We start from the raw sequence: 57289 nt of genomic DNA on the forward strand, positions 1-57289 counted from the left end.
GGCTTCGGGCCTCACCAAGCTGCTGATGGCCGAATCGGGCAACTTTCCCGACTTGGCGCAGTACTACCACGAAGAAGTCATCGAGCGCTGCGACCGCTTGTTCGCGCGCATCCTCGAACGTGGCATGGCCCGCGGCGAATTCCGCGACGTCAACATCGACCTCACCACGTTGACCATGGTCGCGCCGATGATCTTCCTCATGATGTGGAAGCATTCGTTCGGCCCGTGCTCGCACCGGGAGTTGGAACCTAAGGCGTTCATCGCCCATGTCGTGTCGCTGCTGCTGCACGGCGTGCTTCGCAATCCAGTGACAGGCCCAGTGATTCCGCCGCCGCCCGCCCTCACCGCGCAACCGTGGCGCACGTTGCCAGAAGGTCCTGGCAACCCCGATGAAGGCGCCGCGTCATGACAATGTCTGCCGGATTGTCCTCCGGACTTGCTAAAATGCCGGGTTTGTCGTCAAACCCTCATTTGCATCACTCGCTCCGCGTGGAAGGCATGCCCATGGACATCGAAAAATCCCGGTTCAACATGATCGAGCAGCAAATCCGTCCCTGGGACGTGCTCGATACCGACGTTCTTGACCTGCTCAGCGTCGTCAAACGCGAACATTACGTGCCCGAGGCCTACCGCGCGTTGGCCTTTGTCGACATGGAAATCCCGCTGGCCGGCGGCCAGAACATGCTGGCGCCGCGCGTGGAAGCCCGCGTCCTGCAAGAACTGGCTGTGCGCAAGCATGAAGACGTGCTGGAAGTGGGTGCAGGTTCCGGCTATATGGCTGCCCTGCTGGCCCATCGCGGCCGTCAGGTCACCACGCTCGACATCGTGCCGGAGCTCATCGCCTTCGCTCGCGACAATCTTTCGCGCAACGGCGTAACCAACGTCGACGTGGTCGAAGCCAGCGGCGCGCAGGGCTGGGGCGATGGCCTGTATGACGTCATCTGCGTATCGGGCTCGGTGCCCGCCGTGCCGGAAGCACTGCTCAAGCAGCTCAAGGTGGGTGGTCGCCTGTCGATCTTCGTGGGTGGCGCGCCGGTCATGGAAGCACAACTCATCACGCGCATCTCGAACACCGAATATCAAACGCGCAACCTGTTCGAGACGTACGTGGCGCCGCTGGTGGGCGTTCCCGCACCGTCGCTCTTCCGCTTCTGACCACTCCCGGCTCCCCAATCATCATGCAACAGCTCGCTCCCACCGCCCTCGCCCAATGGCTCGCCGACGCATCGCGCGCGAAGCCCGTCCTGCTCGACGTGCGCTGGATGGAGGAGTTGGAGATTTGCGCCATTCCTGGCATTACGCACATTCCGATGGATCAGATCCCGGCGCGTGCCAGCGAGCTGAATGCTGACCAAGACATCGTCTGCATCTGCCACCACGGCGGACGCAGCGCGCAGGTTGCGCAGTATCTGATCACGCAGGGCGGCTTCGATGCCGCGCGTGTCTACAACTTGCAAGGCGGCGTCCATGCCTGGGCTCACCAGGTGGATCCGCAGATGGCAACGTACTGATTGGGGAAGCCGCCGCCGGGCAAAGCCCTGTTCACCTTCCACAGGCACTGAACAGGGTCTGACGCGCCCGCGCTGCCTTCCGAACGCGAACGTTTCCTCCTCGCTCGGGGGCTTTATGACTGTTGCTCGCAGTAGCCGCACGCGGATGGCCGCGCGCGGTTCGCTTGTTGTGCTGTGCTGTTCGATGATGCCGATGTTCGCGTGGGCGCAGTCCCAACCGAACACACCGGCTGCGACCGACCTCCTCTCTGCCTACCGCGCCGCGCTGGCCAACGATCCGCAATTCGCATCAGTCCGTGCGCAGTCGCTCGCGCAACGCGAGAAGCTCACGCAAGGCCGCGCCGGTTTGCTACCGCAGATCGGCGGCGCCTGGAGTTCCACGCGCGTCATCTTTGATCAAACCGCTCCGGCCGAATTCAACAAGACGTTCTCGTCGACAGGCTGGACGCTGTCGCTATCGCAGCCGCTTTTCCGCTGGGACCGCTGGGAAACCTACAAGCAAGGCGAAATTGCCGCGCAGGCCTCCGAGGCGTCGCTCGCGCAAGCGCAGCTCGATCTCATCACGCGTACGGCGCAGGCCTACTTTGACGTGCTCAACGCGCAGGACACGTTGCAGCTTGCCACCGCGCAGCGCGATGCGATCCAGCAGCAGTACGAACAGGCGCGCCGCAACTTCGACGTCGGCAACGCGAACATCACCGACGCAAACGACGCCCAGGCCCGCCGCGATGCCATCGACGCCAGCGTCATCGCCGCACGCAGCGACTTTGAGATCAAGCAATCGGCGCTCAAGCAGATCATCGGAGAGCCCGTTGGCACGCTGGCCGGCGTGCGGCCAGGCGTCACGATCCCCCAGCCTGAACCCGCTTCGGCAGAACCCTGGGTCGACCAGGCGCGCAGCAGCAATCTGCAAGTGGCGCTGGCGCAGTACAACCTGCAAAGCGCTGAGCGCGATGTGAAGAAGGCGACCGCAGGCCATCTGCCCTCGGTCGATCTGGTGGCGCAAACCGGCCACACCAATGCCAGTGGCAACCAATACCTGCCCTCGCTGCCGGGCGGCGCACGCTTTGACAGCTCGCAGATTGGCGTGCAGGTGTCGATTCCGATCTTTGCGGGCGGTGCGATCCAGTCGCGCGTGCGCGAAAACATCGCGCTGGAAACCAAGGCCGCGAACGACCTCGAGTTCGCCCGCCGCTCTGCCGAGCAAGGCGCACGGCAAGCGTACATCGGCGTAATCGCAGGACTGGCGCAAGTAAAAGCGCTGGAAGCGGCCGAGCTGTCGGCGCGCACAGCGTACGACTCCAACCAGCTCGCCTACGGGGTGGGCGTGCGCATCGGCACCGACGTGCTGAATTCGCAGGCGCAGCTCTTTCAGGCGCGGCGCGATCTGGCACGCGCGCGTTACGACACCATCGTCAACGGGCTGCGGCTGAAGTCTGCCGCCGGCTCGTTGAGCGAGGCAGACGTGATCCAGGTGAATACGCTGCTCACAGCCAACGGTTCGAGCGATATCACCGCGTTGCCGCCGGCAAGCGCCAAACCCGGACTGGCGAAACCGGCCGGCAAATCGGCCAAACGCTGATCAGTGTGTCTGGCCGCGCGGCGGCAGCGGACGCTCCGCAAATTGCAGCAACGCGCCGCTGGCTGTTTTCCAGATGACTTGGCGGCCTTGCTTGCCGTTGGCCGAGGGCTGCATACCGACGGTCGCCAGGGGCGATTTGAGCGCCTCCAGGAACGCAGTCTCCAGTTCCATACGCGCCGGGTCGCACGCCATGCGCGTCGACACGAGATTGCCGAACCGCATGCCTGAGGCCAGCTTCTCATACGGCCCCGAGAAGCGATTGCAGCCCGAATAGCCCGACACCACGCCGTTGGCCGCCTCCAGACCACCACTGAATTCGATGGAAATCGGCTGCGTAGCCGGATCAGCGTCTTCGCCCTCGGTGGAAGGCAATTCCTTGGGCGCGGCGCCCGACTCTTGCCAACGCACCAGCACGAAGCGCGAGCGGCCTTCGCCCTGCGCTTGGGCGAGCGTCGCCTGGCCCGGATTGGGCGCTGCGTTAGCGGGTGTCTGTTTGGCTTCAGCGGCCGGCGCTGACGCGGCAGCGGGGGCCGCCGCCGGGGGCGTGGATGAAGGCGCCGGCGTCATGCAGCCGGCACCGATGATGGTAGCGGCGGTCACTGCGGCCAGCGCTACGGCGGTCAGCACCACGCGGCGCGGCGTTTGCAGCAGGCTCGGCTTGGGACGATTCGGTTGGGACATGAACGTGTCGTGAACGGTAACGGAATGCAAACCACATGAAGAGCCGTTAGTCTGCGCGGCTCGCCATGAGTTCGCACTTTTCGTGCCGAACGTGCCCTACGTTACAGCGTCGGCAAGACCAGGGACGCCACAGCCTCCACCGTACGCGCCGTCGCACCGCCGTGTGTGGCGGCAAAGGCCAGCGCAGCGCGCGACGCAGTTTCGCGCGTATCGGCATCAGAGAGCCAAGCGTCAATCACACGCATGACAGCCGCCGCGTCTTCCACCTGCTTGCAGGCACCCGCGGCTACCGCATCGCGAGTCGCCTGCGCAAAGTTGAACGTGTGCGGGCCAATAACCACGGGCGTGCCGACTGCGCAGGCCTCGATCAAGTTCTGCCCACCAAGCGGAAGCAAGCTGCCGCCGATGAACGCCACCTCCCCGGCGGCGTAATACAGCGCCATCTCACCCATCGAGTCACCGAGCAGGACATCGGCATCAGCAAGGGCATCGGCATCCGCCACGCCTGCCGCAGACACCGACAATGCACTGCGACGCACGACGCGCAAGCCTGCACGTTCGGCCGCCTGAGCGACTTCATCAAAACGCTGGGGATGGCGCGGCACCAGAATCAGCAAGGCATGCCGGCGCCCGACATGCTGCGCGCGATGTGCTTGCCATGCGTCCAGCAGCAGGGCCTCTTCGCCCTCGCGCGTGCTGGCTGCCACCCATGCAGAGCGGCCGTGCAACGCATCATGCAGCACGCGGCCAGCCATGATCTGGTCCACATGCGGCGTGATGTCGAACTTCAGGTTGCCGGTGACGCGCACGCGCGGCACGCCGAGGGAGCGGTAGCGATCGGCATCGTCGGGCGTCTGAGCCAGCACCGCAGCGAGTTGCGCGTACGTCTGGCGCGCTGCATCGCCAAGGCGTGCGGTGCGCCGGTGGCTGCGCGCAGACAGCCGCCCGTTGACGAGCACCATCGGCACGCCAGCGGCATAGGCGCGTTCGATTAGCACCGGCCAGATCTCGGTCTCCATTAGCAAGCCAAGGCGCGGCTGGAAATGGCGCAGAAACCGGTCGACCGCACTCGGCAAATCGTACGGCAGGTAGGCCTGGATGACGCGGCCGTTGCGTTGCGACGCAAACTCGGCGCCGGTGCGGCGGCCCGTCGGCGTCATGTGGGTGAGCAGAACTGCATGGTGCGGAAAGCGCGCAAGCAGCGCATCGATGAGCGGCTGCGCGGCGCGCGTCTCACCAACGGACACGGCATGCACCCACAGCAAAGGGCGATCCGGATTCGGGCGTGGCGGGTAGAAGCCAAGCCGCTCGCCAACGTGCTGACGATAACCGGGCTCTTTGCGGCCGCGCCACCACAGGCGCAGCAATGCGAACGGCAGCGCTATGCGCCACAACCAGCGATACAGAACGCGCAGCATCAGAGCACACCCAGCGCGCGCAGCGCATCGAGCGCTTGCGCGCTGGTCGGATGGGCCTCGGCGCTGCCGAGGTCGTGCACGTTCGGCGTCCAATAACCGCCCGTGCGCCAGGAGGTGGTGAAGTTGTAGAGCGCGACGGTCGGTTTGCACAGCGCGGCCGCGATGTGCACAAGGCCGGTGTCCACACCCACCACCGCAGTCGCCTGATCAAGAAACGCCGTCACATCCGGCAGCGACATACGCGGCGGAATCACCACGCGGCCCACCGTGCCCGGCGCTGCAGCGACGATGGCTTCGCGGATGGATTCACTCGTGCGCCGCTCGGCCTCGCTACCCCACGGCAGCGCGATAGCGTAGTCACGCGCCAGCAACTCACGTGCGACATCAACCCACGCCGCCTGCGGCCACCCCTTATCGGCACGCGAAGTCGCATGCACCAGCGCCACGTACGGGCGCGGCAGTTTGAACGGCAAGTCGGCCGGCGGCTGCAAACCGAAATCGATGGTATCGGGCAGCGCGTAACCGAGTGCCTCCGCCACCATGCGGCACGAGCGCTCGACCACGTGCACGCGCGGCTCCATCTCAACCTTGCGCTGATAGAACAGCTTGGCGAGCGGTTCGTAACCAGCACCTTCCGAACGATTACCAAGGCCCGCGACGAAACCACCAGGCGCCAGCCTGGCCTGCGCGGCAATGAGCGCCGTCTTGATGAGCCCCTGCGTGTCGAGCACCGCGTCATACGACTTGGCACGCAACGCGCGACGGAACGCCGCCATCTCGCCCCACGTTTTCCCGGAACCAAGCGACTTGCGCCAACGCCGCAGGGCAAACGGAATGACGCCCTGCACGCCCCGCACGATGCGGACGATCCCTGCGAAGCCTTCTTCAACTACCCAGTCGATCTCGGCATCCGGATAGGCCCGCAGAATATCGGCCACGACCGGCGTGCAATGCACCACATCGCCAAGCGACGATACCTTGACGATCAGCACACGCATGCCGTCACCCTTTCCCCCAACTTCATGTGTGCGAACCGTGCGATCAGAACGGCAGTTGCGCGTCCGGCTTCTCGGCCAGGATCACGCGGCGGAATTCGCTCTGGATGCGCGCCATCGCGGCATCGTTGTCGGCTTCGAAACGCATCACCACTACCGGCGTGGTGTTGGACGGGCGCGCCAAGCCAAAGCCATCTTCGTATTCCACGCGCACGCCATCGATGCGATTGACTTCCTTCGCGCCTGCAAACGTGGCGTTGGCCTTGATCTTGTCGAGCAGATCGAACGATTCACCCTCGGCACACTTCAGCTGCAGCTCAGGCGTGCAGTGCGAGTTAGGCAGCGCGTTGAGCGTGGCGCTCGGGTCTGCCAGGCGCGAAACGATCTCCAGCAGGCGCGCGCCCGTGTAAAGCCCGTCGTCAAAGCCGTACCAGCGGTCCTTGAAGAAGATGTGGCCGCTCATCTCGCCGGCCAGCGGTGCGCCCGTTTCCTTCAGCTTGGCCTTGACCAGCGAATGGCCGGTCTTCCACATCGTCGCCTTGCCGCCGAGCTCACGAATGAACGGCGCCAGCTTGCCCGTGCACTTCACGTCGAAAATGATTTCACCACCCGGGTTGCGCGACAGCACTTCCTGCGCAAACAGCATCAATTGCCGGTCGGGGAAGATCACCTGGCCATCCTTAGTGACCACGCCCAAGCGGTCGCCATCGCCATCGAACGCGAGGCCGAGTTCGCAATCCGTGGTCTGCAGCGTGCGCACGAGGTCCTGCAGGTTCTCGACGTGGGCGGGGTCCGGATGGTGGTTCGGGAAATGGCCATCCACTTCGCAGAAAAGCTCCGTCACCTCGCAACCCATCGCGCGGAACAGCTCCGGCGCAAAAGCGCCCGCCACGCCGTTTCCACAGTCCACCGCAATCTTCATCGGGCGGCTCAGCTTGACGTCCGAGATGATTCGGTCGATGTACTGTTGGCGGATGTCTACCTGGACGTAATAGCCGGCGCCTTCCGTGAAATCGCCCTGCCCGATACGCGTGCGCAGCGCTTGGATTTGGTCGCCATAGATGGCCTGGCCTGCCAGCACCATCTTGAAGCCGTTGTAGTCCGGCGGGTTGTGGCTGCCCGTGACCATCACGCCCGAGGTAGCGCGACGTCCTGCCAGTTCGATGTTCGTGCCGAAGTACACCATCGGCGTGGCCACGAGGCCCAGATCGATCACATCGACGCCACTTGCGCGCAGACCGTCCGCCAACGCTGCCAGCAGTTCCGGGCCGGACAGGCGCCCGTCGCGACCGATGACGACGGCGGATTCGCCCTTGGCGCGCGCTGCGGAGCCGAAGGCGCGGCCGATCAGGCGTGCGGTCTCAGCATCGACAGTTTTTCCGACGATGCCGCGGATGTCGTAGGCTTTGAAGATGGTGGGGTGGATGCTGCTCATGGGCGGATGACCAACGTAAAGAGCCAATTGTAAACCGTGTCGATCGTATCCCCTCAAAACGGAAGCGCATGGATGCACATCTTCCGACCGGTGGGATCCCGCACGAGGCACGTTACAATTGGTATTAAATTGGGAAAAAGCACACCACATGCGCACCGTCGTTACGAGCAAGTCACTTTCACTATCGGAACTCGCCCGTCTGTTCGCGAACTCGTCCAAGTTGATCCTTGCGTCAGTCATTGGCGGAATGGCGGCCGGCTTTTTGACGTCACAAGTAGTTCATCCGCGGTGGGTAGCCACGATGGCTATTCAATTGGGGCAGGTGACCACAGTCAGCAGAAACGGGCTCACGTCTCTACCTATCGAGAACCAATTGACGGCGGCGGATCGGTACAACACGCCAGGTTATCGCCTTCAAGTCATTAGAGAATTGGGACTACAACCCACGGGAAACGCGCAGGCAAACCTGATTTTCGATACCCTTAAGGCCACACCGGGCCGTGGTCCAAATGTAGTCAACGCGCAGGTCTCGGCCTACTCACGGGAGCAAGCAGCCGCAGCGTTGGAGGCAGCCTTCAGGGTCTTTTCAGCCGCACACCGCGAACTGTTTGAACAAGCGACGAAGACGATGCAAGACAGCCTGGTTAGCGCAAGGGCTAGGCTCAAGGCAACTCAACAGAACTATGCGATGACCGAACGCGGACTAAATTCCGCGACTCCGCGAGGAAGCACGGGAATCAATAGCGCTCGCGATGTACTAATGACGAATATGGCAGCGCTTCTGAGCGAGCAGATTGTCACGTTGCAGCAGGAAGTCGCTGTCTATGAAGATGCCCTTTCCCCGCTGCGTAGCTACCCTACAAGAGCGATCGGCCCCGTCTATGTTCCCGCACGTTCCCAGACACCAAGCACAACGATGTTTATAGCCGCAGGCGCGCTCTTAGGCCTTGTTGCGGGAGCCGGTTTAGCACTGCTCCGAAATTCTGACGACATCGCATAGGCGCCCTGCGGCACTTGGAACGTCGCGTACTGCCCCGGCAAGCAGTGAATCCGGCGCTATGATGTCACGAGAGAACCTACGTATTTGCTTGGCCCCGAACTCTCGGGCGGACTTCCAGCCCCTCATACAAGCTATCCAGTGATTACGATTGTAACGCCCACCTTTAATCGGGCATCAACCTTACCAAGGTTATACGAAAGTCTTCTGAAACAGACGCACCAGGATTTCGAGTGGGTCGTCGTCGATGACGGCAGCTCAGACGCAACATCCGAGCTAATCAAAAATTGGCAACAAGCGAACGCCATTCGAGTTCAATATATATTCCAGCCTAATGCAGGTAAACATATAGCACTCAACACCGGCGTAACGCACGCTCAAGGCGACATTATTTTTATTGTGGATAGTGATGATGCCATCACCGAGGACGCCATACGACAGATCAATGATAAATTCTCCGATTTTGACCACACGAAGCTAAGCGGTCTTTGTTTTAGGAAGGTTAAATTCGACGGAACACTTGTTGGACGCGAAATCGCACTGGATTCGATATATGCAACTGCGAACGATGCCGGCAAGATGTTCCGAGGTGACTTAGCATACGTCTTCAAAAAGACTGCAATGCAAGGCAATCCCTTCCCCCAAATACCAGGAGAGAAATTCGTCCCCGAACTTTACATATGGAATAAAATCAGCGATACAGGAAATATACTTTTTTTCCCTCGGATCGCTATATATTTATGCGATTATTTGGCTGACGGATATAGCAGCAATTTCACCGCAACACTCAGAAAGAATCCCAAAGGGTTTCTACTTTTCTACATCGATCAAGTTAAAAGAGAAGAATCACCGCTACTTAAGATAAAGTACGCGATCCGCGCGTTCCAATGTCTTTACTTTCGAGCAACAAAGCTATTCAAAAGAAAGCCGCCCAAAAACTGGTCCGCCGCCCACTGAGCATGCCGAGTGCAAAATCGATCCGCACAAGCGCAGACGAAGAGCATCGATAGCCCGCCTTGACGTAGCGTAACTGGCGTCACTTTTCTGCATTGGCTGCTCGTTGACGCATCCTACTAGGCCAGCAATCACAAAAAACCATGCTTCGGCATCTTCCTTCAGTACTTCTTAAGCTAAGTCGCGCGTCAGTAATCACCGCTTCATCTTCGACATGCGCCCTTCTCGAGCTTTGGGTTCTTAGCAGCAAACTCCATGTGCATGACCTGGGAGTTGTCCTTGCGGCTCAAGGTGTCGCTGCATTGCTAGCAGCCGTCGGGGAAGCGGGATTCGCCCTGTGGGTCCCACAGCGATTGGCGCATTGCGCAACTCCACTTCGCCTCACGGCACTGTCACGATATGCTGTGTCGATTCGACTGCCGCTATTTGCGGTTCAGACTTTATTGATTGCTATTGCCACACGCTACACCATCGTAGGTTGGAACAACTTTGGGTTGACCCTCATAATGTCGGCATCCATGGCTTTTAGTTTTGGATGGGTTTTCATTTCATCGGAAAGATATGTGCTGATTGCATTAACTGAGAGCATCGCTCGTTTGGTAGGATTACTCGCCTTCATGCTCGTCCCGACAAAGAGTGCAGATATGGCGTTGGCATGCCTCGGATTTGCGAGCGCCCTACAATCTGCCGGTCAACTATTGATTGCGTACCGTATTGGCCTTTTGTCAGCGCTGCCAATACCCAAACTGAGACGATTGCGCATCCATGCGCGGCATTTCGCAGCTTATCGGTCGGCCATCATACAAGCCGCAGGGCGAAACATCTTGCCCGTCTCTGTGGGGGCGGCTGTTGCAGCGCCTCTAGCCAGCCCAGCACTGGCTGCAGAGAAAGTCTCGAGGGCTGCGATGGGCATTGTCTCGGCTGTACTGGGCTACATATTGCCGACGCTGGGCAGGGATTTTCGTGAAAGACCCACGATCGAGGTTATCGGAGTCAATCTTTTTATTGCCGTGCTCGTCAGCGTGGGAACAATGGCCGCGTTGAACCTCTACATCCAAGTTTCGCACGCATCGCTAGCCCAATTATTTTCAGAGAACGGGAAATTGCTCGCACTGGCCTCGGTTCTTACTGGAGCGAGGGTCGCATTCTCTGCAACGTTATATATGCGTGTGCTAGCAGCCGGCAATTTTGTGCTTGCTACGCGCCTACTCCTGTGCCAAACGGCTGGCGCAGTTTTTGCCACTGCGCTACTTCGGGAGGCGTCGTCGGTAGCCGTCTTCCTATTTGCTCTAGCGCTGGTTGATTTACTCCTGGCAACCACAACGGCTCGTTTTTGTAAGCGACCGACGAATTGAAAAGAACGCTATGAATGCCCTTCGCGATCTGGTGTACGTTATTACGGGCCTAAATCGGGCTGGAGCCGAATTGGTGTGCTTAAATCAAGCAACTCATTTCTCTAGACTTGGTCACCGGGTAGGAGTTATCTATTTAGTCGAAGGACACGATGAGCTAGCGCCTGAATTTGAAGCATCCGGCGTGGCCACTGCCTGCCTGCGGATGAGCTCGATATGGGAACTCCCTCAAGCGCTGTGGCGGTGCCGAAACATTCTTCGAGAGTGGCGGCCGAAGGTAGTTCATTCGCACATGATCCACGCAACGATCCTTGTTTCATTGATCAAGTGGACCCTACCCGAAATCAAAATGGTTGCAACAGCTCACAGCGTCCATGAGGGCGGAAGACTCCTCAATTTCCTACAACGCATAACTCGATCGGCACCAGATCTTTCGACGAATGTGAGTGAAGAGGCAACGAAGGCTTATGTCACGCAACGACTATTTTGCGCAGATAGAGCTAAGTGCATACCTAATGGTATCGATGCCGCTAGGTTTGAGTTTCAAGACAACTGGCCAGCGAAATCGGATGGAGTTTTTACGTATATATGTGTAGCACAATTTCGACCCGAAAAAAACCACGCGACACTCTTGAGAGCTTTTTCGAAGGTCCATAAAGATCATCCAAGCACTGAACTAATGTTGCTGGGCGCAGGCCCCCTACTTCCCGAATGTAAAATACTGGTTGAGACACTCGGAATAGCGAATGCAGTAACATTTGCTGGGGGAGATGCCAATGTCCCAGCTTCGCTACGCGATGCCAACGCATTTGTATTGGTTTCTAACTATGAAGGCTTTGGATTAGCGGCAGCCGAAGCAATGGCAGTCGGCTTGCCCATCGTTGGCGCTGATGTGCCGGGCCTAAGAGAGGTCATCGGGCGATACGGGAGGCTTGTGTGCCCCACCGATATCGATGCAATTGCCGAAGCAATGGAGCGGTGCATGTTAGAAGACGATCGCCCGTCTGATAGACTCGCGCGACGTCATCACATCATAAAGAACTTTGGCAGCGATAGTATCTTTGCACAATGGGAATCCGAGTACCGACAGTTAGGCCTTTGATTTATTGGGCAATTCTCTCACTAAGATACTCAACGTAATGCATCAGAATTGTAAGCGCATAAAAGTCGCCTTTATTATCACTGAAAGTGAGATAGGCGGAGCACAAAGTCACGTTCGCGACCTTTATGCTCGCCTACGAAACCGCGTCGAGGGAATACTCGTGGCCGGCGGCAGCGGGCCGCTCTTCGACCAAATGAAGGCACTCGGGGCACAAACAATTCAAATCGAGTCGCTGAACAATTCGCTTTCACCAATCCACATGCTAAAAGCGGTAAAGAATGTGATCACAGCTTTGCAGGGTAGTTCAGTCGATTTTATTCACGCCCATAGCGCTAAAGGAGGTGCGGTCGCGCGCTTGGCTGGCTTGTGGCTCAAGATCCCGGTTATCTACACAGTTCACGGATTTGGTTTTAAGAAAGCAGCGCCATGGAAGCAGCGCTGGGCAGCCAAGCTGGCGGAGTATGCATTAGCGCCGCTGACAGCCCAGATGATCTGCGTGTCCGATGAGGAGGCTCGCATGGCTCGTACGTTGCCAATTCAACGCTCTCGAGTCAACGTAATCCGTAATGGTGTAGAGGACGTCCATCAACGCAGCCACCCCGACGCGCCTGTTACGAGAGTGGTCATGACAGCGAGACTTGCCGCGCCCAAAAGGCCAGACTTGCTAATCCAAGCCGTAGCTACAGCGGACTTTCCAACCGCAGCTCACGTAGTGCTCGCGGGTGATGGCCCCCAGCGCGAATCTCTTTCCCGGCAGGCCGAAGAGGCTAAGGTAGCGCCCAGGGTTCAATTTGCGGGCAATGTTGACAACATTCCGACCTTGCTGGCGAGCGCACAACTCTTTGTATTGCTATCGGATCACGAAGGTCTACCAATTTCCATTTTGGAGGCCATGCGCGCAGGGTTGCCGATTATTGCAAGTGACTTACCAGGCATTCGCGAGCAGCTTGTACACGGCGAGTCGGGCTGGCTAGTAAACCACCTCAATCCGAGTGCACTCGCAGACGCCTTTCGCACTTTATCTTCTGCCCCCCCACTTAGGCAAGCTCTCGGCAGCGCGGCTCGACGTCGCTATGAAGAGCTGTTCGAAATATCTGCCATGGCGGAACAGACATACAAAGTATTTCTAAGATGCGTCGCCTCGCGACGCGACGCCTAGAGTAGTCCATCTTGGATGGTCAACTGGTGAACCGGTAGCTGCCTCAAGACAGTAGTTGGCCGGCTCCAAATATCAGGGCCAGCTCGGTTTGGCCTTGGAGGGATCGGGTGACCGCTGCTGCTGAATACCGGTCAGGCGACAGCTGTCCACGCGATGGCTAACTCAATGCACGAGTATCACTGCCTATTTGCAGCCGGGACATGCCGCGATGATAGCGCTTGCGTTGGCCTGTATGGTCCGGCAGAGGTACACGGTTGGGCGCGCCCAGTAGATGCATCAGCCAGGATGGGGTTCCACCGTCAACGCTTCCGCGCGGGGCAGTGTCGGCTCCAATGATTCCGCCGTCAGCGCACCGTCGGACTTAGCAGACTACGCTTGGGTTGACCTCCATCTCCGAAATCACCGTCGATTTTCTCTCTAACGTGAGTGATCCTCGCTGACTCGCTACACTGCCGGCATCGGCCTCTGCCAGAGACTCAATGCCTCGCCCTTCCGGAAGCCTCTTCTGCCGTCCCACGCCAAATTAAACTCCCCTCCGAACCACTTCACGGGGCGGCATCCACGCCGAAACACAGCAGGCTCCAAACGCAATACCTCGAGCGCTTGTCTGCGTACGAAAAAGCATGAGGCCGAGCGACGCCATTTTCGAATGTTCCAGCTTAGAGAACGTATCGCGTCAGCCTTATCTTCCTCGCAGGATAGACAATGCCCAGACAGATGAGGAATGTCAGCACTGTGACACTCGGGATAATAAGCCAAGAAGACACCTTGACATACTTCAACCTGCCAAGAACCTCAGTCATCACAAGCGCATGAGCGCAATAAATTCCCAGCGAGCACTCCGAAACAATGCCAATCAATTTTTCAATGCGATGATGCACCTCCATTTTGAACCCGAGGAAAAACAAGAAGACGCATACCGCGTAGGCAATGGTGAAAATCGATTGCGGCGTTCTAAATATCTCCGTAACAAAATTTGGCGGAAGCATGTCGGCCGTTCGATATGTATATAACTCGGTAAGAAATAAAATAGCGATTAAACAACTCAGTGATGCGATGAACGCGATGTACGCATTAGGCCGGCACTTTTTGGATAAAACGGCGTCACGAATTACCGCACCAAGCACCAGCCAACCCACTGGCTCAGCGAAGAGAGAAAGGCTATAAGTCTCAATAACTGGTGACGCGATTTTTAACAAGCTCAGAACAATCGGAGCTACCCCATAGCAAATCGACCATAGCCCAACAAAGAAGAATTTCTCTTTCTCCCCTGAGTTATTGTAAAAAGGAATAATGACAACAAGCGCCAAATATGTACCGAAAAGAGCGTACATATACCATAGATGGTAATATTGCGGCCCCATGAGCGATGTGATCAGGAAATCGAAAAACGATCCTCTCCCATGCGCCTTCCATAAGTAATAAATAATATTCCAAAATACAATAGCTGGCAAAACTCGCATCAACCTGCGCTTAATAAACCCATCAAAATTATAATTCTTGTTAATCAGAAGGCAGCCTGAGATCATAAAGAAGATCGGCACCGCAAAGCGAGTAATACCACCATAAACGTTCGAAGACCACCAACTCGGCTTGACTAGGTTGTCGATAATTGCTGAATGCAAGGCAATGACAGCAATACAGCCCACACATCGCATCCAATGAATTCTATTGGAGATGAGTTCGTTCATAAAATCGGAAAACTGTCGTTCGATCATGTCGGCATCTGACTTAACTGATGCTCAGCGGTGCTCGATTTGAACCAGAGTACGTATAGTACAGAGCGCCTTCTTATTTTTTCTTGCGCACGATCATCCATCGGGGAGACTGGAATCGAACAATGCTCCAATATAACCACACATACGTAAAGACGAACGCAAATGAAAAGAAAATCAACGCGATGGGGTTACGCCAGAATAACGTGGCGGGTAGCACAGCAAGCAAGCTCAAGAGCCAGAGATAGGGCGAGGTAAATGAATTACGGCGCAGACGATGGCGATCTTCTTTGCTACCTACAGCCCAACGCATAAGTCGCTTGTAAACAAGCATATGCAAGTGAATTCCATCCGGGATACCAGGAGAAATTCCGCGTAAGAATTTCTTTCGATAAATTGAAAATACCGTCTCAAAAAGTGGATAGATCAACATCAGCACCGGATACCAAGCAGAAACCCCCGGATTTCTCTTGACAAGCAAAACTGCCAGTTCCGCAATCACGAACCCGACAAGATAAGCTCCTCCATCACCAAGGAAAATTAATCCCGCCGGAAAATTCCAGATAAAAAATCCCAGCAATCCGCCTGCCAAGAGAAGAGCGGCGGACATGATAAATCCATCATTATTTCTAAATGCAACATAAGAAATCGACAGCAGCATCATTGTCGCAACAATGGCAGCCAATCCGTTAAATCCGTCAATTATATTTACCGCATTCGCCAATCCCGCAACCGCCACTGCTGTAATTAACAAAGAAACAAGATAAATAGAGAACAATTTGTCGACGTAAAAGATATCCACCCGAACAATGCGAGCATCGAGCAACCAAATCGCAAGCAATGCGGAAGCCATGGTTGCGATCAGACGACTTCTCGGGCTTACATTCTTCGTCAAGTCCTCCACAAGCCCCCCCAAAAACGCTGGGAGTGAGGCAATTAACAGAAGCACGTACTCGTGAAATTGCGGAGCCGCAGAAAATTCTAGGGCTAATGCACCGACGACCATTGCGATCGCAAGCCCAAGACCACCTATACGCGGTACAGCTCTACTATGGAACTTCTGTGCCCCTTTCAAATCAGTGTCCGCCGAAAATTTGGCGTGAAAATGCGAATATCTTACGATTAACATCGTAACAAAAAACGAAACAATAAAGCCAACACTAATATTAACCATCGGAAAAAATATTTAAATTATCCTTTCGCGCCGCCAGAACCGCAGCCCAAGAAAGCTCATTGATTATTGGGTCAGTCAACCCCAGCCCATAACAAAATCCTGCAAAGCACCCTGGTCAAATGTCAAATAGAAGCGCATAAATCGTGCCGCCGAATAAATAATCACAATTACCCAAGCGATAAGTGCCGCCCGCCGTCCTCTCGAAGCCTCAAAAATCGTTGAAACACCAATTGCGTAGACCAGTCTATCGTATTCCAGCAATCGGTTGATAACCTCAAAGTTCGCCGCAACTGCATAAACTGGAAAAATCAGCGCAAGCAAACGCGCTTGCAACTCTACGGAAAAACCAAAAAACACGCCAGAATGCATTTCTGGTGTCAAAAATCCATTTCTTTCTTCCGACACCTTTCCCCGAGAAATCATTAGCAAAAGCAATAGCAAGACACCCGCCTCGGCAAACGAGAGAAAATTCTTAGCTCCACCATCTATGTAACTCGAGTAGTCACGAAGTTGATTCAAATAGCTAAATACGTCCCCTAATGGAACTTGGCCAGCTAGCACCACCACCGGAATTGAGATGCCGAATGATATAATGCCGAGATGACTTGTCGGTATGCGACGTGTCGCTCTATATGCCAAAACAAAAAGCGGCACAACGATTGCAGAAAAATGAAATGTGCAGCCGATCAGAAAAAAAAATAGCGCGCGCCACCGCTTTTCCGACAACAAACATAACACTCCAATCAACAGCATGGAAATTGCGATTGATTGACGAACAAGAACAAACTGCTGCCAAATTAGATAACTAGATAAATAATATAGAAATGCAATGGATGGATTTTTACTATTTTTTATCAAGAAAACCAGAAGAACAACAAAATTAAAAGCGGTAATAATTGCAAGAAAATATGTTGCACCATTAATGCCGAGTCGTTTACTGAAAAGCATTAATAAAACATACCCCGGCTCCCAGCCATACGCCGCATCACGCGCAGCAGCTAGCGTACTATCAATATCCAAATAATCGAAAACTTGGATGTATAGCCCCAAATCGGAGCCGACTCCCCCTTGCCTAAACGCGCAAAGCACCATCCACAGCAATGCAACGGGAATCCATAGCCATCGGAATTGCCGTACACCACACGTGACGAGGATGATAATCGATAGTAGATATGCGAAAATCAACATTCAGGCAAATTCAATTAAGAATGTTCTCAAAAAAATCTTCGCAATAATCATAGCTTTGCCCGCGGGAATAGTGACTGGATAATTCAGGGAGAAAGCGAATTACAAGGAATAGATCAGAATACCGTAGCAGACAAAGAAACTGCCAAACGATCCTTTTCGGAAAGAATGGGAACGCCAGTCAAAGGCCATTCAATCCCGATCATCGGATCATTCCATGCAATACTTCTTTGTAAATCTGGTTCATAATATTCTGTTGATTTGTAAAGGACATCCGCATATTCCGACAAGACAATAAAGCCGTGCGCAAACCCCTCTGGCAACCATAGTTGCTTCCTATTCTCAGCCGAAAGCCTGACTCCAACCCATTTACCGAATGTGGCAGATGCCGCGCGAACGTCAACCGCGACATCGAATATTTCACCCTGCAGAACTCGCACAAGTTTTCCTTGCGGCTTTACAGTTTGGTAATGCAAGCCTCGCAAAACGTTCCGGGCTGATCTGGACTGATTATCCTGCACAAATTCGCGCGACAGTCCTGTAACTTCTTTAAATTCTCTTGTATTAAAACTCTCGAAAAAATAACCTCGCTCATCTTCGAATACCGTGGGTTCGAGAAGCAGTAGCTCTGACAAAGCTGTCGGCGTCACGGTCAATTTCATTCGTCTCTCACACGTTGGAAGACTTCATCGAGTACGTCGTGCACATCGATTTTCCACTCCGGCAACTGAATACCAAATACTCGCTGGATCTTTGTAGCGTCTAGGCAGGAATTTCTGGGACGCGGTGCAACGCGCGGATATTCCATCGCTGAAACCGCTATAACTTGCTCTGGCTGTGCTCGCAAAGCAATGCCCCGAGCCCGCGCACAAGTGAGGATCTCTACAGCATAGGTGTGCCAATCTGTTTGCCCTGAAGCAGCCAGATGATAGAGCCCGAACGGGAATGACCGCTGATCTTCAAATTCACAATACTTTCTCACAAGATCAGCTGTGACGTTGGCAATCCGTGGGGCAGTGGTGGGGGTGCCGAAACGGTCGGCGACTACGCTCAACGTTTGTTGACAGCAACCTTGCTTCAAAATTCTTTTAACAAAATTATCACCATGTGCACCAGCAACCCACCCGGTACGTAAAGTAAGCGCACGCACCTCGCTTCTAGCGATTGCCTCCTCGCCAGCCAGCTTGCTTTTTCCGTATATTGATCCTGGGTTAGCGACATCGGTTTCAACGTAAGGCAGTTGCTTATTACCGTCGAATACATAGTCAGTGGAGTAATGAATCAGCAAGCATTGCAATGCAACGCACTCCTGAGCAAGCACGCCCACCGCGGTACTATTGATGGCAAACGCTAGTTCTGCGTCTGCTTCTGCTTTATCTACATCGGTATAGCCAGCGGCGTTCACGACTATGTCCGGGCGAAAAGTACGCATCGCCTTGCGTATTGCATCCGTTTGAGACAGATCGCAGGCGGCCCGGTCCAGTGCAACGACCCGACCAACTGGCGCCAAACGGCGTCGCAGTTCGAAGCCGATCTGACCATTGCACCCTGTAATGAGCACACTAGGGAGCGATCGCAGTTTACGCCGCATATTGGCTAACCACTTGATCCCCAAACTTGGGGGACATCGCGTCCAGAGCCCACGTTTGGTTATCCAGGTACCACTGGACCGTCTTGAGCAGCCCGGTCTCAAACGTCTCGGCAGGTTTCCATCCGAGCTCGCGTTCCAGCTTGCGAGCGTCGATGGCATAACGTCGATCATGCCCCGGGCGGTCCTTCACAAACGCGATCTGATCGCGGTAAGAACCGACTGCCCTGGGCCGGAGTTGATCAAGCAGATCGCACAGTGCATACACGACTTCCAGATTTGTTTTTTCATTCCAGCCGCCAACGTTGTACGTCTCGCCCAAACGCCCTCGGGCGAGCACCTCACGCAGCGCCGTACAGTGGTCATCCACATATAGCCAGTCGCGCACATTCTGACCATCGCCATAGACGGGCAGCGGCTTTCCACTCAGCGCGTTCGCGATCATGAGGGGGATGAGCTTTTCAGGAAAATGATGCGGGCCGTAGTTGTTCGAACAGTTGGTCGTCAAGACGGGTAAGCCGTATGTATGGAAATATGCGCGTACGAGATGGTCCGATGCAGCCTTCGATGCCGAATATGGGCTATTAGGCGCATAGGGCGCGGTCTCCGAGGCCTGCGGATCGGTAGGGCCAAGAGACCCGAATACCTCGTCGGTGGACACGTGGAGGAAGCGGAACGCCGCCTTGGCTTCGCCGGCCAGTGCTCCCCAGTAGGCGCGCGCGGCCTCAAGTAGGGTGAACGTTCCGACGATATTGGTCTGAATAAACTCGGCTGGTCCGTGGATGGAGCGATCCACGTGACTTTCCGCTGCCAAGTGGACCACCGCCCGAGGCTTGTACTGAGCAAACAGACAATCGAGGGCAGTGCGATCGCAAATGTCCGTTTGCGAAAATATGTGGCGCAGATCGTGCTTAACTGCGTCCAGGATCTTGCGGTTTCCTGCGTAGGTAAGCTTGTCGACGTTGACGATGCCGTCAGCGCCTGGATTCGCTAGCCAGTTGAGGACGAAATTGCCGCCGATAAAGCCGGCACCTCCGGTGACCAGAATGTGGGACAAGCTGAGTCCTCCTTGCCGCGGACACTCGCACGCGCTAAATCCGGCCTTCATCCGAGTGGAAACGGACGGATTTGTTATGAATAGTAAGAAGTCGCGTATTCTATCCGACCCCCGGACATACCCTGCCAAAGCGCCAGATCTTTTTGTAGCGCGTTGTAACACTTGAGATCGCGACGTCTCATACTCGCCCATTGCATGGCTGACCGCACATGAAAGTAGTAGCCAACCCGCCCCACGCCATCGGCGACCTCCAAGGCTGCTGCTCCCCCCTCCAGTCCTTGCTGGCCGCCCTCCCCACCAACGCCCCTCTCCGCTTCGTCGGCGACCTCATCAACCGCGGCCCCGACTCGCTGGCCACGTTGCGGCGAGTCATCGGCCTTTGCGAATCAGGACGCGCACGCACCGTCCTCGGCAACCACGACATCCACCTGCTTGCCGTAGCGGCAGGCGTGCGCAAGCCCGGCAAGCGAGACACGATCGCCGAGATCCTCTCCGCGCCCGATAGCGACCAGCTCATCACCTGGCTACGCCACCAGCCGCTGGCCATTTTCGAAAACAGTTTCCTGATGGTGCACGCCGGCGTCCTGCCTCAGTGGACGACAGGCGATGTACTGGAGTTGGCCGGCGCGGTGGAGCGAGAGCTGCGCAGCGCACATTGGAAGACCTTCCTGGCCGACGCCTTCGGCAACCATCCGGACAAGTGGAGCGACGATCTCGTCGGCATGGATCGGCTACGGCTGACCATCAACGCCTTGACGCGCCTACGCTTCTGCAAGCCCGACGGCACGATGGAGTTCGAAACGACGGACGCCGATGGCGCACCGGATGGCCACATGCCGTGGTTCGACGTGCCGGGCCGCCGCACGCGAGGCACGCCGATCGTGTTCGGGCATTGGTCCACCCGTGGGCTGGTGATGCGCGACGATGTGATGGGCTTGGATACCGGCTGCGTGTGGGGTGGGAAGCTGACAGCGGCGAAGTTATCGCTGGCCCCAGCGGGGCGTGACGTGATCCAGGTGGATTGCGAGCAGGCGCAAGACCCGCTCGCGCACAAAAAGAAATAACCGTTTGACCTAGCCCGCGCGAGCGATCAGGGTCGCAACGGCGTCGTGGCTATGTGCGGCCAGGGCACGGCGATCCATCTCCGGAGCCACGGCGGGGCCTACGAGCACTTCCACCACCAACGGCGGCCCGTTCAGCATGGCATTGATCGTGTCCATCATCGACAGATCACCGATATACGCTGGAATGGTCGTCAACTCACCCGTCCCGGCAATGCGATAGCGCAGCGCCACCGGCCGGATGGGTGCGCCAGCGCTGACGGGCGCCTGAAACAGGTTGGCGTGGAACGGCAGCAGTTGCAGCCCGTCAGACGTCGTGCCCTCGGGGAACACGCAAATGGCATCCCCCGAACGCATCGCATCTGCAATGACGTGCATGATGCGATGCGCATCGCGCTTGCGGGCGCGCTCGACAAACAGCACGCCCGTCTGCGCGCATAACCAGCCAATCACCGGCCAGCCGCGAATCTCCGATTTGGCGACGAAGCGCGGCGGGTACCAGCTGTTGATCGCGTAGATGTCGATCCACGAGACATGGTTGGACACCAGCATGGAACCCGCCAGTTCCTGGCCCGAGACCTGCTCGCCATGCACCACGAGCGAGACCCGGAACAGCGCCAGCAACTTGCGCGACCAGCGCTGGATCAGCCTCTGCTTGGTCTCAAGCTTGACCCACCAAAACAGCAGCGCGCACGTGATAAGGCCTTCGGCCAGATGCACGAGCAACCGCAGCTTGCGCAGCACATGCTTGCGCTGCGGCGTGCTCACCTCGCTGGGCGCGCTTGCCACGCGCTGATCAATGCCCGTCATAGGCAAGATGGCCAGCGACCATCGTGGCACGTACGCGGCCAGCCAGTTCGAAGCCCAGGTACGGCGAGTTCTTGCCTTGGCTCCGCAGAGCGCGCGGTTCAAGTTTCCAGGTCGCATCCGGATCGAACACGCACACATCGGCCATCGCCCCTACTTCCAGCGAGCCTGCATGCAGGCCCAGCACACGAGCCGGCTCGCTGGTGATGCGCGACAGCGCCTTCGACAGCTCGACCTTGTGTTCGGTGGCCCAGCGCAGCGTGAGCGGCAGCAGGGTTTCGAGGCCGGTCGCGCCGGGTGTGGCCTCAGCAAACGGCAGCAGCTTCTCGTCGTCATCCACAGGCGTGTGGTCGGAACAGATCGCGTCGATGGTGCCATCGGCCAGCGCACGCACGATGCCGTCGCGGTCGCGCCCGGAGCGCAGCGGCGGCACAAAACGCATCTGCGAATTGAAGTAACCGATATCGACGTCGGTCAGCGAGATATGGTGGACGTTCACGTCGCATGTGACCGGCAAACCTTCGGCTTTCGCACGGCGCACAAGCTCGATGCCCGCGGCCGATGACAAGCGGCACAGGTGCACACGGGCGCCCGTGCTGCGAATCAGCTCAAAAATGGTATGCAGGCGCACCGTCTCGGCTATGACAGGCACACCCGAGAGGCCCAGGCGTGAAGCCAGCGGGCCGCTTGCGGCCACGCCGCCCTTACCCAGATACGGGTCTTCGGGGCGCAGCCAGACTGTGAAGCCAAAGGTCTGCGCGTATTGCAGCGCACGCATCAGCACTTGCGTGTCGGCCATCGGCGCATCGGTCTGCGAGAAGCCAACGCAGCCCGACTCTGTCAATTCGGCCATCTCCGTCAGCACCGCGCCCTTCAAACCGACAGTGAGCGCACCGAGCGGATACACGTGCGCCTGATTCAGGTTGCGCGCGCGGAACTTGAGCATCTCGACCAGGCCGGGTTCGTCCAGCACAGGATCGGTGTCCGGCGGGCATACCAGCGAGGTCACGCCGCCGGCCATGGCCGCCGCCATTTCCGATTCGAGCGTGGCCTTGTATTCGAAGCCCGGCTCGCGCAGGCGGGCTGATAGGTCAATCAGGCCCGGGCAAACAACCAAGCCCGTCGCGTCGATGGTCTTGTTGGCATGGAAATCCGCCGGAGCGTGGCCGACACCGACCACCTTGCTCGCCGCGATGTACAGATCCTGTTGTGCGTCGATACCGTTGGCCGGATCGATCAGGCGGCCGCCTTTGATATGCAGTTTCATCGTTTCAATATTTTTGAGATGGATGCAAAACGAAGCGAAGCGGTTCTGGCGGTTCGGCGCCGACGCAGACAGTACAAAAAGTACGGCAAGTCGATGCCGGGCCGGCAGAATCGTTTTTCATCGATCTCAGTCGTTGTTGCCAGCCACGATGCCCATGACCGCCATGCGCACGGCGATGCCGAACGTCACCTGATTCAGGATCACCGATTGCACGCCGTCGGCCACGGCGGAATCGATTTCCACGCCGCGGTTCATCGGGCCGGGGTGCATGACGATGGCGTCCGGCTTGGCCAGCGCCAGGCGCTCCTGCGTGAGGCCGTAGGCCTTGAAGTATTCCTGTGCCGAGGGCAACAGCGCGCCGCTCATACGCTCGTTCTGCAGGCGCAGCATGATGACCACGTCCACGCCCTTCAGGCCTTCTTCCATGTTGTGGAAGACGCGCACACCCATGTGCTCCAGCCCGCCCGGCAGCAGCGTACGCGGGCCAATGGCGCGCACTTCGGCGCAGCCCAGCGTCGTCAAAGCGTGGATGTCGGAACGCGCCACGCGCGAGTGCAGGATGTCGCCGACGATCGCCACCGTCAGGTTGGAGAAGTCCTTCTTGTAGTGGCGGATGGTGTACATGTCGAGCAGCCCCTGCGTCGGGTGCGCATGACGGCCATCGCCCGCGTTGATGACGTGCACATGCGGCGCGACGTGCTCCGCGATCAGGTACGGCGCACCGGAACTGGCGTGGCGGACGACGAACATGTCCGCCTGCATCGCAGACAGATTGTTGATCGTGTCGAGCAGCGACTCACCCTTGCTGGTGGACGACGCGTTGATGTTCAGGTTGATCACGTCCGCCGACAGCCGCTTGGCTGCGATCTCGAACGTGGTACGCGTGCGCGTGGAGTTCTCGAAGAACAGGTTGAACACACTCTTGCCACGCAGCAGAGGCACCTTCTTCACCTCACGGTCGGAATCCGACACGGAGACGAACTGCTGCGCGGTGTCCAGCACGTGCGTGAGGATGTCGCGCGACAGCCCCTCGATCGACAGCAGGTGCTTGAGCTCGCCGTTTTTCGTGAGCTGCGGGTTGGCGAAAGTCTTGGGCATGAGAAACGAAAGGCGACGAGGTCAGTACAGGTCAGGTCAAAGCGGGTGCGGTGCAGCGGGCGAACTCAAGCGCCTTTGAGCTCGCGCGTAAAGGTGAAGCGGGCCGAAGCGCCCTCGCCGGCTTCGCTCAGCACGAGCGATTCGTTGGGCGGCAGCGTGATGCGTTCACCGATGTAATCGGGGGCAACGGGCAACTGGCGTTCACCGCGGTCGACCAACACGGCTAACTCGACCGCAGCCGGACGGCCGTAGTCGAACAGTTCATTGATGGCCGCGCGGATGGTGCGACCGCTGGCCAGCACGTCGTCCACCAGCAGGATGCGGCGCTCGTTCACGTCGAATGGCAGCGTGGTCGGTTGCGCCTTGGCGTGCAGGCCTTTCTTGGCGTAATCGTCGCGGTGCATCGCAACGTTGACGACGCCGTAATCGGGCAGGCCAAGATCATGCGCCAGCCGCTTGGCAATCCAGGCGCCGCCGCTGACAATGCCGGCCACCGACCAGGTGTGGCCGTCGGCCAGCCGCGTGCGCAGTTGTGCAACGAGGCTCTGGTACAGCGCCTCGGCATCGATCTGTTGCGATGTCATGCGTGTTCGTCGAAAAACTGTTGGAGGATGATGCACGCGGCTTCTGCGTCGAGCACATCGTCGGAGGCACCAGCGTCCTGCGCGGCGATTGACGAATAGCGCTCGTCCACCCAGGTAACCGGCAGGCCATAGCGCCCGTGCAATTGATTGCCGAAGCGCTTGGCGAGCTTGATCATCGGCTGCTCTTCCCCATCGGGGTGAACTGGCATACCGACCACGAAGCCGACTGGCCGCCATTCGCCCACAAGCCGCGTGATCTGCGCGAAACGGAAATCGACCGAGCGGTTAGGAATGGTTTCCAGCGCCCGCGCCGAGCGCGTAATGGAATTACCCAGCGCGACGCCGATGCGTTTTTCGCCGTAATCGAATGCCAGCAAGGTGCCTTCTGCGGGCACGGAATGGGTCGCCGGACGCGCCGGCTCAGGCATGCCCGGCCTCGCCCGACAGCATGGCGGGGTTGATGCCCAGCAGGTTCAGCGCCGCGGCAAACCGCTCTTCAGCAGGCACGTTGAAGATGATCTCGGGATCGGCGTGGACAGTCAGCCAGCCGTTGCGGCTGATTTCGTCTTCCAGTTGACCAGCGCTCCAGCCGGCATACCCGAGGGTGAGGATGAAGCGGTGCGGGCCGCCGCCCTGGGCGACGGCTTCCAGCACATCCTTGGAGGTGGTCATTTCCAGCCCGCCCGGCACCGCCAGCGACGACGAATACGCGCCCGTAGCGTCGTGCAGCACAAAGCCGCGCTCAGTCTGCACCGGGCCGCCGTAGTACACGGATTGTTCTGCGAGGGGGTGGATTTCGAGCTTGAGATCGATCTTGTCGAACAGTGTCGCCAAGTCGATGTCGATGGGGCGGTTGATCACGAGCCCGAGCGCGCCGCGCTCGTTGTGCTCGCACATGTACACGACCGTGCCCGAAAACGTGGAATCCGCCATGCCGGGCATAGCGATCAGGAACTGATTCGTGAGATTGATAAGTGCGTCAGGCGAGGCCATGGGGTGAGTTTACCAAAAGCCCCCGGGCGCTGCCCCTCTCATTTTGAGGAATCGGCCCTCGGCGCAAGGTTTTTTGGTCTGGCATATTGTGGCGCCTCAGGCACTCGGCCCGGTTGCATGTGGCGGCGTGGTGTTCAACGCCCCCAGATCAGCGGCTTCCAGCCAACGCCAGTCGCCCGGTGCCAGGTCGCCCAGCAACAACCCGCCGATGGCGCTGCGGTGCAATCCGGCCACGTGGTTACCGGCAGCCGCCACCATGCGTTTCACCTGGTGGTATTTGCCTTGCGTGAGCGCCATACGCAGGTGGTGCGTGTCGACACGCTCCGCCCAAGCGGCGGCAACGTTTTCATTCTCGTCGGCCAGCAGCACGCCGGCGCACAACTGGGCGATCTGCGCATCGGTTACGGGGTCGGCGGTGGTGATCTCGTAGACCTTGGGCACCTGGTGGCGCGGGCTGGTGATGGTGTGAACGAACTGGCCATCGTCCGTGAGCAGCAGCAGTCCTGTGGTGTCCTGGTCGAGCCGCCCGACACACTGCACGGCCCGCTCGCGCAGCGGCACCGGCAGCAGCGTGTACACGCTCGGATGGTGTTTCGGCTTTTGCGAGCACTCCACGCCGGCCGGCTTGTTGAGCATCAAATAGGCTCGGGCGTGGTATGCCCAGCGCTCGCCGTCGACATCGAGCACCAGGCCGGCGGTATCGACCAGCGCATCCGGGCTTTCCATTTCGACGCCGTTGATGAATACCAAACCCGCGAGTACGAGGTCCTTGCAATAGCGGCGCGTGCCGAAGCCCTGTGATTGCAGGATGCGATACAGCGGAAGACGAGAAGAATCAGCCATGACAACAACGTGAACAAGACAAAAAGGCGCGTATTTTGCGATACGCTCGGCCAGTCCAAAGAGCAACCGACTCCATCCGATGCCCTCCACCGCCCCAAGCCGCCAGCCTTACGACATCGGAGCGCACTTCCAGCGAGGCCTGGTGTGGTTCCGGCGCGATCTGCGGCACTTCGACCACGCGGCGCTGCATTATGCCCTGCGCCACTGCCGCGAGGTCTATTGCGTGTTCGTATTCGACCGCGACATCCTCGACGCGCTGCTTGCGCGCGGGCTCAAGGCCGACCGCCGCATCGAGTTCATCCGCGCGTCCGTCGAGGAACTGCGCAGCGTGTTGCGCGAGGCCGGCGGCGACCTGATCGTCGTGCATGATCACCCGCGCCAGGCGATTCCCGAGATCGCGCGCCGGCTCAACGTCGAAGCCGTTTTCGCCAACCATGACGAAGAACCTTCCGCGCAGGCCCGCGATGAAGCGGTGCGCAAAGTGCTGGCCCAGCAGCCGTGCGCCTGGTTCGACTTCAAGGATCAGGTGATCTTTGAGCGCGACGAAATCCTGAACGGGCAAGGCAAACCGTATGGCGTTTTCACGCCTTACAAGAATGCCTGGTTGGCCGCGTTGACACCGTTCGACTTGCGCGCGTATCCGACCGAGCCTTACCTAGGTGCGCTGGCCAAGCCGCCGCAGGCGCTTTCACACGCGACGCCAGCGTTGGAATCGATGGGCTTCGCACGCACCAATCTGTCGGAGATCGCCCTGCCCACTGGCATGTCGGGCGGCCAGGCCTTGCTCGACGAGTTTGAAGAGCGCATGGACGACTACCATGCGCGCCGTGACTTTCCCGCCGTGCGCGGACCCAGCTATCTGTCAACGCACCTGCGCTTTGGCACCGTGTCGATCCGCGCGCTCGCAGCGCGCGCGCATGCCGCCATGCTGCGCGGCAGTCGGGGCGCGGCGACGTGGCTGTCGGAGTTGGTCTGGCGCGACTTCTATTTCATGATCCTGCATCACCGCCCGGACTTGGCCGACGGCGCCGCGTTCCATCCGGAATTCGATCGCATCCGCTGGGTAGACGGAGACACCGGCGACGCGCGCTTCGAAGCGTGGAAGGCTGCGCGCACCGGTTACCCGCTCGTGGACGCAGCCATGCTGCAGATCTTCCAGAGCGGCTACATGCACAACCGCCTGCGCATGGTGGCGGCGAGCTTTCTCATCAAGGACCTCGGCATCGACTGGCGACGCGGCGAGCAGTATTTTGCCGACGTCCTCAACGATTTCGACTTCGCAGCCAACAACGGCGGCTGGCAGTGGGCGGCGTCCAGTGGGTGCGACGCGCAGCCGTGGTTCCGCATCTTCAATCCCGTCACGCAATCGGAGAAGTTCGACCCGCAAGGCCGCTTCATCCGCAAGTACCTGCCGCAATTGGCGAAGCTGCCCGACAAGTATATTCACGCGCCATGGACGGCGCCGGCCAACGTGCTGAAGGAAGCAGGCGTCGCGTTGGGCGAGACGTATCCCTTGCCCATCGTCGACCACGCGGCCGCGCGTGCTGCGACACTCGACCGCTATGCCGTCACCAAGGCGCATCGCACATCGGGCGCCGAGGCGGCGGCACTGAGCAAGATCAGCGACGATTGAGAATCGCCACGCACCAAAGACAACGGGCCGGTAGAACACCGGCCCGTTGTTGTTTCTGCAAGGCGTGTCGTCAGCCTGCGCTGGCCGCCGGCGCCCGCTCGCCGATGAGGTTGCGCAGATGCTGCAGCAACTCCTCTTCGTTGTACGGCTTGCCCAGGTAGACATTCACGCCGATCTCCGCGGCGTAGCGGCGGTGTTTGTCCGCCGTACGCGAGGTGATCATGATGATCGGCGTAGCGCCGATGCGTTCGTCCGCACGCACGTTGCGCGTAAGGTCGAAGCCGTCCATGTGCGGCATTTCGATGTCGACGAGCATCGCGTCGGGCGTGATCTCCTGCAACTGACGCAGCGCGTCCACACCGTCGCGTGCGAGCACGGCCTGGTAGCCGGAGCGCGTGAGCAGACGCTGCGTGACCTTACGCACGGTCAGCGAATCGTCGACCACCATGACGATCGGCTGTGTGGCGAGGCCCGGCACGGCGTCGGTGCTGCCGTCGCGGTGCAGCTCGGCCACGGCGCCCGTGGCTTCCGGGTCTGACAGGCTGCGTGCAACCGCTTCGCGCTCGAAGCGCTGCGTGAGCACCACGGGGTTGTAGATCAGCACAATCTCGCCGTCGCCCAGCGTCGTTGCACCGGCAATGCCTTCCAGACGCGCGAGGTGCGGGCCAATGTGCTTGACCACCACTTCGCGGTTGCCGATCACTTCGTCGACGTGCACGGCGGCGCGCTCGGCACCGTTGCGCACCACCACGGCCGGCGAGTACTTGCGCCCGCCCGTGACGGACTTCGCTTCTTCAAGCAGCGCGCCAAAGTAGTGGAACGGCACGGGGCCCGTCGGCAATTGCAGTGCAGCCGCGTTGTACGCCTCGGCCAGCGCCTGCGGACGCAGTTGCTGCACGTGGTCGATCATGCCCGACGGAATCGCGTACACGCGCTCGCTCACACGCACCAGCAGCACCTGCGTAATGGCGGTGGTCAGCGGCAGGTGGATGGTGAAACGCGTGCCAACTTCCGGCGTCGTCTGCAGCGAGATCCGGCCGCCCAGGGCAACGGTTTCAGCACGCACCACGTCCATGCCCACGCCACGGCCGGCCAGCTCGGACACCTGATCCGCCGTGGAGAAGCCCGGCGTGAAGATCATCTCGGTGAGGCGCGCGTCGCTGGCCTCCTCATCCGGCGCCAGAAGCTGGCGCTCCAGTGCGCGGGCGCGAATGCGGTCGAGGTTCAACCCGGCGCCGTCGTCCACGAAATGCAGCACGACTTCGTTGCCTTCCTGCTGCACTTCCAGCGTGAGCTCGCCCGCCGGATTCTTGCCCTTGGCGCGACGCTCGTCGGCGGATTCAATGCCGTGTGCGACGGCGTTGCGGATCATGTGTTCGAGCGGGCCGCCCATGCGGTCCAGCACGCTGCGATCCAGTTCCACCGTACCGCCCTTGATGAACAGGCGGACTTCCTTGCCGGTTTCCGACGCCGCCTGGCGAGCCACGCGGTACAGGCGGTCAGCCACGGTATCGAACTGCACCATGCGCGCACGCATCAGGCTGCGCTGCAAGCCACGCGTGAGGCGTGCCTGCGTTTCCAGATCGAGCGACGCCTGATCGAAACCGCGGAACAAGTTCTGCTGCACCGTCGCCACGTCATTGACGGACTCGGCCATCATCCGCGTGAGTTCCTGCAAGCGCGTGAATCGGTCGAACTCAAGCGGGTCGAACGATTCGTCGTGTGCAGCCGCATCGGCAATGCGCGACTCCATCTGCGTCTCGGCCTGGATTTCGATCTCGCGAACCTGCGAGCGCAAACGCGCCACGTTGTCGTTCAGTTCCGACAGATAGGTCTTGAGCGCATCGACTTCCGACTCCAGACGCGCACGCGCGGCACCGACTTCACCCGCATCGTTGATGAGCGAGTCAAGCGCACGCGCCTGCACGCGCACCATCGCACGCTGGCGTTCAGCCACTTCGAGGGCTTCAGCTTCAGGGCTGCGCGCGCCGGTCAGATCGACGTTCGTCGATACTGCAACAGCCGGCAGCATCGATGCACCGGACGATGTCTGCGCGTCGGCTGCCGTCTGCGGCGCCTCGGTAGCATCGGCAAGGCCAGCATCGAGCGGCAGCAGATTGCCCGCGCCCAGCGCATCGACGTGCGCCTGAATGCGGTCAAACCAGACGTAGAGCTTGCGGAACAGTGCGTCGTCCACGCGGTTCTGGCGCAAGCCGCCTTCAATGGCGCTTTCCATTTCGTGCGCTGCCTGACCCAGCGTCATGGCGCCGGCCATGCGCGCACTGCCCTTGACGGTGTGCAGGTTACGCAGCAGCAGGCCGGCGGCATTGCGGTCCTGCGGCTCGGCTTCCCATGCACGCAAGTGCTGGCCCAGCTCGGGCAGCGCGACGTGCGCTTCCTCCAGGAAAATTTCCAGCAGCGCCGGATCAAGCGCGTCGGCGGGTGCCTGGCGGACCAGCTCACCCACGGCCGGCTCGGCAACCGGCGACTCGTGCACAGGCACCAGCGACGGCACGAACGTCGGCGTGATCTCCGCCGGCTCAAACCCTGGCTCGCCGGCCAAGCCAGCGGTTTCGTTCTCGGCCTGTTCGGCTTCGGCAAAGGCGGCGGGCGCCGGCTCCAGCGGCAGGCGCGGACGCACGAGCAGGCGCTCGCACAACTCATCGAGGCTGCGGCGCATCGCCTCGTCAGCGTCTGGCCAGAGGCTGGCGGCAAATTGATGCAGCATGCCGCGCATGCGCTCGATGGATTGATCGAGCAGGCGGAAGTCGCCCGGATGCATCGCCACCGGCCGGCTGTTCAGGTTCAGCAGCACCTGCTCCAGCGCCCCAGCCAACTGGCGCACGGGCTCGAGTTCGACCACGGCGGAGCTGCCTTGCAGCGTGTGTGCGGCGCGCAGCGCCAGCTCGCTCGGGGGCGTGCGGCCTTCGTGGCGCCACTCCGAGAAATCCACGCCCAGGCGGCGGATCAGGTCATCGGCTTCCTGCAGGTAGACGTTGTACAGCGCCACGCTGATGCGGACCGGACCAATCTCCTTCACGCCATCGTCGTGCGGTGCTTCCTCCGGCTCGCCAGTCTGCGCGAACGGGAACGGGATCACCTTGGCATCGGCCTCAGCGGCAACCGGTTCAGCGGCCGTTTGCTGATTAGCCTCTTCGACGTGCTCCGCAACCGGCTCGATTGCCTCATGCTCCACCGCCGGCGCGGTGGCCTCGGGCATTGGCGCCTCGACTTCGGGCAGCGGGGGTTCGTCATCCCACGTGAGCGCGACGGCTTCTTCTGCTTCTGCAAGGGGCACATCCGGCGCAGCCAGCTCCATCGGCTGCACCGCGTCGACGTCGTGCGATGCGGCTTCCGCAGCCGGTGCTTCGGGCGTTTGCGGCTCAACGTGTTCGGGAGCAGCCTGCGCTTCGGGCACGGCCTCCAGCCAAACGAACGGACCGCCATGACGCACACGCTCGGCGGCGGCGACCAACGGTTCAATGGGGTGATCGGCTTGCGGCGATTGCGCAATGGCCGCGGCCCACGTCGACAACTCGGACTCGGCACGTGTCAGCAGCGCGGCCAGGTCATGCGTCGGCACGCGGCTCTCCGCCAGCCAAACGTTCATGACCTGCTCAATGGCCCAGGCAGCTTCGCCGTAGCGCGTGAGGCCGACCATGCGGCCCGAGCCCTTGAGCGTGTGGAACGCGCGACGCAACTGCGTGAGCAGGTCCAAGTCGGAGCCGGTAGCCAGGCCACCCGTGCCCACATCAGCAGCGGCTTGCAGGCCCTGCAGATCGGCGCGCACGCCGGCCAGCACTTCTTCTGCTTCAGACAGGAAGATGTCGAGCAGCTCGGCATCAATGGATTGGGTATCCCGCACGGCACCAAGTGCAGGTGCAGCGGCAGCGGCGGGCACCGCAGCCGGAGCGGCCAATGCGGCCTGCATGCGCTCAAGCGCGCCGGCACTGCCAACCTGCCATGCGTCGAACTGGGCCAGCGCCTCTTCCAGGCGACGCCGGCGAGCCGGATCGTCGTCGATGGCGGCGGCGTCGCGTGCTTCCTGCAGCGCGGCACGCAACTCGGCGGCCAGCGGGTCGGTCGGGTCAACCGGTTGCTTGGCCAGCAGGCGATCGAGCAGCGCTTGCAGCGGCGATGCAGCATCGGCATTGGACACACCTGCGCCGGCGAGCGTTTCGGATTGCGGCTCGCGGCGGGTCAGCATGCCGGATTCGGCATCGAAGGCGAACTCGCGCCATGCGGTTTCGCGCTCGGTCGGCGTCAACTGGCCTTCGATGACGATCTCGTCGACCTGGCCGCCGGTCAGTTCTGTGCCGGCAGACAGCGCGTCCAGCAGGGCTTGCAGGCCGCTGACGTTGGCGGCCAGCGCAGCCAGGTAACGTTCGCGATCGGCAGCAGTACCCTCGCCCGCAGCGTGCAGCGCGTTGATGGTCGATTGAGCGGCTTCGGTAGCGTGGACGGCCTCATAGGCGTCCAGTGCGGCAAAAGTGCTCTGCATCTCGCCGAACAGGCGTGCAGCTTCTTGCAGCCCACCGCTTTCTTCACCCTCGCGCTCGAAAGCGTCAAGGTGCGTTTCGGCAGAAGCCAGCAGCGTTTGCAGTGCGCGAACCTGCTCGGTGCGCGCGCGACGTTGCGCCGCTTCTTCGGCCAGCAGCGTGAGCCATGCGGGTGCCGGTACGGCGTGGCCGTCTTGCGTGGCGCGGGCGTGTTCGGCCAGTTCACTGCAGCGGGCGGCAAACCACGCGCTGCGCAAGTCGCCAGATTCGCCATGCAGCGCCCACGGGCGGGCCAGCATGCGCGAAAGGAACAGCAGTGTGGGGGCAACGTCCTGTCCAGCAGCTTCGGTCAGGCGGTTCGATAAGTCAGACAGAGCCGGCTGCCCCAGCGCGTCGGCATGCAGCGCGAGCGTCTGCAGTGCAGCGTCAAGTTCGTCCGCTGCAGGCGCTGATTGTTGGCTGAGCGTTTCGAGCGAGCGGCCAACGCGTTGCAGCGTGTCGCTGGCGTCCGCCGGCAGCAGCGCGTAATACTGGCGCGTGTGCAGTGCACCAGCGGGCGCGTGCGTGGGCGGAATCGCGAAGGCCTGCACACAGGCCACGATGTCCGGGCCGAGCGTGTCGTCGCCCACCGGCGCTGCGGGCGCGTTGCTGTAGGCCATGCCGGCCAACAGATACAGCGCGTCGGTCAGCAGGCCTTGCGGCAGGTGGACGTTGTTGTGCGAGTACTGGCGCAGCAGCAGGTTGACGCGTGCCGCCAGGCGCTTGGCGGTCATGTCGGCCGGCACCAGACCGGCACGCAAGGCGCCAAACGTCAGGGCCAGCACGAGCCACAGATCGCGCTGCAGATCGTCCCCGGCGCGGCGCGGTTCGCGCTCTAGCGCGCGAATGCCATGCAGCAGGTCTTCCAGCGGGGCGTAGGCTGCAGCAGCTGCAGACGGATCCACCTGCGCACCATCGGCGTTGGATGCCGGTGCCCGCAGCGCCGTCAGCAACGCGAGCTCGAACTTGCGGCGCAGGCGTGCCAGCCCCGGCAGATCGCGCGAGGGCAGCAGCAGGGCCGGCAGATGGCGCAGCTCATCGGCCCACAGGTCAGCCGGGTGGACGCGCTCTTCGCCCAGGCGGGCGAGCACGGCTTGATACGGTTGGAACAGGCGCAGCGGCTCTTCGGCCATGCCGGCCATCAGGTCGACCACGTATTCCTGCAGCGCTTGCACGGCGCGCGAGAACACGTCCAGCGTCTGCGCGTCGGCGGCTACGGTGCCAGCATCGACGGCTTCGAGCAGGCGCTTGGCGGCCTGGCAATACACGTCGACACCACGCAGGCCGACGATCAGCAGTGCGCCGGCAGCCTGGTGCAGATACTGGCCGGCCAGGCGCAGCGACGTCGTATCGCGCGCCCCGATGACTTCCGGATTGACGATGACATCGGCTGCGTATTCGCCGAACTCGCGCACGGCATCGTCCAGCGCAGCGCGCATGTTGGGCGCGACCCACGCTAGCGCGGAAAGGTCACGCACCGGCACGGCAGACTTCGGGCGCACCGCGGGGGCGCCAGCCACCTCGAGCGAGGCAGGATGGGACTGGGCGGGCTCGGCGGCAGATTGATGACGCATGTGTGCTTCCAAAAAGCAGGTGGCGGTTGCCGCAGTTGCCTGGGTGACCCCTTCGGCGCTCCCGCCCGAAATCCAGTGACGGCGTCGTTACGCGAATCAGGCGATGCGGAACCGCGCCACCGAGTCGCGCAGTTCTTCAGCAAGCTGCGTGAGCTGGCGCACCGACTGCGCGGTCTGGCGTGTACCCGTCGACGTCTGCTCCGTGATGTGCAGGATCTGTTCGATGTTCTGCGCCACGTCCGAAGCCAGCGTCGCTTCGTGCGACGTCGTCTGCGAAATGCTCTCAATCAGTTCGGCAAGCTGGCGCGACACGCGGCCGATCTCCACCAGTGCGGCACCGGCGTTATCGGACAGCTTCGCCCCTTCCACCACACCCGCCGTGCTGCGCTCCATGGCGTGCACCGCGTCTTGCGTGTCGGTCTGAATCGTGCGGATCAGCGCGCCAATCTGCTTGGCTGCCTCGGCAGAACGTTCTGCCAGGCGCTGCACTTCCTCTGCCACCACCGAGAAGCCGCGGCCGGCTTCACCAGCCGATGCTGCCTGGATGGCTGCGTTCAGTGCCAGCACGTTGGTCTGCTCGGTAATGTCCGAGATCAGCTCCACGATTTCACCAATCTCCTGCGACGATTCGCCCAGGCGCTTGATCCGCTTCGAGGTTTCCTGAATCTGGTCACGGATGTCGTTCATGCCCGTGATGGCGTTCTGCACGGCTTGCTGACCCTGCTCGGCAGCGGCCAGCGAGGCGCGTGCAACGTTGGCCGATTCAGCAGCGCCGCGCGAGACCTGCGTAATGCGGTCCGCCATCTCCACCACCGACTGACCGGTCTGGCGAATCTGGCGCGACTGTTCTTCGGATGCGGCCACCAGGCTTTCCGACGTGGTCTGCACCGCCGACGATGCCTGCGTCACCTGCTCGGCCGTCTGCTGCACCCGGCCGACCAGCTCGCGCAGTTCTTCCACGGTGTAGTTCACGGAGTCGGCGATGGCGCCGGTAATGTCTTCCGACACGGTGGCCTGCTTTGTCAAGTCACCGTCAGCAATGTCCTGCAGCTCGTTCATCAGACGCAGAATTGCGGCCTGGGTGGAATCGTTGTTGCGCTTTTCCACCATCCGGCGTTCTTCAGCTTCGCGCTGACGCGCTTCTGCTTCCATCGTACGCACGCGCGAATCGCGCAGGTACAGGGCGGCCAGGCCGGCCAGGCAGACCACGGTCAGGATGGCCGACAGCACCACCGCGCCGAGCGTCACCGGACGGCTGCGCACGCTGCCGGCATAGGCCGACTGCAGGTCCGACAGGTCGGCGCGCAGCTTTTCGTTGTCGTTGAAGATCTGCTGCTGGGCGCGCTTTGCGGCAATCAGGCCCGGCAGGTTTTCCAGAATGATCTGCGTGGTCTTCTGCACATTGTCGAAGCGGGTCGACAGCTCTTGCAGATAGCCCTTCGTCTCAGCATCGGTGGCGGCCGACAGGCGCAGCGCTTCCGAGCCGTTGAGCAGGCCGTTCAAGGTTTCGCGGAAGGTGTTCGTGTCCTTACCGAGCAGGAACGCCGTTTCCGGGTTCACGCCTTCGCCGGCCAGGAACTCGTTCATGTTCTTACCCAGACGCTGCGTCAACATCACCAGCTGCGACGACGCGGCCACTTCACGGGCCGGCGCGTTGGTCTGCAGCTTCATCGACGAGATCTGCTCGGCTTCTTCCAGCAGTTCGGGGTTCGACGCGTTGAACACGTTCAGCGTCTTACCCACTGCCACCAGCGTCTTTTCCTGCGCCAGAATGGCCTGCGCGCTCTTGTCGCTGCGCTTCCACTCTTCGATCGACTTATCGAGCAGCGCTTCGGCCTCGCCGCCCGAGGCGCGCACGCCGCGTTCGGAGTTGCCGTTCTTCAGCGCATCGAGGTTTTCCTGCAGACGCGCGCGGCTTTCCTTGAGCTGGGCGAACGCGTTGGTGTTACCCAGCAGCGCCACCGGCACCGCCTTGGCCAGACGCTGCGAGTGCATCAGCGTGTCACCGGCAATTTCAATCTGCACCGACCCGTTGTTGGCCTGGCGGTTATCCAGGTACACCGAGATCAGCAGGGCCAGCAGACCGACCACCAGGCCGATCGTGAAGACACGCTGCTGCGCAGCAAACGGCACGCGCTCCATCCATCCGACCACGGCATCCATGGGCGAGCGGCCCAGTTGCGTGGGCGGGCCCGCGGGATTGTCCTCATCCGTATGGGGCGCATTGTCCAACTGCGCCAACTGCACGGAAGCCGCCGACGCGCCCTCCACTGCAACCTCCGGCGCCCCTGCCTCTGCGGCACGGCGACCTGCGTTGAACCACTTGAACCCCATAGGACCCTCTTGTTTTGTCGATGCTGCCGTCTCGTTCTATCGAGATCAGCCGCATGGATTTCCCGTCCGCGTCCGCGCCTTGTTCCACCCGGCGTGGTACGCACCTTCGGCGGTGCCCGTCGATACATCTGGCGTGCCCTGTTGCGCGCGCCACGCACCGCCTCTTGCCCCTGCACACCCCGCTCCCGTAGCGGCGTGCTCAATCTTTCTTGTTTGCTCTAAGGCTCTACGGCCTGATTCCCAATCGCTTTATGTGCGGCTGCGGCCGACCTGCAGAAACGCCGGATCGGCCAGCAACTGCCGCACATCCAGTTCACGCCACTGCGTCCCGTGCACGTCGCACCAGGCGCGGCCCAACCAAGGACGCCCCTCTTCCACGGTGGCTTCGGCGGGCTGCAGATCGCTCAGGCTGCGCAGTCCCGCCACACGCGGCACAACGATTGCGCACGCACGCTGCGGGTCTTTGGACAGCACCACGATCTTGGCGCCGCTGCCGCTGCCCGTCGGCGCTTCACCGCAGAACAGGCCGAAATCGATCACACCAAGCAAGTTGCCGCGCGCGTTCACGAGACCGAGGTACCACGGCTGCGTGAGCGGCACGCGTGCAGGCGGCTGGTAGTCCAGCACTTCGCCGGTTTCGGTCAGCGACAGAAGCCAGTGGTGCTCGCCGATCTGCACGCCCAGAAAGCCTTCCGTCGACGACTTGGCGCGCGCCTCTTGGAGGCGGCGGGCTAGCATCGCCTGGTATTCATGCAGGCGCTGGCGGGAGGTCAGGTTGGTGCGCTGTTCGTTCACGTCTGGCTCATGTCCTGTGCTGTACGCCATGTCAGGCGTTGCGCGCGGTTGGATAACGATTGGCCAACTGCCGCAGGTTTACTGCGCCAGCTTGGCGATCTTCTCGAGCAGCTCTTCGGCCTTGACCGGCTTGACAATGTAGTCCGATGCGCCCTGGCGCATGCCCCACACACGGTCGGTCTCCAGACCCTTGGTCGTGCACATGATCACGGGGATACCCTGGAAGCGCTCGTCCTTCTTGATGGCGCGGGTCGCCTGGTAGCCGTTCTGGCCTGGCATCACAACGTCCATCAGGATCAGGTCGAAGGTTTCGGCTTCGAGCTTGGTCATGGCTTGCTCGCTATCGGCAGCGACCGTCACCTTGAAACCGTTCTTGCCGAGGATCTCCGACAGGTGCAGCGCTTCGGTCGGAGAATCATCGACCACCAACACTTTCTTGATTGCCATACAAACAGTCCTTCGTTAAGAGAGATGCCATCACTGCGCGGCAGCTGGCGCCACCGGCAAATGCGTCTGGACCGCCTCCAGCAGCGCTTCCTTCGAGAACGGCTTGGCAAGGTGGTCAACCGCCCCGACCGACTTGCCCCGCGCACGGTCGAAAATTCCGTCGCGCGAAGACAGCATGATCACAGGCGTGGCATGAAACTTTGGGCTTTTCTTGATCAGCGAGCAGGTCTGGTAGCCGTCCAGATTCGGCATCAGGATGTCGCAGAATACGAGATCGGGCTTCAGGTCACCCACCTTGGCCAGTGCGTCGAAGCCGTCTTCGGCCAGCACAACCTGGCACCCGGCTTGGGTGAGAAAAATCTGCGCGGTACGGCGGATGGTGCTGGAATCGTCGATCACCAGCACCTTGCAGCCTGTCAGGGAATGCGCCAGCGGAGAGTTCGCCAGCAGTTGAGAGTCAGCCAGTTGTTCCACCCGCGCGGATTGCATCATGTTCTCGCAGTGCGCGACCACGGGTCGCCACGACATTCTGACCGGATGGATCGCGGCAAATCGCCGCGCAGCGTGCCCTCCAAACGGAAAGGGCCCACGCTGGCGACGACTTCAAAACTACGCCCCCCGGCCCGCTTATGAAGTGTGAAGCTCAGAATTTGACGAAGTGTGACAAGTCACCTATTCGCCGTCAATGGCGCCGGCCGTCCGCCGAGCGCTTGTGGCATGGAAGCGACGAGCCGATTCATCGAACCGTCACTTCCTGATACTTGGCTGTCAGCAAGAGGGCAAACGCTCACTTGCTGACGGGAGACAGGTCAGATCCGAATCAGATCTGCACCATTTCAAAGTCTTCCTTGCGCGCGCCGCATTCCGGGCACGTCCAGTTGATGGGCACGTCTTCCCACTTCGTGCCGGGCGCAATGCCGTCGTCCGGGGCGCCTTGTTCTTCGTCGTAGATCCAGCCGCAAATCAGGCACATCCACGTCTTGTATTCAATCTGTTGTTCCATAGGGCAAAGCTTCGATGGGTTCCGTCTATTAAAATGGCAGGCCAGATGGTACCGAATCACGCCCGGGTGCGCCAGAACACGCGCCGGGCAGACAAGGTGTTTGACTGCATCCAACCCGGATCTGCGGCAAACCACCGCATAATCGCCTTGAACAGCCTTTAAACCGTGCCGCAGCGCCGCTCTGCTCGGCGCCACGCTCTCTTCCAAAACCCTCCATGTCGACTCCCTCCCGCAGCGCCGCCCTGTTTGAACGTGCCCAGAAGACCATTCCCGGCGGGGTGAACTCGCCGGTGCGCGCCTTCCGCTCGGTGGGCGGCACCCCGCGCTTCATCGCCAAAGCGGCCGGCCCGTATCTGTGGGACGCGGACGGCACCCGCTATATCGACTACGTGGGCTCTTGGGGTCCGATGATCGTTGGCCACGCGCATCCGGATGTCGTCCGTGCCGTGCAGGAGGTGGCGGCCGACAGCTTTTCGTTCGGCGCGCCCACCGAGGCTGAAGTCGTCATGGCCGAGGAAATCTGTAAGCTCGTGCCGTCGATCGAGCAGGTACGGTTGGTGTCGTCCGGTACCGAAGCAACCATGAGCGCCCTGCGCCTGGCGCGCGGTTTTACCGGGCGCGACCTGATCGTCAAGTTTGAGGGCTGCTACCACGGTCATGCAGACAGCCTGCTGGTCAAAGCCGGTTCGGGCCTGCTGACGTTTGCTGATACGACGCAGAACGCGCCCTCTTCCGCCGGCGTGCCGGAAGACGTGGTCAAGCACACGATGGTGTTGCCGTACAACGATGTGGCCGCACTGCGCGAGGCCTTTGCCCGCCATGGCAAGGAAATCGCCGCCGTCATCGTCGAGCCCGTGGCCGGCAACATGAACCTCGTGCGTGGCAGCAACGAATTCCATCAGGCCATGCGTTCGCTGTGTACCGAGCACGGCGCCGTGCTGATCTTTGATGAGGTGATGACGGGCTTCCGCGTGGCGCTCGGTTGCGCGCAGGCGTTATACGGCATCAAGCCGGACCTGACGTGCCTGGGCAAGGTGATTGGCGGCGGCATGCCAGCCGCGGCGTTTGGTGGCCGCCGCGACATCATGGGGTTCCTGGCGCCGCTGGGCAACGTCTACCAGGCAGGAACGTTGTCGGGCAATCCGCTGGCCGTGGCGGCAGGGCTGACCACGTTGCGGCTGATTGCGGCGGAGGGTTTCCACGACCGACTGGCCGCGCAAACACGCAAGCTGGTGGATGGGCTGGCCGATATTGCACGTGAAGTTGGCGTGCCGTTTGCCGCAGACAGCGTGGGCGGCATGTTCGGCATCTACTTCCGCGAAGGCGTCCCGACGAGCTTTGCAGAAGTGACCAAGAGCGATGTTGGGCGCTTCAATGCGTTCTTCCACGCGATGCTGGATCAAGGCGTCTATCTGGCGCCTTCTGCGTTTGAGGCCGGGTTTGTGTCTTCCACGCATGATGATGCGATTTTGGACGCTACTTTTGAGGCGGCTCGGAAGGCGTTTAAGGCTGTTTGAGTTTTTTTGTTTTCTTGGGATGAGCCTTGGTGGGGCACCCCTGGTTTCATCCCCTGCCGGGGCTGACTCACTTTCTTTGTCTTGCCAAAGAAAAGTAGGTCGTGCCCGGCAGGGAACGAAAGGGGGATGGACCACCAACAAAAAAACTCAAACCCTCCGAGCCATTTCCGCCAACTCGCTCCCCAAACCCTCAGAAACCCCCATCATCGGCGCCCGCAACACATTCCGAATCAACCCCTCAGCAGCCAGCCAAGCCTTCAAAGGCCCCGGATTCGTCTCAGCAAACAGCAACCGAATCACCGGCGCCAGCGCATGATGCAACCGCCGCGCATCGTTCAACCGTTGTTCTTGCACCGCCCTTGCCATCTCAACAAACAGCTCCGTGCGGACATGCGCCGCAGCAATGATCGCCCCCACGCCGCCTGCGCACAGCGTGCCGAACACCTGCGCATCCTCCCCCGCCAGCACCTGCAACCGGCCGTCGGCAATCACGCGCTGCGTCTTGTCAGCATCACCGCCGCAATCCTTGATGCCGTGGATGTTGGGATGTGCCGCCAGCGCAAGCAGCGTTTCGGTGTCGATGTTTGCACCGGTGCGATACGGAATGTCGTACAGCAGCACCGGCACGGGCGAAGCATCGGCCAATGCAGTGAAGTACTCGATGATCCCGCGCTGCGACGGACGAATGTAGGAAGGCGCCGGAATCAGAAACGCTGCCGGCCGATGCTCAGCGAGGCGCAGCATCCGCTCGCGTACGGACGCGAGGGCGCTGCCCGAGACGCCCATCACTACGGGTAAGCCGTCAGCGGCGGCGCGTACCGTATCGAGCACGTCCGCCTGTTCCTGATCAGTCAGCGCTGCGGCTTCGCCGGTACTGCCACACGCCACGAAGCCGGCAACGCCCAACGCGCGATAGCGCACCACTAACGTATACAGTGCGCCGTAGTTGACCGATCGCGCGGCGTCATCGGCAAACGGCGTCACGATGGGCACCCAGATGCCCGCATAAGACGGACGTTCGCGGGTGGACAGATTGGTGGATGAATTTTCAAGCACGACAACACTCCTGGACGAATCAACGACCGGTCAAAAACCATCAGAAGCGCTTCGGGAATGCAGGCCCGCGAGATGCGGGTGAGAGGCAACCGTGTCTAACGTGTCGGTCAACCGCTGTTCCGTCGCCCATCTGACGGAACAGCGCTCCGGTCAGACGAGCGGCTGTTTGGTGGCTTTTTTGGCGCGCGCGAGCGTCGACACGGCCGACAGGCTGAATGCCGGTGCCGTGCAGATCGACGAGAAAGGGGAAATCGCGCGCATGGAAATTGTCAAAAAAGTCCCCATACCGTACTGATGTGTGACTGGAGCGTCAAGCGCATAAGCTAAAGTGCGCTGAAACGACATGCGACGATGTCGGTCTCATGCCACATTCTTTTCAGATTCAGATCTAGAGGACTTCATGACCCCTGCCCTGACCTTCCGTTCGACGCGTTTTTCGGGACTGCGCTGGCTTGCGCTGTCGTTGGCCGTGCTGGCTGCGCCGTTCCTGTCTGCATGCGGCTACAACGATTTCCAGGCAAAAGATGAAGCCACCAAGGCCGCCTGGGCCGAGGTCGTCAACCAATACCAGCGTCGTGCGGACCTGATTCCGAACCTCGTCAACACGGTCAAGGGCTATGCCTCGCACGAGAAGGACACGCTGGAAGCGGTGACCAAGGCCCGGGCCGCAGCCACCAGCTTCCAGATCACGCCGGAGGTGCTGAATGATCCGGCGGCGTTCCAGAAATTCCAGCAGGTGCAGGGCGAGCTTTCGAGCGCGCTGTCGCGCCTGATGGCGGTGTCGGAGAACTATCCGCAGCTCAAGGCTGACCAGTCGTTCCGCGATCTGCAATCGCAACTGGAAGGCACCGAGAACCGCATTACGGTGGCCCGCCAGCGTTACATCAAATCGGTGCAGGAGTACAACGTGCTTGCGCGTAGCTTCCCGACCAACCTGACGGCCAAGGTAATGGGCTACCAGGTCAAGCCGAACTTCACTGTCGAGAACGAGAAAGGTATCTCCACCGCCCCGGCGGTGAAGTTCTGACGAGCTGACGATCATGTCGATACGCGCGCGTGCCTGCTTCGCCTTCCTGCTGACTGCAGCCCTGTGGCTGGCCGCCGCGCTACCTGCGCGCGCGCAAAGCGACATGGTGGCCGTACCGCCTCTGGCTGCGCGCGTAACCGACCTGACCGGCACGCTCAGCGTCGAGCAGAAAAGCGCGCTCGAACAGGTGCTGGCCGATTACGAACAGCAGCGCGGCAGTCAGATCTTCGTGCTGATGGTGCCGTCCACTGCGCCGGAACCCATCGAGGCGTATGGCATCCGCGTGGCCGATGCGTGGAAGGCCGGCCGCAAGGGCGTGGACGACGGCGCGATCATCCTCATCGCCAAGGACAACCCGGCGTCGCTGCGCAAGATGCGTATCGAGGTCGGGCGCGGGCTGGAAGGGGCGCTGACGGATGCGCAATCAAAGCGCGTCCTGCAGGACGTGATGGCGCCGCACTTTCGCCAGGGCGATTTCTACGGCGGGCTGTCAGCGGGCATCTCGGCCATCCAGACCGTCATTGCGCAAGAGAGCCTGCCGCCGGCTGAGCGGGCAAAGCGCCAGCAATCCGGTGGCGGCATCGGCGATTGGCTGCCCGTGCTGTTTCCGCTCGCGATCATCGTGTTCTTCGTGCTCAGCGCGGCCATGCGGTCGGGCGGGCGCGTGACCGGCAGCATGCCCGGCCGGCCCGGCTCGCGCGTGATGATGGGCAATCGCGGGTGGGGCCCTGGCACCATCGGCGGCTTGGGTGGTGGATTGGGCGGCTGGGGACGCGGAGGCGGTGATTTTGGCGGCGGAGGCGGTGGAGGCGGCGGCTTTGGCGGCGGGGGTGGTGGTGATTTCGGTGGCGGTGGCGCCTCCGGCAACTGGTAACCGGTAAACACATCCATGGCTTCCACGACCCGACATCACCGCGGCGCCCGGCGTGCCCTCACCCATCTGCTGACGACCTCGTCGCACGCCAGACGCGCGTTTCCGCCGGCAGAACTGCAAAAGCTCGAAGCCGCCGTGCGCGAAGGCGAACAACGCCATCGCGGCGAAGTGCGCGTCGTCATCGAAAGCTCGCTGCCGATGCGCGACGCGTGGGCTGGTGTATCGCCGCGTCACCGCGCCCGGATGCTGTTCGGGCTGCTGGAGGTGTGGAACACGCGCGAGCACGTAGGCGTGCTGCTCTACATCAACCTGGCCGACCACGCGGTTGAGATCCTGGCCGACCACGGGATCGCCGCGAAAGTCGACGCGCACACGTGGCGCACCATCTGCGAGACCATCACGCGCGGCTTTGCCCAGCGCGTGAGCATGACCCCGGTGCTCGATGCGCTGGCGCAGATCAACGACCTCCTCGCCGCACACGTGCCTTCCGATGGCACGCCGCGCACCAATGAGCTGAGCGACCGGCCGATCGTGCTGTAACGGCGCTACGCTTTATTCGTTTCTTCCCCGGCCGTGCCGAGCCATGTTTCAGAACTGAAACGGTTTTGACATGGCCGGCCGCGTCACCCCTGTCGGTCGCGCGCCTAATCCTTCCATACGAGGGAATGGCCATCGGCGCATCAGGCGTCAAGCTCAGGCCGCGGTTCTGCCGTAGGCCACCTCCCCGATAAAGCACGCCTCTTTTCCTGCAACGCGCTCCCTAAGACGCCTCGCGGCCACGCCGCGCCGGACGACACCGATGCATCGCATCTTGTCTCGGCAGAGGCCGCATGTTTCAGCAATGCACGCATTGATGTGACTGGCACGGCTGCGGGCTTACCCGGGGCTTTTTGCGGTGCACAACGCGTCTGCGTCACTTTTACGTTTGGCGTTTGCGCAAATTAATTCGGCGGCATCGTTTGCTGTATCGCAATCGGCACAAAGTGCGCGTAACGCTTGGGAAACAAGCACCGGCCAATTGCCTGGGCTAGACGCTGGCACGGCTGCCCAGCCATTGAAAATCAAGGACTTAGCGGCAATGGCACGTTCGTCGCTCTGTTGCTCCCGCCGACATAGCAGCACGGTGTTTCGGAAAGACAAGACAGAATCGACGCACACCTGAGGGGGTGGGACGTGGAAACCAAAGACCAACACATCAAATGCCGCCGGACCGGTGCAGCCAGCGTGGAATACGCCCTGTTGCTGGTGATGGTGGCTTTGGTGCTGATTGCCGTCATGGCGAGCGTCGAAACCAGCGTGGGCGATTTCTGGAGCAACGCGGCATCGGTATTGATGACACCCGGCGGGTTCGGATCATCGGGCTCGCAGGGCGGTGGTTCGGGTGGTTGATATTCCAAGGCCTGGGTAGCGCGCAATCGCACCACGGGCCGGTAGCACACAGCGCATGCCAGACGAGCAGCGCAGCGAACAGAACAGAAGACGTACGGGGAAGTTGTGAACGCGCTGGCACAAAGAGGCCAGCCGGCTGCAGAGACCAGCAAACCGCTGGGAGCGTCTGCGGTGAACACGGAAGTTGTTGCACTTTCAGGCGTGAGCCGGTCCCTGGAGGAATGGTGGACCAGCCCACGGCGCCCAGTGGGCACCTGCTGCGATTTGCGGCGATGCCCGGGCGAGCAAGCACCAGCGGCCACGCCGGTGCGAGCCCTGAGACTGGTGAAGTCGGGGGAGCCTCTTGGTGTTGTTGTGCTCCGGAACATGCTGGCCTTGCGCCGGTGTGGCACCGGCGTGCGCACACGATCTCCGGAACCCCCGGTTTGGCCTTGGCCGGCTTGTCTGGCCAGAACCCAGCGCCCGATCTTCAGCGGTGCGCCTTTCCTTGAACCATGACGTGAGGAGATTGAAATGAAAGCCATGATCAAGCGTTTCGTGCGCGAAGAAGACGGTGCAGCCGGCGTGGAATACGCACTGCTGCTGGCCTTTGTGGCTCTGGTGATGGTGACCTACGGGACCACCGTCAAGACCGCGGTCGGCGCCATCTGGAATTCGATCGCAACCCAGCTGTCGACGGCCGCCGCCTGAGCAGTGCCAGTGCGCCCAGGTCAGGTCCGGCAGCCCCGGGCCTGATCCGGCGGAATACAAGCTGGCCCGCGGCGCCCGATGCCGCGCGGACAGCCAGAACAATGGCCCGAGAGGAACCCGAGATGACCACCATGACAAGCCTGAGCACCCTGGCGAACCTCAGCCTGATCGTGCTCATCGTGATAGCCGCAGCGAGCGACGTGCGCTCGCGCCGCATCCCGAACTGGCTGGTGGCGTCGGGCCTCGTCGCTGCGCTTCTCGCGCAATGCCTCACACAAGGCTTCACCGCAGGCGCGCTTGCCTGGCTCGGTGGCGCAGCAGTGGGCATGGGACTTTGCATCGGTGTCTACCTGCTCGGTGGCATGGGCGCCGGTGACGTAAAGCTGATGGGCGCGATCGGCGCCTTCATGGGGCCCTTCGGCGCCTTCCACATTGCCTTCGTGAGTTTTCTGGCAGGCGGGGTGCTCGCGCTTGCCATGGTGTTGCTGCGCCGTGACGCGCAACGCTCGTTTGCAGGGGTTTCAACGCTGCTGATGTCGCTGCCATTCGGCGGCAAGGCCGTGCCTTCGCCAGAAACCGGGGGCAAGCGCAGCGGAACGATCCAGTTGCCGTACGCGGTGGCGTTTGCCGCAGGCACGTTGCTGGTGAAGTGGGGAGTGTTGTAGCCGAGGGGGGAACACCTGACGCGTGCCGATGCGGTGCTGGACAAGCACACGGCGTCGCCGCAGACAGCCTGACGGAATGAACGCCACCAGGCACGCGCCAGACATACGAGGCATCAAGGACCACGCAAGAACGGTCCAGGACCGGGGAGAAGTGACATGCGTCAATCCAGTCGCACCATCGGGCAAGCCAGGACCTGCGCGGCGCCCCATCGCCATGCCTGCGGGCCACGTCCGTCCTGGCACGCACCTCCCTCTCTACCGTCGTCTTCGGCCGACCGGCGCATTGGCCGGCCGTGCATGCCCGTCACGTGTCTTCGGACCAAGTGGCGGTGGGATTGAGAACCATCTGAGTGGGGTTGGGAAATGAAAAACCTGCGCATTCTCTCCATGCTGTTGATTGCCACGATCGCCGGCCTTGCGGCGGTGGTCTTTGCCTCGCGCTGGCTCACACAGCAAAGCAGCAGCGGCATTACCAAGGTGGCGGTGGCCGCAGCCGATATCGACCTCGGCCAGCGCCTGTCGCCGGACTTCGTCAAGGTGGTGGACTGGCCCACCGCCAGCCTGCCGCCGGGCGCCATCTCCGACATGCAAGCCCTCAGCGGCCGCGTCGTGCGCGCCAGCCTGACACGCGGCGAGCCGGTGCTGGAATCGAAGCTGACGCCGCAAGGCACGGCGGGCGGTTTGTCGGCCGTCATTGCCGACGGCAAACGGGCCATCACCGTGCGTGTGAATGACGTCGTGGGCGTGGCGGGCTTCGCACTGCCGGGCAGCTACGTCGACATCATCGTCAACACGCTGCAAGACAGCAAAGACGGCAAGCCGGTGGCCGGCGATCGGTCCGATCAGTCGATCTCGAAGATCGTGCTGGAAAAGATCCTGGTGCTGGCCGTCGCTCAAGAGGTCAACCGCGACGACACCAAACCCAAGGTCGTGAACGCCGTCACGCTGGAAGTCACGCCCGAACAAGCCGAGAAGCTCGACCTCGCACGCAGCGTAGGCACGCTCTCTCTGGTGCTGCGCAACCAGATCGACCCGCAACCCGCAGATACCAATGGCGCGACCAAGAGCACGCTGCTCAAGGAACCCGCCATCACGGCTGCCGTGGCGGTGCCGGTGGTCAAAACGGTGCAGGTGGTACGCCGCGTGGCTGCTGTGCAGCGCGCACCCGGCAACTGCATCGGCGTGATTGCCGGCGTGGATCACAGCGCCGAGTGCTTCTAAAGCGAAACGCGCCACGGAACCCGCGGGCAACGATCAACAAGAAAACAGGAAGAACAGACCAAAGGCCCCAGGAAGAGGGCTCCGGCACGGTCACAGGCAACACATAACCGGCCTTGTCTTGCAGAACAACCAATCTGGGGGATCACCATGAACCGACTCATCACGCAACGCGGCGAGACACGCTGCATGGGGACGTACATGAAGGCGACTGCAACCGCAGTGGCCATGTTGGGGGGGCTTTGGGCAGGTGCGGCGCACGCGCAGGTCGGCGTGGAATCCGCCATCCTGACCAACAACGCGGCGGCACCAACCAAGCCGATGCGCATGTCGGCCAGCGGGCCGATCCAGCTGACCATCGGCAGCGCAAGCAACGCTGAAGCCAGCCGCGATTCAACACCGAAAGGACCGAACTGCACCGGCGCCATGCGCGAACACAGTGAGGTGACCGTCCCCATCGGCAAGTCGACGATGGTGCAGTTGCCCGAACCCGTACGCAGCCGCACCGTGGGCAACCCGCGCGTGGTGCAGGCGATGCTGGTCTCACCGCAGACCCTGTACGTGTTGGGGCTGGAAGTCGGTTCCACCAACATGATCGTGCAGGGCCGCAGTGGATCGTGCACGGTAATCGATGTGTCGGTGGGCGCTGACCCGGCCGGCCTGCAAGCTGCACTGCGCCGCCTGGTGCCGGGTGCAAAGAACGTCGAAGTCTCCGCCGCAGCCGACAGCATCGTGCTGGGCGGCACGGTGACCGACTCGGTGCAGGCGCAGAAGATCGTGGACATCGCCAATGCGTTTGTCACACGTCAGTCGCGTGGTCCCGTGCGTGAAGAAGGCGGCGGTGGCCAACAAGCCGCCGGCCAGATGAATGCGGGCGGTCAGAACGGTGCGCCGCTGCGCAGCCCGCGCATCATCAACATGATGGCGGTGGAAGCCCCGCAACAAGTCATGCTGGAAGTGAAGGTGGCGGAAGTCTCCAAGACCCTGATCGACCAGATGGGCTCCGCGCTGAACGTGGCCGGTGCCTTCGGCAGCTGGTCGGTGGGCGCGCTCGCCAACTTCCTGTCGGGCTCCAACGACATCGTCAACTTCAGCAAGAACAACCGTCTGCCGTTGAAGTTTGCACTCGATGCACAGAAGGGCGACGGGCTCGTCAAGGTGTTGGCAGAGCCGAGCCTGATGGCCATCAGCGGGCAGGAAGCCAGCTTCCTCGCCGGCGGCAAGGTGTTCATTCCGGTGGCGCAAGGTGCCGCCGTGGGCGGAACCAGCACCGTCATCCTGCAGGAAGAAACCTTTGGCGTGGGCCTGCGCTTCACCCCCACGGTGATGGAAAACGGCCGCATCAACCTGAAGGTGTCGCCGGAGGTATCCGAGCTGTCGCCGACGGGCGTGGCGGTGACTGCGCCCAACAGCAACAACACGCAGATCCTGCCGTTGATCACCACCCGGCGCGCTTCCACCACGCTGCAGGTGCATGACGGCCAGAGCTTTGCCATCGGCGGGCTCATCAAGAACAACATCACGGGCAGCCTCAAGGCGATCCCCGGTGTTGGCGAGCTGCCTGTGATCGGTGCGCTGGCGCGCAGCACGAGCTTCCAGCAAGACCAGACCGAGCTGGTGTTCGTGGTCACGCCGCGCCTGGTCAAGCCGCTGCCTGCCGACTACCCGCTGCCGACCGACACATTCGGCCAGGTCAACACCGGCGAGATCCTGCTCAACGGCAACATGGAAGGCCACAAGGCCAAGCCGACCAAGGCACCGGCCGCCACGGCGGCACCGGCTTCCGCACTGCCGGCACCGAAGGCCGCGGAAGTTGCAACCGCAACCGCCGCCGCAATGCCCGCCGCCGAACCTGTTCAAGCGCCAGCCCCCGCCGCAAGCGCATCTGCTGCAGCCGACACCGCAGCCGAAGCGCAAGCACCCGCAGCCGCCACGGCACCTGCAGCACCGGCCGACAACGGCACACCGCCCGCGCCTGCCGCCATGGCGCCGGCACCCGACGCACGCCGCTTCGTGTCGATGGGCGAACAGCCCTTCCACGACTGAACCGACCGCACGACCTTCAAGGAGACGAATCATGAACATCACTTCGAAGCTGGCGCGGGCGGGACTCTGCAGCGCAATCGCCCTCACCCTGACCGGGTGCATGACAACCACTCCGGTGTACGACAAGCACTTCGGTGAGGCCGTCCGCTCGGTGCAGGCCATGCAGACGCTCAACCCGAATGCATCGGCAAACGCCGATCCGGTGACTGGCGTCGACGGGCGTGCCGCCACCGCCGCGATGGACCGCTACAACACGCAGTTCGTGAAACCGTCGGCCGACGTCAGCGCCTTCACCGTGGGTGTGGGCTCGGGCAGCAGCCTGGATTCACAGAACCGGTAGATCGCACCACGCAAGAACGCAGAAAGAGGAAAACGCGCCGCCTCGCGCGGCGCGTCACCAGACGCTCACAGGAGCCCGGCCATGGCCAAGATCGCTCTCGTATCCGCCGACGAATCGCACCTGCAATACCTCGCAGGGCTGATTGCACAGGCCACCAGCCACGTCGTTCAGCGCACGTGCACTGCCCCGGCCCAGGCACTCGGCCAACCGGGTCTTGCGCAGGGTGCCGATCTGCTGATCCTGGAAGCGGCCAGCTTCAGCACCGACGACATCCAACAACTTCGCCGGCTGACGACGGACCGCCCCGACACGCTGTGCATGCTGCTGACGGAGAACCCGTCTGCCGACCTGCTGATGCGTGCCATGCGCGCCGGCGTGCAATGCGTGCTGCCCTGGCCGCCCGATGCGCACGAGTTTCGCGACGAGCTGCAACGCTGCACGAGCCATGCGCTGTCCGGCTCGCGCAACGAAGGCCAGGTTCTGTCGTTTCTGTCGTGCAAGGGCGGTAGCGGTACGACCTTCGCCGCCGCCAACTTTGCACATGTGCTCAGCGCCCGGCACGGCAAGCATGTGCTGCTGGTCGATCTCTGTCAGCAATACGGCGACGCCGCCTTCCTGGTGACCGACCAGACCCCGCCGGCAACGCTGGCCAACGTCTGCAACCAGATCGACCGCCTGGATGCCTCCCTGCTCGATACCTGCGTGACGCACGTCAGCGCGAACTTCGACGTACTGGCCGGCGCGGGTGATCCGATCAAGGCGGGCGAGATCAAGGCGATGCATCTGGAACGTCTGCTGACGCTGGCCGCATCGATGTATGACGTGGTGGTGTTTGACCTGGGGCAGGACATCAACCCGGCGTCGATCCTGGTGCTGGACCACAGCAACGTGATCTACGCCGTGCTGCAACTGAACCTCGCCTACCTGCGCGCCGGCCGGCGCCTGATGGAGATATGCCACTCGCTCGGTTATCGAGCAGAACGGCTGAAGCTCGTCGTCAACCAGTACGACAAGCGCGTTCCGTTGACGCAGAACACCATGGAAAGCGCCTTCGGGATGCCCGTCTCGCATGTGCTGCCGTATGACCCGACCGCCGTACGCGACTCCGTCAACCAGGGCCGGCCCGTGCTCGATATGGCCGAGAACAGTCATATCAGCCGCGCGCTGATGGACATGGCGCGCCAGCTCTTTCCTGCCACGCAGCACCAGCGCGACGGCCTGCTGCGCAAGCTGTTCGGCCATGCCAACCAAGTGCCGGCGCCGGTACGAGCCTAACAAGCGCCTGACAAGTGCCTAACCCATCGATCGCGTGGAGCCCATCATGTCATTGCGAGAACAACTCTTTCAGCAAGCCGGCGAGGCACTACCCCAGCGTGTTGCGTACGCCAACGGCTCGAACGGCCACACCAGCGCGGCTTATCAGCAGGTGGCGCAGGATGTGCACCAGATCATCATCGACCGCGTTGAACTGAGCCGCCTGCAGCATCTCACGCCCGAGCAGATCAAGCGCGAGCTGGCGCAACTGGTCGAACAGATCGTCGACGAAGGCAAGCACCAACTCAATGAGAGTGAACGCCGCCGCCTTGTCTCCGACGTGCAGGACGAGATGCTCGGCTACGGCCCGCTCGAACCGCTGCTGGCAGACCCGACCGTCTCCGACATCCTGGTCAACACACACCAGTACGTGTACGTGGAACGCCGCGGCAAGCTCGAGCTGACCAGCGTGACGTTCCACGACGACGCACACCTGATGCGCGTAATTGAAAAGATGGTGTCGCGCGTCGGCCGCCGCATTGATGAATCCAGCCCGATGGTGGATGCACGGCTGCCCGACGGCTCGCGTATCAACGCGATCATTCCGCCCTCGGCCATTGACGGGCCGCTGTTGTCGATCCGGCGCTTTTCTGTCAACCCGCTGACGATCCAGGACCTGATCAACTTCCGCACGATGACGCCGGAAATGGCGCAGCTGCTCGACGCCATGGTCAAGGCCAAGCTCAACATCCTGATCTCGGGCGGCACCGGCAGCGGCAAGACGACGCTGCTCAACATCCTCTCGGGCTACATCCCCACGAACGAGCGCATCGTCACCATTGAAGATGCGGCCGAACTGCAACTGCGCCAGAACCATGTGCTGCGCCTGGAAACGCGCCCGGCCAACATCGAGGGCCGCGGCGAGATCACCCAGCGCTCGCTGGTGAAAAACGCACTGCGGATGCGGCCAGATCGCATCATCCTCGGCGAAGTACGCGGGGCCGAAGCACTCGACATGCTGCACGCAATGAACACCGGGCACGAAGGATCGCTCGCCACCATCCACGCGAACACGCCGCGCGATGCACTGACCCGGCTGGAGAACATGGTCAGCATGGCGGGCCTGCAGCTGCCGCCCAAGACGATGCGCCAGCAGATCACCTCCGCACTGACGGTGGTGGTGCAGGTCACGCGCCTGACCGACGGCAATCGCAAGCTGGTCAGCGTGCAAGAGATCACCGGCATGGAAGGCGAAGTCGTGAACATGCAGGAGATCTTCACCTTCCGCCGCAAGGGTATCGACGCAGACGGCCGCATCAAGGGCCATTTCTGCGCGACGGGCGTGCGGCCCAAATTCTCGGAACGTCTGCAGGCCTTCGGCATCCATCTGCCCGAGACGCTGTACGACCCCTCAGTGCAATACGAGGTTTAAAGGAGAACCGACATGGACACCATGGTGATCGGTTTCACGCTCTCGGTTTTCGTGGCCATTGCGCTGGGCGTATCGGGTGTGTATCTGTGGTGGGACAGCCGCCACAGCCAGACTGCCAAGCGCCTGAGCCAGCGGCTGAAGATGGCCCTGCTCAGCAGCGCACGGCACGGCGCCGACGAGAGCATTCTCAAGCAGCGCGTGCTGGCGGAATCGCAGGAAGTGGCGGCGCTGCTGGGCAAGCTGCCGCGCGTCAATCGGCTTGACCTGCTGTTGCTGCAATCGGGGCTCGATTGGTCGGTCGCGCGGTTTCTGGCGCTCACCCTCATCGCGCCGGTGGCGGTAGTCATCGGTATCTCAACGCTCAACCCGCCATGGGTGGCATCGGCTGCGCTGGCCGCTGCGGGTGCCTCGCTGCCACTGTTCTATGTGCTGCATCGACGCACGCGCCGGCTGATGAAGCTCGAAGCGCAGCTGCCGGAGGCGACCGATCTGATCAGCCGTGCGCTGCGTGCCGGCCACTCGCTGCCGAGCGCACTGGAAATGGCCGGCGATGAACTTCCGCAGCCGATCGGCACCGAGCTGGCGATGGTGTTCGGCCAGATCAATTACGGCGTCTCGTTGAACGATGCACTCGCCGGCCTGATCGACCGCGTGCCGGTGGACGACCTGCGCTACCTGGTGATCGCCATCCTCATCCAGCGTGAATCGGGGGGCAACCTGGCCGAGATCCTGGACAACGTGGGTTCGCTCATCCGCAAGCGCCTGCAGTTGCTCGACAAGGTGCGCGTGCTGTCTGCAGAGGGCCGGCTCGGCGGCTGGATCCTGACCGCGCTGCCGCCCGGCATGGCGGTGGTGGTCTACCAGTTGAACCCGGAATTGATGTCCACGCTGTGGAAAGACCCGACCGGCATTCAAATGATGTGGACCGCCATTGTGATGACCTGCGTGGGCGTGTTGTGGATCCGCCAGATCGTACGCATCCACATCTGACACGACATCAGCGCCATAGAGCACAGAACAGAATTCGGAGGCGGGGGCAACCCTGAACGGACATGCAGATCGCACAGACAGTCTTGCTTGGCGGCACGTTCATCATCGTGTTTGGCGCGGTGCTGGTCGCACTCAACGTGCTGCGGCCGAGTGCGCTGCAGCGGCGCCTCGGACAAATTGACCGTGAGGCACCGAGCCTCGTGCCGCAGGACAAATCCAACGACTGGCTGCACAAGATCAGCCAGATCGCCAAGCCGCTGGCCAAGGCGTCGTTGCCCAAAGACGGCTGGGACGCCTCCGACCTGCGCCTGCGTTTCGTGCATGCCGGCTGGCGCTCGCCGGATGCACCCGCCATCTACTTCGGCATCAAGACGCTGCTGGCGATCGGGCTGCCGCTGCTGCTGTCGGTGGCGCTGCTGGGGCGCTTCGACGCCAACCACCAGAACGAATTCCTGAGCGTGCTGTTCGCCGCGGCGCTGCTTGGCTTCTACTTGCCGAACATCGTGCTGCGCGCGAAGATCCGCCGCCGCCAGCGCGACATCTTCGAAGCGTTCCCGGACAGCCTGGACCTCATCATGGTGTGCGTGGAAGCAGGCCTCGGGCTGGATGCCGCCGTGCTGCGCGTGGTGGAAGAAATGCGCACCGCACGCCCGGCGCTGGCCGAAGAGTATGAACTGCTGACACTCGAACTGCGTGCCGGCCTCGCACGTGAAAAGGCCCTGCGCAACCTGGCCGCCCGCACCGGTGTGGAAGACGTGAGCATGCTGGTGGCCATGCTGATCCAGGCCGACCGATTCGGCACCAGCGTGGCGGAATCGCTGCGCGTGCATTCGGACATGCTGCGCACCAAGCGCCACATGCTGGCGGAAGAGCGCGCCGCCAAGATCGGCACCAAGATCCTGTTCCCGCTGATCTTCTGCATCTTCCCGTCGCTGTTTGTCGTGCTGCTGGGCCCCGCTGCCATCCAGGTGATTGGCGCACTGCGCTCGGTCGCGGCCCAGCAATAAATCGAAGTCAAACAGCCGACCCCGCCATCGCTTCAAGGAGACCATCATGCGCTCCCGTGCCTTCCAACGTACCGCGCACCGCCCTGCCCGCACGCGCAAGATGCGCGGCGCCGCCGGTGTCGAATTTGCCCTGGTCTTTCCGATCCTGCTGCTGGTCGTGTTCGGCATCGTCGAATTTGGCGCGGCGTGGTACGACAAGGCCGTCATCACCAACGCGAGCCGTGAGGCAGCGCGGGCGGGTGTGATCTTCAGCTCGCCGGTGCCAACCAGCACCAAGATCCAGAGCGTGGCAACCAACTACTGCCAGAACCGGCTCGTAACGTTCGGCGCCGCCTCCAATTGCACCGTCGGCGCAGTCACCACGTGCTCGGCCAGCGGTAACCCGCTCACCGTCACGGTGTCGTACACGTTCACGGGTTTGGTCTTGGGCCGCCTGGCGCCCTTCACCGGGTCGCTGGCGATGAGCGCGCAGACCACCATGCTCTGCGAGTAACCCGCAGCTCTTGCACTGTGCGAGGTATGTCATGACCAAGCGAACCCTTACCCTTCGGCAACGCGGCGCCATCGGGCTGATTTCTCCGATGCTGCTGGTTGTCTTTCTGTCGGTTGGCGCCATCGCCGTCGATGTCGCGCATTTGTATGTGGTGCGCAATGAGCTGCAGAACGCCGCAGATGCCGCCGCACTAGCCGGTGCCGCCGGGCTGTATCCGGCCAACCCCACGCCGCAGTGGACCAACGCTGTCACGAAAGGCACAAACGCGGTCCAGCTGAATGCCTCCGATGGGACGCAACTCGCCACCGGCACCGTGGTCGCGGGTTACTGGAACCTGACGGGCAGCCCGGCTGGCATGCAAGCACAAACCATCACGCCGGGAACCAACGACGTACCGGGTGTGCAGGTCACCATTACCCGCGCCTCGGGTGTCAACGGTGGCGCTGTAAAGGGCTGGCTCACCTGGGTGTTTGGTGGCGGCACGGCGGATATCCGCGCCACGGCAGTCGCCGTCATGGCTGCGCCCGGCACGGCCAATCCCGGCGCACTGTTTCCGGTGGCGCTCAACAAGTGCCTGTTCGATCTGTACTGGAACTACACCACCAATCAGCCACTGATCGACCCATCGACCGGCAAGCCTTACGTAATCGACATCGACGCCAGCTACCCTGCCAGCAGCCCGACCTGCGCCAGCGGCGAGTGGACCGGCTTTGGGGGCGCCACCGATGCCAACACCGAAAAAGGTCTGGTCACGAGCGGCAACCCGACCACCGTCAGCATCGGTGACAGCATCAACATCTCCACCGGCGTGAAAACCAGCGTCTATAACGCAATTCCTCCACTGCCCTACACCGTGACGATGCCCGTGGTGGCCAACGTCGTCCCCGGATCAAGCTCGCCCGTGGTCGCGTTTGCGGGCTTCACGATCACGAGGATCTTCACCAACGGCACACACTCCTACATCGAAGGCAACTTCACAACCAACACGAAGGTCAGCGGAGGCGGTTCCGGCACCAACTACGGCGCCTACGTGCCGCCACGCCTCGCGAACTAGGCACGCAGAGCATCCACGGGGAAAGCGCCATGGTCCAGTCGTCACAACAAGAACACGAGCCGCCGATGGCCGATCGCCACTGGATCAACGCCAACACGGTGCGTAAGGGCAGCAAGGTGATGCTGGCCGTGTTCCTGCTGATTTTTGCGCTGGGAGCCTGGGTGACGAACGGCTTCACGGATACGCGGATCACTGGGCCCGCGTCGGACTTCTCCGTCTTCTGGGGCGCATCGCACATCGCGCTCCATGGTCAGCCGCTGCACGCCTACGACATCGACAAGATCATGGTGGTGATCAACCAATTCGGCACGCTGGAAGCGGGCAGCGAGCGCATTCTGCCGTGGCTCTATCCGCCGACCTTTCTGCTGGTGGTGCTGCCGTTGTCGCTGCTGCCGCTGTGGCCGAGTTATCTGTTGTTCATGCTGGCCACCGGCGGCCTCTATGTGAAGGCCACAACCGGGCTGCTTGGTGACAAGGTGGACGCGCGTCAGCATGCGTGGATGTCGGTGGTCAGCTCGCCGGCTGTGTTCGTAACGGTGCTGATGGGGCAAAACTCCATGCTCACCGCTGGGCTGGCCGCTACAGCCGTCGCCTGGCTCGACAAGCGGCCCGTGCTGGCTGGCGTGGCCATTGGCCTGCTGGCCATCAAGCCGCAACTGGCGCTGCTGTTTCCGGTGGTGCTGCTCGTCGCCCGCGCATGGAAGACGATGGCAAGCGCGGCAGTCACCGCGGTGCTGTTCGGCGCCATCAGCATTGCCGTCTGCGGGTGGGACACCGTGCCCGCCTTCTTCCAGAGCGCACACTGGGCCGAGACCAACCTCGTCGAGCACGGCGGCACGGCGTGGTACGTCATGCCGACGTTCCTGGCGGCCGCGCGCGCAGCCGGCATCGGTATCAAACTGGCCTATGCGATTCAGGTGTCGGTCGCTGTGCTGGCCATGCTTGCCACCGCCGCCGTATGGCGCCGCACGAACGATACGGGGCTGCGTGTTGCTGCGCTGGCAACCGCCACGCTGCTGATCTCGCCGTATGTGCGGGCGTATGAGCTGACCTGGCTTGTCGTGGCGATTGCGGGCTACATCCGCCATGGCATTCGCTTCGGCCTGTCGAGCACGGAGCGCGGGCTGCTGGTTGCAGCGTGGCTGCTGCCGGTGTTCGAGTTCACCAATCCGCTGTTTCATCTGCCGCAGGTCGGGCCGTTCTTCCTGGTGACCATGATGGCGATGATCGTGCACCGAACGCTCACGCACGCGCGAGTACGCATCGCCACCGAAGCCAAGCCCGGGTTGGCATCAGCAGCAAGCATGCCGGCAGGCGCCAACGCGCGCACCACCGCATAACCACTGACAGACCAG

53 protein-coding genes (1 of these 53 only partly in view) are annotated in these 57289 nt (G+C 61.5%); 29 read left to right on the forward strand and 24 right to left on the reverse strand.

The window, feature by feature from the left end; translation table 11 throughout:
* The 4 genes from BM136_RS10675 to BM136_RS10690 all read left to right on the forward strand — a co-directional run.
* A protein-coding gene (locus BM136_RS10675; protein WP_092971796.1) for a TetR/AcrR family transcriptional regulator crosses the window boundary here: on the forward strand, positions 1 to 409 show its 3' portion. The gene continues 335 nt to the left of window position 1, outside the view; only the last 409 of its 744 coding nucleotides appear in the window; its start codon lies beyond the left edge, outside the window; it ends in the stop codon at positions 407 to 409.
* Positions 410 to 504: 95 nt separating this feature from the next.
* Positions 505 to 1155: a protein-L-isoaspartate O-methyltransferase family protein gene (locus BM136_RS10680; RefSeq protein ID WP_175537113.1), complete on the forward strand. Its 651-nt coding sequence runs from the start codon at positions 505 to 507 to the stop codon at positions 1153 to 1155.
* A gap of 23 nt (positions 1156 to 1178) precedes the next feature.
* Positions 1179 to 1511 carry a rhodanese-like domain-containing protein gene (locus BM136_RS10685; RefSeq protein ID WP_092971798.1) on the forward strand — a complete coding sequence of 111 codons (333 nt, stop codon included), beginning with the start codon at positions 1179 to 1181 and terminating at the stop codon, positions 1509 to 1511.
* 145 nt (positions 1512 to 1656) lie between these two features.
* Positions 1657 to 3093 (forward strand): TolC family outer membrane protein, encoded by a 1437-nt coding sequence (locus BM136_RS10690; RefSeq protein ID WP_092971799.1) that lies wholly within the window; start codon positions 1657 to 1659, stop codon positions 3091 to 3093.
* Here the strand turns inward: BM136_RS10690 and BM136_RS10695 are convergent, their stop codons facing one another.
* From BM136_RS10695 to BM136_RS10710, 4 genes are all read right to left on the reverse strand, one after another.
* A complete protein-coding gene (locus BM136_RS10695) occupies positions 3094 to 3774 on the reverse strand; it encodes an META domain-containing protein (RefSeq protein ID WP_092971895.1) in 681 nt (226 codons plus the stop codon).
* 101 nt (positions 3775 to 3875) lie between these two features.
* Positions 3876 to 5192, reverse strand: coding sequence for a lipid IV(A) 3-deoxy-D-manno-octulosonic acid transferase (gene waaA / locus BM136_RS10700; RefSeq protein WP_092971800.1), 1317 nt, complete (start codon positions 5190 to 5192; stop codon positions 3876 to 3878).
* Complete coding sequence (waaC, locus tag BM136_RS10705) at positions 5192 to 6190, reverse strand: lipopolysaccharide heptosyltransferase I (RefSeq protein WP_092971801.1); 999 nt, start codon at positions 6188 to 6190, stop codon at positions 5192 to 5194. The genes waaA and waaC overlap by 1 nt, the downstream gene beginning before the upstream one ends.
* A gap of 43 nt (positions 6191 to 6233) precedes the next feature.
* Positions 6234 to 7622 (reverse strand): phosphomannomutase/phosphoglucomutase, encoded by a 1389-nt coding sequence (locus BM136_RS10710; protein WP_092971802.1) that lies wholly within the window; start codon positions 7620 to 7622, stop codon positions 6234 to 6236.
* A gap of 148 nt (positions 7623 to 7770) precedes the next feature.
* Here BM136_RS10710 and BM136_RS10715 point away from each other — a divergent pair, with 148 nt between their 5' ends.
* The 5 genes from BM136_RS10715 (at position 7771) to BM136_RS10730 (ending at position 13186) form a co-directional block, all read left to right on the forward strand.
* Entirely contained in the window at positions 7771 to 8622 is an 852-nt protein-coding gene (locus BM136_RS10715; RefSeq protein ID WP_092971803.1) for a hypothetical protein, read from the forward strand.
* A gap of 138 nt (positions 8623 to 8760) precedes the next feature.
* Positions 8761 to 9576 (forward strand): glycosyltransferase family 2 protein, encoded by an 816-nt coding sequence (locus tag BM136_RS10720; protein ID WP_092971804.1) that lies wholly within the window; start codon positions 8761 to 8763, stop codon positions 9574 to 9576.
* Between the two features lie 401 nt (positions 9577 to 9977).
* Entirely contained in the window at positions 9978 to 10928 is a 951-nt protein-coding gene (locus BM136_RS25155; protein ID WP_139219363.1) for a hypothetical protein, read from the forward strand.
* A gap of 10 nt (positions 10929 to 10938) precedes the next feature.
* Positions 10939 to 12027: a glycosyltransferase gene (locus tag BM136_RS10725; protein WP_092971805.1), complete on the forward strand. Its 1089-nt coding sequence runs from the start codon at positions 10939 to 10941 to the stop codon at positions 12025 to 12027.
* A gap of 37 nt (positions 12028 to 12064) precedes the next feature.
* Positions 12065 to 13186 (forward strand): glycosyltransferase family 4 protein, encoded by a 1122-nt coding sequence (locus tag BM136_RS10730; protein ID WP_092971806.1) that lies wholly within the window; start codon positions 12065 to 12067, stop codon positions 13184 to 13186.
* 659 nt (positions 13187 to 13845) lie between these two features.
* On the opposite strand, the gene BM136_RS10735 is transcribed toward BM136_RS10730, so the two are convergent.
* From BM136_RS10735 to rfbB, 6 genes are all read right to left on the reverse strand, one after another.
* A complete protein-coding gene (locus BM136_RS10735; protein ID WP_092971807.1) occupies positions 13846 to 14904 on the reverse strand; it encodes an acyltransferase in 1059 nt (352 codons plus the stop codon).
* Positions 14905 to 14977: 73 nt separating this feature from the next.
* On the reverse strand, positions 14978 to 16075 hold the full coding sequence (locus tag BM136_RS10740) for an MraY family glycosyltransferase (RefSeq protein ID WP_092971808.1): 1098 nt from the start codon (positions 16073 to 16075) through the stop codon (positions 14978 to 14980).
* A 75-nt stretch (positions 16076 to 16150) separates the two neighbouring features.
* Entirely contained in the window at positions 16151 to 17263 is a 1113-nt protein-coding gene (locus BM136_RS10745; protein WP_092971809.1) for an EpsG family protein, read from the reverse strand.
* Between the two features lie 113 nt (positions 17264 to 17376).
* The gene (rfbC, locus tag BM136_RS10750) at positions 17377 to 17922 is read right to left on the reverse strand and encodes a dTDP-4-dehydrorhamnose 3,5-epimerase (protein ID WP_092971810.1); all 546 of its coding nucleotides are present in this window, start codon (positions 17920 to 17922) and stop codon (positions 17377 to 17379) included.
* Positions 17919 to 18851: a dTDP-4-dehydrorhamnose reductase gene (gene rfbD / locus BM136_RS10755; RefSeq protein WP_092971811.1), complete on the reverse strand. Its 933-nt coding sequence runs from the start codon at positions 18849 to 18851 to the stop codon at positions 17919 to 17921. The genes rfbC and rfbD overlap by 4 nt, the downstream gene beginning before the upstream one ends.
* A complete protein-coding gene (gene rfbB / locus BM136_RS10760; RefSeq protein ID WP_092971812.1) occupies positions 18841 to 19905 on the reverse strand; it encodes a dTDP-glucose 4,6-dehydratase in 1065 nt (354 codons plus the stop codon). Before rfbB ends, rfbD begins: the two co-directional genes overlap by 11 nt.
* A gap of 209 nt (positions 19906 to 20114) precedes the next feature.
* On the opposite strand from rfbB, the gene BM136_RS10765 reads away from it, so the two are divergent.
* On the forward strand, positions 20115 to 20969 hold the full coding sequence (locus tag BM136_RS10765) for a symmetrical bis(5'-nucleosyl)-tetraphosphatase (protein ID WP_092971813.1): 855 nt from the start codon (positions 20115 to 20117) through the stop codon (positions 20967 to 20969).
* Between the two features lie 9 nt (positions 20970 to 20978).
* On the opposite strand, the gene BM136_RS10770 is transcribed toward BM136_RS10765, so the two are convergent.
* The 7 genes from BM136_RS10770 to BM136_RS10800 form a co-directional block, all read right to left on the reverse strand.
* Complete coding sequence (locus BM136_RS10770; RefSeq protein ID WP_092971814.1) at positions 20979 to 21776, reverse strand: lysophospholipid acyltransferase family protein; 798 nt, start codon at positions 21774 to 21776, stop codon at positions 20979 to 20981.
* A complete protein-coding gene (locus BM136_RS10775) occupies positions 21763 to 23040 on the reverse strand; it encodes a dihydroorotase (RefSeq protein ID WP_092971815.1) in 1278 nt (425 codons plus the stop codon). The genes BM136_RS10770 and BM136_RS10775 overlap by 14 nt, the downstream gene beginning before the upstream one ends.
* Positions 23041 to 23166: 126 nt before the next feature.
* Complete coding sequence (locus BM136_RS10780; protein ID WP_065856972.1) at positions 23167 to 24138, reverse strand: aspartate carbamoyltransferase catalytic subunit; 972 nt, start codon at positions 24136 to 24138, stop codon at positions 23167 to 23169.
* Between the two features lie 65 nt (positions 24139 to 24203).
* Positions 24204 to 24722: a bifunctional pyr operon transcriptional regulator/uracil phosphoribosyltransferase PyrR gene (pyrR, locus tag BM136_RS10785; protein ID WP_092971816.1), complete on the reverse strand. Its 519-nt coding sequence runs from the start codon at positions 24720 to 24722 to the stop codon at positions 24204 to 24206.
* Positions 24719 to 25150, reverse strand: a complete 432-nt coding sequence (gene ruvX, locus BM136_RS10790) for a Holliday junction resolvase RuvX (RefSeq protein WP_092971817.1) — start codon at positions 25148 to 25150, stop codon at positions 24719 to 24721. The genes pyrR and ruvX overlap by 4 nt, the downstream gene beginning before the upstream one ends.
* Positions 25143 to 25715: a YqgE/AlgH family protein gene (locus tag BM136_RS10795; RefSeq protein ID WP_024976421.1), complete on the reverse strand. Its 573-nt coding sequence runs from the start codon at positions 25713 to 25715 to the stop codon at positions 25143 to 25145. Before BM136_RS10795 ends, ruvX begins: the two co-directional genes overlap by 8 nt.
* A 96-nt stretch (positions 25716 to 25811) precedes the next feature.
* A complete protein-coding gene (locus tag BM136_RS10800) occupies positions 25812 to 26558 on the reverse strand; it encodes a pseudouridine synthase (protein ID WP_092971818.1) in 747 nt (248 codons plus the stop codon).
* A gap of 79 nt (positions 26559 to 26637) precedes the next feature.
* Between BM136_RS10800 and BM136_RS10805 the strand changes: the two genes are divergently transcribed.
* Positions 26638 to 28191: a cryptochrome/photolyase family protein gene (locus BM136_RS10805; RefSeq protein ID WP_092971819.1), complete on the forward strand. Its 1554-nt coding sequence runs from the start codon at positions 26638 to 26640 to the stop codon at positions 28189 to 28191.
* A 70-nt stretch (positions 28192 to 28261) separates the two neighbouring features.
* On the opposite strand, the gene BM136_RS10810 is transcribed toward BM136_RS10805, so the two are convergent.
* The 6 genes from BM136_RS10810 to BM136_RS10835 form a co-directional block, all read right to left on the reverse strand.
* Entirely contained in the window at positions 28262 to 34303 is a 6042-nt protein-coding gene (locus tag BM136_RS10810; protein ID WP_092971820.1) for an Hpt domain-containing protein, read from the reverse strand.
* A gap of 96 nt (positions 34304 to 34399) precedes the next feature.
* Positions 34400 to 36637 (reverse strand): methyl-accepting chemotaxis protein, encoded by a 2238-nt coding sequence (locus tag BM136_RS10815; RefSeq protein ID WP_092971821.1) that lies wholly within the window; start codon positions 36635 to 36637, stop codon positions 34400 to 34402.
* A 249-nt stretch (positions 36638 to 36886) separates the two neighbouring features.
* On the reverse strand, positions 36887 to 37432 hold the full coding sequence (locus BM136_RS10820) for a chemotaxis protein CheW (protein ID WP_092971822.1): 546 nt from the start codon (positions 37430 to 37432) through the stop codon (positions 36887 to 36889).
* Between the two features lie 78 nt (positions 37433 to 37510).
* Complete coding sequence (locus tag BM136_RS10825) at positions 37511 to 37879, reverse strand: response regulator (RefSeq protein ID WP_004629647.1); 369 nt, start codon at positions 37877 to 37879, stop codon at positions 37511 to 37513.
* A gap of 30 nt (positions 37880 to 37909) precedes the next feature.
* Entirely contained in the window at positions 37910 to 38407 is a 498-nt protein-coding gene (locus BM136_RS10830; protein WP_092971823.1) for a response regulator, read from the reverse strand.
* A 292-nt stretch (positions 38408 to 38699) separates the two neighbouring features.
* A complete protein-coding gene (locus BM136_RS10835) occupies positions 38700 to 38882 on the reverse strand; it encodes a rubredoxin (RefSeq protein WP_003261842.1) in 183 nt (60 codons plus the stop codon).
* Positions 38883 to 39097: 215 nt separating this feature from the next.
* On the opposite strand from BM136_RS10835, the gene hemL reads away from it, so the two are divergent.
* Positions 39098 to 40399: a glutamate-1-semialdehyde 2,1-aminomutase gene (hemL, locus tag BM136_RS10840; protein ID WP_092971824.1), complete on the forward strand. Its 1302-nt coding sequence runs from the start codon at positions 39098 to 39100 to the stop codon at positions 40397 to 40399.
* A 147-nt stretch (positions 40400 to 40546) separates the two neighbouring features.
* On the opposite strand, the gene dapA is transcribed toward hemL, so the two are convergent.
* A complete protein-coding gene (gene dapA, locus BM136_RS10845; protein WP_092971825.1) occupies positions 40547 to 41455 on the reverse strand; it encodes a 4-hydroxy-tetrahydrodipicolinate synthase in 909 nt (302 codons plus the stop codon).
* Between the two features lie 100 nt (positions 41456 to 41555).
* Here dapA and BM136_RS10850 point away from each other — a divergent pair, with 100 nt between their 5' ends.
* The 17 genes from BM136_RS10850 (at position 41556) to BM136_RS10930 (ending at position 57274) form a co-directional block, all read left to right on the forward strand.
* Positions 41556 to 41750 carry a hypothetical protein gene (locus tag BM136_RS10850; protein ID WP_254775652.1) on the forward strand — a complete coding sequence of 65 codons (195 nt, stop codon included), beginning with the start codon at positions 41556 to 41558 and terminating at the stop codon, positions 41748 to 41750.
* Positions 41751 to 41855: 105 nt separating this feature from the next.
* Positions 41856 to 42482, forward strand: a complete 627-nt coding sequence (locus BM136_RS10855; RefSeq protein WP_092971827.1) for a LemA family protein — start codon at positions 41856 to 41858, stop codon at positions 42480 to 42482.
* 13 nt (positions 42483 to 42495) lie between these two features.
* A complete protein-coding gene (locus BM136_RS10860; RefSeq protein WP_092971828.1) occupies positions 42496 to 43356 on the forward strand; it encodes a TPM domain-containing protein in 861 nt (286 codons plus the stop codon).
* 15 nt (positions 43357 to 43371) lie between these two features.
* Positions 43372 to 43896, forward strand: a complete 525-nt coding sequence (locus BM136_RS10865) for a TPM domain-containing protein (RefSeq protein WP_092971829.1) — start codon at positions 43372 to 43374, stop codon at positions 43894 to 43896.
* Positions 43897 to 44529: 633 nt separating this feature from the next.
* Positions 44530 to 44745 carry a Flp family type IVb pilin gene (locus BM136_RS10870; protein WP_092971830.1) on the forward strand — a complete coding sequence of 72 codons (216 nt, stop codon included), beginning with the start codon at positions 44530 to 44532 and terminating at the stop codon, positions 44743 to 44745.
* A 513-nt stretch (positions 44746 to 45258) separates the two neighbouring features.
* On the forward strand, positions 45259 to 45435 hold the full coding sequence (locus BM136_RS10875) for a Flp family type IVb pilin (protein WP_027678035.1): 177 nt from the start codon (positions 45259 to 45261) through the stop codon (positions 45433 to 45435).
* 131 nt (positions 45436 to 45566) lie between these two features.
* On the forward strand, positions 45567 to 46100 hold the full coding sequence (locus tag BM136_RS10880; RefSeq protein WP_092971896.1) for an A24 family peptidase: 534 nt from the start codon (positions 45567 to 45569) through the stop codon (positions 46098 to 46100).
* 363 nt (positions 46101 to 46463) lie between these two features.
* Entirely contained in the window at positions 46464 to 47321 is an 858-nt protein-coding gene (gene cpaB, locus BM136_RS10885) for a Flp pilus assembly protein CpaB (protein WP_092971831.1), read from the forward strand.
* Positions 47322 to 47468: 147 nt separating this feature from the next.
* A complete protein-coding gene (locus BM136_RS10890) occupies positions 47469 to 49364 on the forward strand; it encodes a type II and III secretion system protein family protein (RefSeq protein ID WP_092971832.1) in 1896 nt (631 codons plus the stop codon).
* 31 nt (positions 49365 to 49395) lie between these two features.
* Complete coding sequence (locus BM136_RS10895) at positions 49396 to 49704, forward strand: hypothetical protein (protein WP_092971833.1); 309 nt, start codon at positions 49396 to 49398, stop codon at positions 49702 to 49704.
* 81 nt (positions 49705 to 49785) lie between these two features.
* Positions 49786 to 50979, forward strand: coding sequence for a CpaE/TadZ family protein (locus tag BM136_RS10900; RefSeq protein WP_092971834.1), 1194 nt, complete (start codon positions 49786 to 49788; stop codon positions 50977 to 50979).
* 46 nt (positions 50980 to 51025) lie between these two features.
* Positions 51026 to 52390 carry a TadA family conjugal transfer-associated ATPase gene (locus tag BM136_RS10905; RefSeq protein WP_092971835.1) on the forward strand — a complete coding sequence of 455 codons (1365 nt, stop codon included), beginning with the start codon at positions 51026 to 51028 and terminating at the stop codon, positions 52388 to 52390.
* Between the two features lie 12 nt (positions 52391 to 52402).
* Positions 52403 to 53380 (forward strand): type II secretion system F family protein, encoded by a 978-nt coding sequence (locus tag BM136_RS10910; protein ID WP_092971836.1) that lies wholly within the window; start codon positions 52403 to 52405, stop codon positions 53378 to 53380.
* 62 nt (positions 53381 to 53442) lie between these two features.
* Entirely contained in the window at positions 53443 to 54387 is a 945-nt protein-coding gene (locus tag BM136_RS10915; protein WP_092971837.1) for a type II secretion system F family protein, read from the forward strand.
* Positions 54388 to 54433: 46 nt separating this feature from the next.
* Positions 54434 to 54880, forward strand: coding sequence for a TadE/TadG family type IV pilus assembly protein (locus tag BM136_RS10920; RefSeq protein ID WP_092971838.1), 447 nt, complete (start codon positions 54434 to 54436; stop codon positions 54878 to 54880).
* 31 nt (positions 54881 to 54911) lie between these two features.
* Positions 54912 to 55934 (forward strand): TadG family pilus assembly protein, encoded by a 1023-nt coding sequence (locus BM136_RS10925; RefSeq protein WP_092971839.1) that lies wholly within the window; start codon positions 54912 to 54914, stop codon positions 55932 to 55934.
* 65 nt (positions 55935 to 55999) lie between these two features.
* Entirely contained in the window at positions 56000 to 57274 is a 1275-nt protein-coding gene (locus BM136_RS10930; RefSeq protein ID WP_254775653.1) for a glycosyltransferase family 87 protein, read from the forward strand.
* Positions 57275 to 57289: the final 15 nt, after the last annotated feature.

The organism is Ralstonia sp. NFACC01 (assembly GCF_900115545.1).
Taxonomy (GTDB): domain Bacteria; phylum Pseudomonadota; class Gammaproteobacteria; order Burkholderiales; family Burkholderiaceae; genus Ralstonia; species Ralstonia mojiangensis.

Bases quoted from the DNA above. Each gene is read 5' to 3' on its own strand.
- waaA (WP_092971800.1), bottom strand. From the start codon at position 5,192: ATGCTGCGCGTTCTGTATCGCTGGTTGTGGCGCATAGCGCTGCCGTTC.
- hemL (WP_092971824.1), top strand. From the start codon at position 39,098: ATGTCGACTCCCTCCCGCAGCGCCGCCCTGTTTGAACGTGCCCAGAAG.
- BM136_RS10880 (WP_092971896.1), top strand. From the start codon at position 45,567: ATGACAAGCCTGAGCACCCTGGCGAACCTCAGCCTGATCGTGCTCATC.
- BM136_RS10775 (WP_092971815.1), bottom strand. From the start codon at position 23,040: ATGAAACTGCATATCAAAGGCGGCCGCCTGATCGATCCGGCCAACGGT.
- BM136_RS10825 (WP_004629647.1), bottom strand. From the start codon at position 37,879: ATGGCAATCAAGAAAGTGTTGGTGGTCGATGATTCTCCGACCGAAGCG.
- ruvX (WP_092971817.1), bottom strand. From the start codon at position 25,150: ATGCCTGAGCCGGCGCGTCCGGCGACCCATTCCGTGCCCGCAGAAGGC.
- BM136_RS10900 (WP_092971834.1), top strand. From the start codon at position 49,786: ATGGCCAAGATCGCTCTCGTATCCGCCGACGAATCGCACCTGCAATAC.
- BM136_RS10875 (WP_027678035.1), top strand. From the start codon at position 45,259: ATGAAAGCCATGATCAAGCGTTTCGTGCGCGAAGAAGACGGTGCAGCC.
- BM136_RS10770 (WP_092971814.1), bottom strand. From the start codon at position 21,776: ATGACGGGCATTGATCAGCGCGTGGCAAGCGCGCCCAGCGAGGTGAGC.
- BM136_RS10740 (WP_092971808.1), bottom strand. From the start codon at position 16,075: ATGGTTAATATTAGTGTTGGCTTTATTGTTTCGTTTTTTGTTACGATG.
- pyrR (WP_092971816.1), bottom strand. From the start codon at position 24,722: ATGACATCGCAACAGATCGATGCCGAGGCGCTGTACCAGAGCCTCGTT.
- BM136_RS10690 (WP_092971799.1), top strand. From the start codon at position 1,657: ATGGCCGCGCGCGGTTCGCTTGTTGTGCTGTGCTGTTCGATGATGCCG.
- BM136_RS10680 (WP_175537113.1), top strand. From the start codon at position 505: ATGGACATCGAAAAATCCCGGTTCAACATGATCGAGCAGCAAATCCGT.
- BM136_RS10725 (WP_092971805.1), top strand. From the start codon at position 10,939: ATGAATGCCCTTCGCGATCTGGTGTACGTTATTACGGGCCTAAATCGG.
- BM136_RS10745 (WP_092971809.1), bottom strand. From the start codon at position 17,263: ATGTTGATTTTCGCATATCTACTATCGATTATCATCCTCGTCACGTGT.
- BM136_RS10715 (WP_092971803.1), top strand. From the start codon at position 7,771: ATGCGCACCGTCGTTACGAGCAAGTCACTTTCACTATCGGAACTCGCC.
- rfbC (WP_092971810.1), bottom strand. From the start codon at position 17,922: ATGAAATTGACCGTGACGCCGACAGCTTTGTCAGAGCTACTGCTTCTC.
- BM136_RS10920 (WP_092971838.1), top strand. From the start codon at position 54,434: ATGCGCTCCCGTGCCTTCCAACGTACCGCGCACCGCCCTGCCCGCACG.
- BM136_RS10890 (WP_092971832.1), top strand. From the start codon at position 47,469: ATGAACCGACTCATCACGCAACGCGGCGAGACACGCTGCATGGGGACG.
- cpaB (WP_092971831.1), top strand. From the start codon at position 46,464: ATGAAAAACCTGCGCATTCTCTCCATGCTGTTGATTGCCACGATCGCC.
- BM136_RS10810 (WP_092971820.1), bottom strand. From the start codon at position 34,303: ATGCGTCATCAATCTGCCGCCGAGCCCGCCCAGTCCCATCCTGCCTCG.
- BM136_RS10925 (WP_092971839.1), top strand. From the start codon at position 54,912: ATGACCAAGCGAACCCTTACCCTTCGGCAACGCGGCGCCATCGGGCTG.
- BM136_RS10830 (WP_092971823.1), bottom strand. From the start codon at position 38,407: ATGTCGTGGCGACCCGTGGTCGCGCACTGCGAGAACATGATGCAATCC.
- BM136_RS10780 (WP_065856972.1), bottom strand. From the start codon at position 24,138: ATGCCCAAGACTTTCGCCAACCCGCAGCTCACGAAAAACGGCGAGCTC.
- BM136_RS10905 (WP_092971835.1), top strand. From the start codon at position 51,026: ATGTCATTGCGAGAACAACTCTTTCAGCAAGCCGGCGAGGCACTACCC.
- BM136_RS10865 (WP_092971829.1), top strand. From the start codon at position 43,372: ATGGCTTCCACGACCCGACATCACCGCGGCGCCCGGCGTGCCCTCACC.
- BM136_RS10800 (WP_092971818.1), bottom strand. From the start codon at position 26,558: ATGGCTGATTCTTCTCGTCTTCCGCTGTATCGCATCCTGCAATCACAG.
- BM136_RS10805 (WP_092971819.1), top strand. From the start codon at position 26,638: ATGCCCTCCACCGCCCCAAGCCGCCAGCCTTACGACATCGGAGCGCAC.
- BM136_RS10930 (WP_254775653.1), top strand. From the start codon at position 56,000: ATGGCCGATCGCCACTGGATCAACGCCAACACGGTGCGTAAGGGCAGC.
- waaC (WP_092971801.1), bottom strand. From the start codon at position 6,190: ATGCGTGTGCTGATCGTCAAGGTATCGTCGCTTGGCGATGTGGTGCAT.
- BM136_RS10910 (WP_092971836.1), top strand. From the start codon at position 52,403: ATGGACACCATGGTGATCGGTTTCACGCTCTCGGTTTTCGTGGCCATT.
- BM136_RS10915 (WP_092971837.1), top strand. From the start codon at position 53,443: ATGCAGATCGCACAGACAGTCTTGCTTGGCGGCACGTTCATCATCGTG.
- BM136_RS10735 (WP_092971807.1), bottom strand. From the start codon at position 14,904: ATGATCGAACGACAGTTTTCCGATTTTATGAACGAACTCATCTCCAAT.
- BM136_RS10795 (WP_024976421.1), bottom strand. From the start codon at position 25,715: ATGGCCTCGCCTGACGCACTTATCAATCTCACGAATCAGTTCCTGATC.
- BM136_RS10710 (WP_092971802.1), bottom strand. From the start codon at position 7,622: ATGAGCAGCATCCACCCCACCATCTTCAAAGCCTACGACATCCGCGGC.
- rfbD (WP_092971811.1), bottom strand. From the start codon at position 18,851: ATGCGGCGTAAACTGCGATCGCTCCCTAGTGTGCTCATTACAGGGTGC.
- BM136_RS10860 (WP_092971828.1), top strand. From the start codon at position 42,496: ATGTCGATACGCGCGCGTGCCTGCTTCGCCTTCCTGCTGACTGCAGCC.
- BM136_RS10730 (WP_092971806.1), top strand. From the start codon at position 12,065: ATGCATCAGAATTGTAAGCGCATAAAAGTCGCCTTTATTATCACTGAA.
- BM136_RS10765 (WP_092971813.1), top strand. From the start codon at position 20,115: ATGAAAGTAGTAGCCAACCCGCCCCACGCCATCGGCGACCTCCAAGGC.
- BM136_RS10685 (WP_092971798.1), top strand. From the start codon at position 1,179: ATGCAACAGCTCGCTCCCACCGCCCTCGCCCAATGGCTCGCCGACGCA.
- BM136_RS10815 (WP_092971821.1), bottom strand. From the start codon at position 36,637: ATGGGGTTCAAGTGGTTCAACGCAGGTCGCCGTGCCGCAGAGGCAGGG.
- BM136_RS10895 (WP_092971833.1), top strand. From the start codon at position 49,396: ATGAACATCACTTCGAAGCTGGCGCGGGCGGGACTCTGCAGCGCAATC.
- BM136_RS10835 (WP_003261842.1), bottom strand. From the start codon at position 38,882: ATGGAACAACAGATTGAATACAAGACGTGGATGTGCCTGATTTGCGGC.
- BM136_RS10695 (WP_092971895.1), bottom strand. From the start codon at position 3,774: ATGTCCCAACCGAATCGTCCCAAGCCGAGCCTGCTGCAAACGCCGCGC.
- BM136_RS10855 (WP_092971827.1), top strand. From the start codon at position 41,856: ATGACCCCTGCCCTGACCTTCCGTTCGACGCGTTTTTCGGGACTGCGC.